The sequence below is a fragment of the Staphylococcus sp. TE8 genome (assembly GCF_000692055.1).
GTDB classification, from domain to species: Bacteria; Bacillota; Bacilli; order Staphylococcales; family Staphylococcaceae; genus Staphylococcus; species Staphylococcus capitis.
Map to the genome: position 1 here is coordinate 1 of NZ_JMGB01000001.1, position 57671 is coordinate 57671.

General features: G+C 34.6%; 54 protein-coding genes, 1 riboswitch and 1 other annotated feature (1 of these 56 running past the window's edge). Of the genes, 42 read left to right on the forward strand and 12 right to left on the reverse strand.

The features are described from left to right. Positions 1–118: 118 nt before the first annotated feature. Entirely contained in the window at positions 119–1498 is a 1380-nt protein-coding gene (pdxR, locus tag CM54_RS00005) for a MocR-like pyridoxine biosynthesis transcription factor PdxR (protein ID WP_037548117.1), read from the reverse strand. A 95-nt stretch (positions 1499–1593) separates the two neighbouring features. On the opposite strand from pdxR, the gene pdxS reads away from it, so the two are divergent. Further along, complete coding sequence (gene pdxS / locus CM54_RS00010; protein ID WP_037548119.1) at positions 1594–2481, forward strand: pyridoxal 5'-phosphate synthase lyase subunit PdxS; 888 nt, start codon at positions 1594–1596, stop codon at positions 2479–2481. 3 nt (positions 2482–2484) lie between these two features. Further along, complete coding sequence (pdxT, locus tag CM54_RS00015) at positions 2485–3045, forward strand: pyridoxal 5'-phosphate synthase glutaminase subunit PdxT (RefSeq protein WP_037548121.1); 561 nt, start codon at positions 2485–2487, stop codon at positions 3043–3045. 133 nt (positions 3046–3178) lie between these two features. Here the strand turns inward: pdxT and CM54_RS00020 are convergent, their stop codons facing one another. After that, a complete protein-coding gene (locus CM54_RS00020; protein ID WP_023350799.1) occupies positions 3179–4390 on the reverse strand; it encodes a NupC/NupG family nucleoside CNT transporter in 1212 nt (403 codons plus the stop codon). Between the two features lie 154 nt (positions 4391–4544). Here CM54_RS00020 and CM54_RS00025 point away from each other — a divergent pair, with 154 nt between their 5' ends. From CM54_RS00025 to tuf, 28 genes are all read left to right on the forward strand, one after another. Further along, on the forward strand, positions 4545–5006 hold the full coding sequence (locus CM54_RS00025; RefSeq protein ID WP_002433457.1) for a CtsR family transcriptional regulator: 462 nt from the start codon (positions 4545–4547) through the stop codon (positions 5004–5006). 19 nt (positions 5007–5025) lie between these two features. Continuing rightward, on the forward strand, positions 5026–5589 hold the full coding sequence (locus tag CM54_RS00030) for a UvrB/UvrC motif-containing protein (protein WP_037548126.1): 564 nt from the start codon (positions 5026–5028) through the stop codon (positions 5587–5589). Then, entirely contained in the window at positions 5582–6586 is a 1005-nt protein-coding gene (locus tag CM54_RS00035) for a protein arginine kinase (protein ID WP_002433454.1), read from the forward strand. The genes CM54_RS00030 and CM54_RS00035 overlap by 8 nt, the downstream gene beginning before the upstream one ends. A gap of 14 nt (positions 6587–6600) precedes the next feature. After that, a complete protein-coding gene (locus tag CM54_RS00040) occupies positions 6601–9054 on the forward strand; it encodes an ATP-dependent Clp protease ATP-binding subunit (protein WP_002433302.1) in 2454 nt (817 codons plus the stop codon). 342 nt (positions 9055–9396) lie between these two features. Next, the gene (gene radA, locus CM54_RS00045; protein WP_002433170.1) at positions 9397–10764 is read left to right on the forward strand and encodes a DNA repair protein RadA; all 1368 of its coding nucleotides are present in this window, start codon (positions 9397–9399) and stop codon (positions 10762–10764) included. 157 nt (positions 10765–10921) lie between these two features. After that, complete coding sequence (locus CM54_RS00050) at positions 10922–11986, forward strand: PIN/TRAM domain-containing protein (protein ID WP_443027713.1); 1065 nt, start codon at positions 10922–10924, stop codon at positions 11984–11986. 409 nt (positions 11987–12395) lie between these two features. Beyond that, positions 12396–13850 carry a glutamate--tRNA ligase gene (gltX, locus tag CM54_RS00055; RefSeq protein WP_037548132.1) on the forward strand — a complete coding sequence of 485 codons (1455 nt, stop codon included), beginning with the start codon at positions 12396–12398 and terminating at the stop codon, positions 13848–13850. Positions 13851–14272: 422 nt separating this feature from the next. Continuing rightward, on the forward strand, positions 14273–14902 hold the full coding sequence (cysE, locus tag CM54_RS00060) for a serine O-acetyltransferase (RefSeq protein WP_171002259.1): 630 nt from the start codon (positions 14273–14275) through the stop codon (positions 14900–14902). After that, positions 14886–16286 (forward strand): cysteine--tRNA ligase, encoded by a 1401-nt coding sequence (gene cysS / locus CM54_RS00065; RefSeq protein WP_037548134.1) that lies wholly within the window; start codon positions 14886–14888, stop codon positions 16284–16286. The genes cysE and cysS overlap by 17 nt, the downstream gene beginning before the upstream one ends. Before the next feature lie 3 nt (positions 16287–16289). Beyond that, entirely contained in the window at positions 16290–16676 is a 387-nt protein-coding gene (locus tag CM54_RS00070; protein ID WP_002433421.1) for a Mini-ribonuclease 3, read from the forward strand. A gap of 7 nt (positions 16677–16683) precedes the next feature. Then, a complete protein-coding gene (gene rlmB, locus CM54_RS00075; RefSeq protein ID WP_037549773.1) occupies positions 16684–17433 on the forward strand; it encodes a 23S rRNA (guanosine(2251)-2'-O)-methyltransferase RlmB in 750 nt (249 codons plus the stop codon). Continuing rightward, positions 17430–17957 (forward strand): NYN domain-containing protein, encoded by a 528-nt coding sequence (locus CM54_RS00080; protein WP_002433453.1) that lies wholly within the window; start codon positions 17430–17432, stop codon positions 17955–17957. The genes rlmB and CM54_RS00080 overlap by 4 nt, the downstream gene beginning before the upstream one ends. A gap of 74 nt (positions 17958–18031) precedes the next feature. Next, entirely contained in the window at positions 18032–18604 is a 573-nt protein-coding gene (locus tag CM54_RS00085; protein WP_037548137.1) for a sigma-70 family RNA polymerase sigma factor, read from the forward strand. A gap of 117 nt (positions 18605–18721) precedes the next feature. Next, complete coding sequence (gene rpmG, locus CM54_RS12240; RefSeq protein ID WP_002452476.1) at positions 18722–18865, forward strand: 50S ribosomal protein L33; 144 nt, start codon at positions 18722–18724, stop codon at positions 18863–18865. Positions 18866–18921: 56 nt separating this feature from the next. Beyond that, a complete protein-coding gene (gene secE / locus CM54_RS00090; protein WP_002433350.1) occupies positions 18922–19104 on the forward strand; it encodes a preprotein translocase subunit SecE in 183 nt (60 codons plus the stop codon). A gap of 10 nt (positions 19105–19114) precedes the next feature. Then, positions 19115–19663, forward strand: a complete 549-nt coding sequence (gene nusG, locus CM54_RS00095) for a transcription termination/antitermination protein NusG (RefSeq protein ID WP_002432993.1) — start codon at positions 19115–19117, stop codon at positions 19661–19663. A gap of 194 nt (positions 19664–19857) precedes the next feature. Next, the gene (rplK, locus tag CM54_RS00100) at positions 19858–20280 is read left to right on the forward strand and encodes a 50S ribosomal protein L11 (protein ID WP_002433084.1); all 423 of its coding nucleotides are present in this window, start codon (positions 19858–19860) and stop codon (positions 20278–20280) included. Positions 20281–20501: 221 nt separating this feature from the next. Continuing rightward, on the forward strand, positions 20502–21197 hold the full coding sequence (rplA, locus tag CM54_RS00105) for a 50S ribosomal protein L1 (protein ID WP_002452478.1): 696 nt from the start codon (positions 20502–20504) through the stop codon (positions 21195–21197). 95 nt (positions 21198–21292) lie between these two features. Then, positions 21293–21439 (forward strand) — a sequence feature (ribosomal protein L10 leader region). A 39-nt stretch (positions 21440–21478) separates the two neighbouring features. After that, complete coding sequence (rplJ, locus tag CM54_RS00110) at positions 21479–21979, forward strand: 50S ribosomal protein L10 (RefSeq protein ID WP_002433246.1); 501 nt, start codon at positions 21479–21481, stop codon at positions 21977–21979. 39 nt (positions 21980–22018) lie between these two features. Next, positions 22019–22387, forward strand: a complete 369-nt coding sequence (gene rplL, locus CM54_RS00115; protein ID WP_002433406.1) for a 50S ribosomal protein L7/L12 — start codon at positions 22019–22021, stop codon at positions 22385–22387. A gap of 206 nt (positions 22388–22593) precedes the next feature. Further along, entirely contained in the window at positions 22594–23202 is a 609-nt protein-coding gene (locus tag CM54_RS00120) for a class I SAM-dependent methyltransferase (protein WP_030059243.1), read from the forward strand. Between the two features lie 215 nt (positions 23203–23417). After that, entirely contained in the window at positions 23418–26969 is a 3552-nt protein-coding gene (gene rpoB / locus CM54_RS00125) for a DNA-directed RNA polymerase subunit beta (RefSeq protein WP_002433101.1), read from the forward strand. Between the two features lie 162 nt (positions 26970–27131). Continuing rightward, the gene (gene rpoC / locus CM54_RS00130; protein WP_161799215.1) at positions 27132–30728 is read left to right on the forward strand and encodes a DNA-directed RNA polymerase subunit beta'; all 3597 of its coding nucleotides are present in this window, start codon (positions 27132–27134) and stop codon (positions 30726–30728) included. A gap of 142 nt (positions 30729–30870) precedes the next feature. Next, on the forward strand, positions 30871–31131 hold the full coding sequence (locus CM54_RS00135; protein WP_002433271.1) for a ribosomal L7Ae/L30e/S12e/Gadd45 family protein: 261 nt from the start codon (positions 30871–30873) through the stop codon (positions 31129–31131). 90 nt (positions 31132–31221) lie between these two features. After that, a complete protein-coding gene (rpsL, locus tag CM54_RS00140; protein ID WP_002433334.1) occupies positions 31222–31635 on the forward strand; it encodes a 30S ribosomal protein S12 in 414 nt (137 codons plus the stop codon). A gap of 70 nt (positions 31636–31705) precedes the next feature. After that, on the forward strand, positions 31706–32176 hold the full coding sequence (rpsG, locus tag CM54_RS00145; RefSeq protein WP_001137495.1) for a 30S ribosomal protein S7: 471 nt from the start codon (positions 31706–31708) through the stop codon (positions 32174–32176). 117 nt (positions 32177–32293) lie between these two features. After that, positions 32294–34375, forward strand: coding sequence for an elongation factor G (gene fusA / locus CM54_RS00150; protein WP_023350788.1), 2082 nt, complete (start codon positions 32294–32296; stop codon positions 34373–34375). 218 nt (positions 34376–34593) lie between these two features. Beyond that, positions 34594–35778 (forward strand): elongation factor Tu, encoded by a 1185-nt coding sequence (gene tuf, locus CM54_RS00155; RefSeq protein ID WP_002432994.1) that lies wholly within the window; start codon positions 34594–34596, stop codon positions 35776–35778. 215 nt (positions 35779–35993) lie between these two features. Here the strand turns inward: tuf and CM54_RS00160 are convergent, their stop codons facing one another. After that, positions 35994–37160 carry a M20 family metallopeptidase gene (locus CM54_RS00160; protein ID WP_002452482.1) on the reverse strand — a complete coding sequence of 389 codons (1167 nt, stop codon included), beginning with the start codon at positions 37158–37160 and terminating at the stop codon, positions 35994–35996. 185 nt (positions 37161–37345) lie between these two features. Between CM54_RS00160 and CM54_RS00165 the strand changes: the two genes are divergently transcribed. From CM54_RS00165 to CM54_RS00180, 4 genes are all read left to right on the forward strand, one after another. Continuing rightward, positions 37346–38533: a glycine C-acetyltransferase gene (locus CM54_RS00165; RefSeq protein WP_023350787.1), complete on the forward strand. Its 1188-nt coding sequence runs from the start codon at positions 37346–37348 to the stop codon at positions 38531–38533. A 133-nt stretch (positions 38534–38666) separates the two neighbouring features. Continuing rightward, positions 38667–39173 carry a GNAT family N-acetyltransferase gene (locus CM54_RS00170; protein WP_030059895.1) on the forward strand — a complete coding sequence of 169 codons (507 nt, stop codon included), beginning with the start codon at positions 38667–38669 and terminating at the stop codon, positions 39171–39173. 303 nt (positions 39174–39476) lie between these two features. Next, complete coding sequence (locus tag CM54_RS00175) at positions 39477–39746, forward strand: hypothetical protein (protein WP_023350784.1); 270 nt, start codon at positions 39477–39479, stop codon at positions 39744–39746. Between the two features lie 76 nt (positions 39747–39822). Continuing rightward, positions 39823–40779 (forward strand): ornithine cyclodeaminase family protein, encoded by a 957-nt coding sequence (locus tag CM54_RS00180; protein ID WP_037548145.1) that lies wholly within the window; start codon positions 39823–39825, stop codon positions 40777–40779. Between the two features lie 52 nt (positions 40780–40831). Here CM54_RS00180 and CM54_RS00185 read toward each other — a convergent pair whose 3' ends face one another. Both CM54_RS00185 and CM54_RS00190 read right to left on the reverse strand, forming a co-directional pair. Beyond that, positions 40832–41047 (reverse strand): hypothetical protein, encoded by a 216-nt coding sequence (locus CM54_RS00185; protein ID WP_023350782.1) that lies wholly within the window; start codon positions 41045–41047, stop codon positions 40832–40834. Between the two features lie 425 nt (positions 41048–41472). After that, positions 41473–43173 (reverse strand): 5'-nucleotidase C-terminal domain-containing protein, encoded by a 1701-nt coding sequence (locus CM54_RS00190; RefSeq protein WP_037548147.1) that lies wholly within the window; start codon positions 43171–43173, stop codon positions 41473–41475. A gap of 312 nt (positions 43174–43485) precedes the next feature. On the opposite strand from CM54_RS00190, the gene CM54_RS00195 reads away from it, so the two are divergent. The 3 genes from CM54_RS00195 to CM54_RS00205 all read left to right on the forward strand — a co-directional run bounded on the left by CM54_RS00195 (position 43486) and on the right by CM54_RS00205 (position 46664). Continuing rightward, entirely contained in the window at positions 43486–44445 is a 960-nt protein-coding gene (locus tag CM54_RS00195) for an NAD-dependent epimerase/dehydratase family protein (protein WP_037548149.1), read from the forward strand. A 283-nt stretch (positions 44446–44728) separates the two neighbouring features. Next, positions 44729–45805: a branched-chain amino acid aminotransferase gene (locus CM54_RS00200; RefSeq protein WP_030059905.1), complete on the forward strand. Its 1077-nt coding sequence runs from the start codon at positions 44729–44731 to the stop codon at positions 45803–45805. 157 nt (positions 45806–45962) lie between these two features. Next, positions 45963–46664, forward strand: a complete 702-nt coding sequence (locus tag CM54_RS00205; RefSeq protein WP_002433489.1) for an HAD family hydrolase — start codon at positions 45963–45965, stop codon at positions 46662–46664. A 141-nt stretch (positions 46665–46805) separates the two neighbouring features. Here CM54_RS00205 and CM54_RS00210 read toward each other — a convergent pair whose 3' ends face one another. The 3 genes from CM54_RS00210 to CM54_RS00220 all read right to left on the reverse strand — a co-directional run bounded on the left by CM54_RS00210 (position 46806) and on the right by CM54_RS00220 (position 49105). Then, positions 46806–47558 (reverse strand): 3-oxoacyl-ACP reductase, encoded by a 753-nt coding sequence (locus tag CM54_RS00210; RefSeq protein WP_023350770.1) that lies wholly within the window; start codon positions 47556–47558, stop codon positions 46806–46808. Positions 47559–47652: 94 nt separating this feature from the next. Beyond that, positions 47653–47752: riboswitch (TPP riboswitch) on the reverse strand. 77 nt (positions 47753–47829) lie between these two features. Next, a complete protein-coding gene (locus tag CM54_RS00215) occupies positions 47830–48495 on the reverse strand; it encodes a deoxynucleoside kinase (RefSeq protein WP_002433233.1) in 666 nt (221 codons plus the stop codon). Beyond that, a complete protein-coding gene (locus CM54_RS00220) occupies positions 48488–49105 on the reverse strand; it encodes a deoxynucleoside kinase (RefSeq protein WP_030059909.1) in 618 nt (205 codons plus the stop codon). The genes CM54_RS00215 and CM54_RS00220 overlap by 8 nt, the downstream gene beginning before the upstream one ends. A gap of 66 nt (positions 49106–49171) precedes the next feature. Here CM54_RS00220 and tadA point away from each other — a divergent pair, with 66 nt between their 5' ends. The 3 genes from tadA (at position 49172) to CM54_RS00235 (ending at position 51243) form a co-directional block, all read left to right on the forward strand. Next, entirely contained in the window at positions 49172–49678 is a 507-nt protein-coding gene (gene tadA / locus CM54_RS00225; RefSeq protein ID WP_023350767.1) for a tRNA adenosine(34) deaminase TadA, read from the forward strand. Between the two features lie 106 nt (positions 49679–49784). Next, on the forward strand, positions 49785–50660 hold the full coding sequence (locus CM54_RS00230; protein ID WP_002452494.1) for a Cof-type HAD-IIB family hydrolase: 876 nt from the start codon (positions 49785–49787) through the stop codon (positions 50658–50660). Positions 50661–50676: 16 nt separating this feature from the next. Further along, positions 50677–51243, forward strand: a complete 567-nt coding sequence (locus CM54_RS00235; protein WP_023350765.1) for an NADPH-dependent FMN reductase — start codon at positions 50677–50679, stop codon at positions 51241–51243. A gap of 104 nt (positions 51244–51347) precedes the next feature. On the opposite strand, the gene CM54_RS00240 is transcribed toward CM54_RS00235, so the two are convergent. Beyond that, complete coding sequence (locus CM54_RS00240) at positions 51348–52853, reverse strand: glycosyltransferase family 4 protein (RefSeq protein ID WP_037548152.1); 1506 nt, start codon at positions 52851–52853, stop codon at positions 51348–51350. 262 nt (positions 52854–53115) lie between these two features. Here CM54_RS00240 and CM54_RS00245 point away from each other — a divergent pair, with 262 nt between their 5' ends. Further along, complete coding sequence (locus CM54_RS00245; protein WP_037548154.1) at positions 53116–54414, forward strand: MFS transporter; 1299 nt, start codon at positions 53116–53118, stop codon at positions 54412–54414. A gap of 120 nt (positions 54415–54534) precedes the next feature. Here the strand turns inward: CM54_RS00245 and folE2 are convergent, their stop codons facing one another. From folE2 to CM54_RS00260, 3 genes are read right to left on the reverse strand one after another with little or no spacing between them, the layout of a single operon-like run. Further along, positions 54535–55413, reverse strand: coding sequence for a GTP cyclohydrolase FolE2 (gene folE2 / locus CM54_RS00250; protein ID WP_002433461.1), 879 nt, complete (start codon positions 55411–55413; stop codon positions 54535–54537). Positions 55414–55426: 13 nt separating this feature from the next. Then, positions 55427–56092 (reverse strand): bacillithiol biosynthesis deacetylase BshB2, encoded by a 666-nt coding sequence (bshB2, locus tag CM54_RS00255; RefSeq protein WP_002433272.1) that lies wholly within the window; start codon positions 56090–56092, stop codon positions 55427–55429. Between the two features lie 15 nt (positions 56093–56107). Next, a complete protein-coding gene (locus tag CM54_RS00260) occupies positions 56108–56470 on the reverse strand; it encodes a YojF family protein (RefSeq protein ID WP_197018890.1) in 363 nt (120 codons plus the stop codon). A 548-nt stretch (positions 56471–57018) separates the two neighbouring features. Between CM54_RS00260 and nagB the strand changes: the two genes are divergently transcribed. Further along, positions 57019–57671, forward strand: partial view of a glucosamine-6-phosphate deaminase gene (gene nagB / locus CM54_RS00265; protein WP_002433147.1) — the 5' portion only. Its footprint extends 88 nt past the window's final position; 653 of the gene's 741 nt are visible here — the first part of the coding sequence; it begins with the start codon at positions 57019–57021; the stop codon falls past the right edge of the window.

The following is a 57671-nucleotide window of genomic DNA, read 5'->3' on the forward strand; positions in this document are numbered from 1 at the left end:
CAAGGTCTCTTTTTTTATGCGAAAAAATAAAGATGAGAAATTAATAAGAGGAAGTTAATTAAAATACGATAGCCAATTAGCTATCGCATAAGTAACACTAACTTTTAAAAAAGAAGTGTTACTTTATAATTAACGAGTTGATGAGAGCTTTAACATAATCTGCAAGTTCACGTTGTTTAATTCCACCGAATCCTAAAATAAATTTAGGATACTCTGAAGGGATATCATCATAGTTATATATTTCGAGTTTTAATTTGTTATTCTTAGCCTTGTCTAAGCATTGCTGTGTAGTGAGACCATTCAGAACTGTTAAATTAAAATGCATCCCAGTAAGTGCTCCTTCAATTTGCAATTGGTCTTTATATTTTTCGAGATGGTGCAATATATAATTTAATTTGTCTCTATAAATTTTCCTCATTTTATTTAAATGTCTTTCAAAGCTACCACTTGCCATAAATTGTGCAACCATATGTTGAATGTGCACAGGTACAGTATTACCTTCTTTTAATTTTCTTTGTTTATATTTTGATAATATTTCTTTTGGTAAAACAATATATGCAATTCTACAGCTAGGATAGAGTGATTTTGAAAATGTACTTATATAAACAACTTTTCCTTTAGTATCTAAACTTTGTAGAGCTGGTATAGGTTTACCAAAGTACCTGAACTCTGAATCATAATCATCTTCAATAATGTAACGTTGTTCATCTTGTTGTGCCCATTGAATAAGTTGGGTTCTCTTTTTTAAATTGGTGACATGACCAGTAGGAAATTGATGTGAAGGTGTAATATATAAAATATTATATTTTGATTCTAAGATAGGGCGAACTTGTATGCCATTTTTTTCAACAGGAACTTGTAAATAGTTCATATTCTTTTTGTCTAAGACATGTTTGATCGGAGGATAACTCGGTTTCTCGATGATAAACTTTTCTTGATTAAGTAAATTAGTAATCATATCGAGGAGTTGGCTAGTAGAAGAACCAATGACTATTTGATTAGGGTGACATGTTACGCCTCTACTATTAAATAAATAATGTGCAATTTGTTGACGTAATACGAACTCTCCTTGAATTTCGCCTCTTTGTAATAGTGATAAGTGATCTTCTTCAAAGACGTCTTTTGCGTATTTTCTAAATATATGCATAGGAAAATTTTCAGAGTCGATTTCAGCTAAGTTGAAGGCGAATTTGAATTGCGAGTTTTCATTACTTTCATTATGCATCTCTAAATGATCATTATTAGGATAAGTTTCTCTATTGATAACTGGCAATGATTCAATATCTGATACATAGTATCCAGATCTCGGCTTAGAGTATATAAATCCTTCATCTAATAACAGTTGATAAGCGTGTTCAATAGTTGTATGACTCATTGACAAATGTTCGCTTAATTGTCTTTTCGAAGGAAACTTATCATTGGAATGGTATTGACCTTCGATAATTTGATTTTTTAACTTTTCATAAAGAGATAAGTAAAGTGGTTGTGATGATTTCATAAATCTGACCCCTATTATTATGGATAAATTGAACCTTTTTAAATATCAGTTTATCTCTTAAAATGAATTTAATCAATAAGTAAAGGGGTAATAACATGTCAAAAATCGTAGGCTCAGAAAGAGTAAAAAGAGGAATGGCTGAAATGCAAAAAGGTGGCGTTATTATGGACGTCGTAAATGCAGAACAAGCTAAAATTGCTGAAGAAGCTGGTGCTGTTGCAGTAATGGCTTTAGAACGCGTTCCATCAGACATCCGAGCAGCAGGTGGCGTGGCACGTATGGCTAATCCTAAAATTGTAGAGGAAGTAATGAATGCTGTGTCTATACCTGTTATGGCTAAAGCCCGTATAGGACATATTACTGAAGCTAGAGTATTAGAATCAATGGGTGTTGATTATATCGATGAATCTGAAGTATTAACTCCAGCTGATGAAGAGTATCACTTAAGAAAAGATCAATTTACAGTGCCTTTCGTTTGTGGTTGCCGTAATTTAGGTGAAGCTGCACGACGTATTGGAGAAGGTGCTGCAATGTTACGCACGAAAGGTGAACCTGGAACAGGCAATATCGTAGAAGCTGTACGTCACATGAGACGCGTTAATGCTGAAGTTAGTCGTCTAACAGTAATAAATGATGATGAAATTATGACTTTCGCTAAAGATTTGGGAGCACCTTTTGAAGTATTAAAACAAATTAAAGATAATGGACGTTTACCAGTAGTAAACTTTGCAGCAGGTGGCGTAGCAACACCTCAAGATGCTGCTTTAATGATGGAATTAGGTGCTGATGGTGTATTTGTTGGTTCTGGTATTTTTAAATCAGAAGATCCTGAAAAATTTGCTAAAGCAATTGTTCAAGCAACGACTCATTATCAAGATTATGAATTAATTGGAAAATTGGCTAGTGAACTTGGTACAGCGATGAAAGGTTTAGATATCAACCAAATTTCTTTAGAAGAACGTATGCAAGAGCGTGGATGGTAATTTATGAAAATAGGTGTATTAGCATTACAAGGTGCAGTTCGTGAACACATTCGTCACATAGAATTAAGTGGTCATGAAGGTGTTGCAGTAAAAAGAGTTGAACAACTTGAAGATATTGCTGGTTTGATTTTGCCAGGTGGTGAATCTACAACACTAAGAAGATTAATGGACTTATATGGCTTTAAAGAAGCGTTACAGCAATCTGATTTACCAATGTTTGGAACATGTGCGGGATTAATCGTACTTGCAAAAGATGTCGAAGGTGAATCTGGCTATTTGAAAAAGTTGGATATTACAGTCGAACGTAATTCATTTGGTCGTCAAGTTGATAGTTTTGAATCGGAACTTAATATAAAAGGTGTTGCTGAAGATATTGAAGGTATATTCATACGCGCACCACATATTGCTCAAGTTGAGAAAGGTGTAGACATTCTTAGCCGAGTAGGAGATAAGATTGTTGCGGTTAAACAAGGTAAATATCTTGGTGTCTCTTTCCATCCTGAACTCACCGACGATTATCGTGTAACTGAATACTTCATTAACCATATGATAAAGAATAATTAATTAATCTTTTGATAAACGGTCATCTTAAAGGTGGCCGTTTTTAATTTTTCGGAAAATGAATTTCAAAAGCAAATGTAAGCTCATAAAAATAAAAAACGCAAGAGCAACTTTCCTAAGTTACTCTCGCGATTGATTAAATAAAGAATCCTGCAATTGCTGCAGAAATAAATGATACTAATGTTGCACCGAACAATAGTTTTAATCCAAATCGTGCTACAATATCACCTTTTTTATCATTTAGTGATTTAATCGCACCGGAAATAATACCTATTGAACTGAAATTAGCAAATGATACTAAGAATACTGAAGTGACACCTTTAGCATGCTCAGATAAACCATGTGTTTTACCGAGTGCTTGCATAGCAACGAATTCATTTGATAATAATTTTGTCGCCATAATTGAACCTGACTGCACAGCATCATGCCAAGGAACACCAGTTAGGAATGCGAATGGTGCAAAGACAAAACCGATTAACGTTTGGAAATTCCAATCCAATGTTCCACCTGATAATAGACTAAAGATTCCGCTTACTACACCATTAAGTAAAGCAATAAGAGCAATATAACCAATTAACATTGCACCGACAATCACTGCTACTTTGAAACCATCTAAAATATATTCACCAAGCATTTCGAAGAATGATTGATTTTTAGTTTCACTTTCATCGACTAATAATTTATCATCTTCTTCATTCACTTTATACGGATTGATAATAGACGCGATGATGAAACCACCAAATAAGTTAAGTACCACAGCTGTTACAACATATTTAGGTTCTATTAATGTGAAGTAGGCTCCAATAATTGAAGCAGATACTGTCGACATTGCAGATGCAGTTAATGTATACAAACGTTGTTTAGGTATGTATGGCAATTGTTGTTTTAATGAGATAAATACCTCTGATTGTCCTAAAATTGCTGCTGCTACAGCATTGTAAGATTCTAAACGTCCCATGCCATTAATTTTAGAAATTAAAAAACCTAAAATGTTAATTATAAGCGGTAAAATTCTTGTATATTGTAAAATACCGATAAGCGCTGAGATAAACACGATAGGTAACAATACATTAAAGAAGAATGGAGGGTTTTTTGGATCTAATTTAAAACCACCGAATACGAAATTGACACCCTCAGCAGCTTGCTTTAATAAATAACTGAAACCATACGAAATACCACCAATAACTGTGATACCTATATTTGTTTTTAATAAAACAAATGCAAATATCAATTGAATTACTAAGAGTAATCCGACATATTTCCAACGGATATTTTTTCTATCTGAACTAAATAAAAATGCGAGTGCTAAAAAGAATATAATTCCTATAATCCCAATCAAAATATGCATGTTTTTCATTCCTTTAAATTTTTCTATTCTCTATCATACAATAAAATGAACGCGCTAACATCATAAAATTTAAATTTTAAAAATCAAATTGGTTGAAAAAGGTCAAAGGTGGTCATATAATAAAGTCAAAGAAGGTCAAAAAGAGGTGATATCCATGCATAACATGTCTGACATCATAGAACAATACATTAAACATTTATTCGAGGAAACAAATGAAGATGTGGTCGAAATACAACGCGCTAATATTGCACAACGCTTCGATTGTGTTCCTTCTCAATTAAATTATGTTATTAAAACACGCTTCACAAATGAACATGGTTATGAAATAGAAAGTAAACGGGGTGGCGGAGGCTACATCCGAATCACTAAAATTGAAAATAAAGATGCATCAGGTTATATTAATCACTTACTTCAATTGATAGGGCCTTCTATTTCTCAACAACAAGCGTATTATGTCATAGATGGTTTACTAGATAAAGGTCTAATTAACCAAAGAGAAGCTAAAATGATCCAAGCAGTTATAGATAGAGAGACATTAAAAATGGATGTGGTCGCAAGAGATATTATACGCGCTAATATTTTAAAACGATTGCTTCCAGTTATAAACTATTATTAATGAAGTGAGGTGTCTGAACGTGCTTTGTGAAAACTGTCATTTAAATGAAGCAGAAGTAAAATTAACAGTTAAAAGTAAAGACGGTACTCACGAAAAATGGGTATGCTCAATATGTGCTCAAGGTGATAATCCATGGCAACAATCTCATGAGGATACTTCTTACCATATGCATCAGGATGATATAGAGGAAGCTTTTGTAGTTAAACAGATTTTACAACATCTTGCTACGAAACATGGTATTAATTTTCAAGAAATGGCGTTCAAAGAGGAAAAGCAATGCCCAACATGTCAAATGACTTTAAAAGATATTGCGCACGTTGGTAAATTCGGTTGCGCGAATTGTTACGCAACTTTTAAAGAAGACATTATCGATATTGTTAGACGTGTACAGGGAGGCCGTTTTGAACATGTAGGTAAAACGCCTCAATCTTCATATAAGAAACTTGCAATTAAAAAGCAAATCGAAGAAAAAACAAAATATCTAAACAAATTAATTGAAGAACAAAATTTCGAGGAAGCGGCTGTTGTACGTGATGAAATTAAAGCATTAAAAGATGAGAGTGAGGTGTCTCGTAATGAGTGACATTCATACTAATATAAGTGAATGGATGAAGATGACAGAAGAGGCACCTGTAGTTATTTCTTCTCGTATTAGATTAGCAAGAAATCTAGAAAATCACGTCCATCCTTTGATGTTTCCTTCTGAACAAGAGGGTTTTCGAGTTATCAACGAAGTTCAAGATGCGCTTCCAAACTTAAAGTTACAACGTTTAGACACTATGGATCAACAAAGTAAAATGAAATTAGTTGCGAAACATCTTGTCAGTCCAGAACTTATCAAACAGCCAGCATCCGCGGTGCTGTTAAATGAAGATGAATCCTTAAGTGTAATGATTAACGAAGAAGATCATATTCGAATTCAAGCGTTAGGAACAGATTTATCGTTGCGTGAATTATATCAAAGGGCTTCAAATATTGATGATGAGTTGGATAGTGATTTAGATATAAGTTATGACGAACACTTAGGTTATTTAACAACGTGTCCAACTAATATAGGCACTGGAATGCGCGCAAGTGTCATGCTACATTTACCAGGACTTTCTATTATGAAGAGAATGAATCGTATCGCTCAAACGATTAACCGTTTTGGATTTACGATTCGAGGTATTTATGGAGAAGGTTCACAAGTATATGGACATATTTATCAAGTTTCAAACCAACTTACTTTAGGGAAAACTGAATCCGACATCATTGATAACTTAACTGAAGTAGTTAATCAAATTATCAATGAAGAAAAGCAAATCAGAGAAAGACTTGATAAACATAATCCTGTAGAGACACTTGATAGAGTTTATCGCTCACTAGGGATTTTACAAAATAGTAGAATCATATCAATGGAAGAAGCATCATTTCGCTTGAGTGAAGTTAAGCTCGGCATTGATTTAAACTATATTTCGCTTGAAGATTTTAAATTTAATGAATTAATGGTAGCTATTCAATCGCCATTTTTAATAGATGAAGATGATGATAAAACAGTAAATGAAAAAAGAGCTGATTTATTAAGGAAACATATAAAATAGGAGGTATTTTATATATGCTATTTGGTAGATTAACAGAACGTGCACAACGCGTACTAGCGCACGCACAAGAAGAAGCAATTCGCTTGAACCATTCAAATATTGGAACGGAACATCTTTTATTAGGTTTAATGAAAGAACCTGAAGGTATCGCTGCCAAAGTGTTAGAAAGCTTTAATATCACTGAAGATAAAGTTATTGAAGAAGTTGAAAAGTTAATTGGCCATGGTCAAGAACAAATGGGCACTTTACATTACACACCTAGAGCTAAAAAAGTTATTGAGCTTTCAATGGATGAAGCGAGAAAACTACATCATAACTTCGTGGGAACAGAACATATTCTTCTAGGCTTAATTCGTGAAAATGAAGGTGTCGCAGCACGTGTCTTTGCCAATTTAGATTTAAATATTACAAAAGCACGCGCGCAAGTAGTAAAAGCTTTAGGTAGTCCAGAAATGAGTAATAAAAATGCTCAAGCAAATAAATCAAATAACACTCCAACATTAGATAGTTTAGCTAGAGACTTAACAGTTATTGCTAAAGATGGCACTTTAGATCCTGTAGTTGGAAGAGATAAAGAAATTACTCGTGTGATTGAAGTGCTCAGCCGTCGTACTAAAAATAACCCAGTACTTATCGGTGAGCCTGGTGTGGGTAAAACTGCTATAGCTGAAGGTTTAGCACAAGCAATCGTTAATAATGAAGTCCCAGAAACTCTAAAAGATAAACGCGTGATGTCACTCGATATGGGAACTGTCGTTGCTGGTACAAAATACCGAGGTGAATTTGAAGAACGCTTGAAAAAAGTAATGGAAGAAATTCATCAAGCAGGTAATGTCATTTTATTTATAGATGAGTTACACACATTAGTTGGTGCTGGTGGTGCGGAAGGTGCAATTGACGCTTCTAATATTCTTAAACCAGCATTAGCTAGAGGAGAGTTACAATGTATTGGTGCTACAACATTAGATGAATATCGTAAAAATATTGAGAAAGACGCTGCGTTAGAACGTCGTTTCCAACCTGTTCAAGTTGATGAACCAACAGTTGAAGATACGATTGAAATCTTAAAAGGATTACGTGATCGCTATGAAGCTCATCATAGAATTAATATATCTGATGAGGCTTTAGAAGCTGCGGCAAAATTAAGTAATCGTTATGTATCAGATCGTTTCTTACCAGACAAAGCGATTGACCTTATTGATGAAGCAAGTTCTAAGGTTAGATTGAAAAGTCATACAACTCCTAACAATCTAAAAGAGATTGAACAAGAAATTGAAAATGTAAAAAATGAAAAAGATGCTGCCGTTCACGCACAAGAATTTGAAAATGCAGCAAACTTAAGAGACAAACAATCTAAGCTTGAAAAACAATATGAAGAAGCTAAAAACGAATGGAAAAACTCTCAAGGTGGTGTAAGTACAGCTTTATCTGAAGAAGATATTGCTGAAGTTATCGCAGGATGGACAGGTATTCCATTAACTAAAATTAATGAAACTGAATCAGATCGCTTACTCAACCTTGAAGATACACTTCATAACCGAGTTATCGGTCAAAATGACGCTGTTAATTCAATTAGTAAAGCTGTAAGACGTGCTCGCGCTGGATTAAAAGATCCTAAACGTCCAATCGGTAGTTTTATCTTCTTAGGTCCTACAGGTGTAGGTAAAACAGAATTAGCTCGTGCATTAGCTGAATCTATGTTTGGTGAAGATGATGCTATGATTCGTGTTGATATGAGTGAATTTATGGAGAAACATGCTGTGAGTCGTTTAGTTGGAGCACCTCCAGGCTACGTAGGTCATGATGATGGTGGTCAATTAACTGAAAAAGTTAGACGCAAACCTTACTCAGTTATTTTATTTGATGAAATTGAAAAAGCCCATCCTGACGTATTTAATATCTTGCTACAAGTATTAGACGATGGTCATCTAACTGATACAAAAGGTCGTACTGTAGATTTCCGTAACACAGTCATTATTATGACATCAAATGTTGGTGCGCAAGAATTACAAGACCAACGATTTGCAGGATTTGGCGGTGCTTCAGAGGGTAATGACTACGAAACAATTCGCAAAACAATGATGAAAGAACTCAAAAATTCATTCCGTCCTGAATTCTTAAACCGTGTGGATGATATCATCGTATTCCATAAACTATCTAAAGAAGAATTGAAAGAAATTGTTACTATGATGGTTAAGAAACTTACTGATCGATTATCTGAACAAAACATCAATATTTCTGTAACTGATAAAGCTAAAGAAAAAATCGCAGAAGAAGGTTACGATCCAGAATACGGTGCTAGACCATTAATTAGAGCCATCCAAAAAACTGTAGAAGATAATCTTAGTGAATTAATTTTAGATGGTAATCAAATTGAAGGTAAAGAAGTCACAATCGATCATGATGGCGATGAATTCAAATATGACATCCATGAAAAGTCAGATGATAAAGAAACCACTGAAGCTTAATTGATTATTGCTAATATATTGAATAACTAAAGTAATGTTTGCTATTTGCATCATTAATAAATGACATCTCTCGCTGTTTGAGGGATGTCATTTTTTTACATATTTTTCAATTTGTTTAAAACTGATGATGGGATATTCATTTTCCGGAAAATAAAAAACAATACACTAGCGATTATACAAAATTGCAGAAATTAAAATACACAAAAATAAAATTATTTATAAAAAATCATAGTTTAATAACCACATAAAAATAGACTATATCATAATCATTTACATTTAATTTGTCATAATCAAAATGTCAGTTTAAAATAGATTTGTTCATAATAATTTGGAGGTGCAGAAGTGGCCAAGAAAAAAGTAATATTTGAGTGTATGGCATGTGGCTATCAATCTCCTAAATGGATGGGGAAATGTCCAAACTGTGGTGCATGGAACCAGATGGAAGAAATTGTAGAGAAAGCTGCAAACCCTAAACATGGAGTGAAATCTAAAGAAGCGGCAGGAAAAGTTCAAAAATTGGATAATGTTAAACATGAATCTACCCCTAGAATTCTAACGGATTCTAAAGAATTTAACAGAGTCCTTGGTGGAGGGATTGTCAGTGGATCACTCGTACTTATAGGTGGCGATCCTGGTATAGGAAAGTCTACGTTGCTTCTTCAAATATGTGCGGCATTATCTCAAAATAAGAATGTCTTATATATTACAGGTGAGGAATCTATCAATCAGACTAAACTACGTGCCGACCGCTTAGAAGAAGATTCTAGTCAACTCAATGTATTAGCAGAGACTGATTTAGAAGTCATTCATCAAACAGTTAAGGATGAACGTCCAGATTTACTTGTAGTAGATTCAATTCAAACTATTTATCATCCTGAAATCAGTTCTGCACCGGGTTCTGTATCTCAAGTAAGAGAAAGTACCCAAAGTCTAATGAATATCGCAAAGCAAATGGATATCGCAACGTTCATCGTCGGTCATGTTACGAAAGAAGGACAAATTGCCGGTCCAAGATTACTTGAACATATGGTGGATACCGTGCTTTACTTTGAAGGTGATGAACATCATGCTTATCGAATTTTACGTGCGGTTAAAAACCGTTTTGGCTCCACGAATGAGATGGGTATTTTCGAAATGAAGCAAAGTGGTTTGAAAGGTGTCTTAAATCCGTCTGAAATGTTCTTAGAAGAACGTTCTACAAACGTGCCAGGTTCAACAATTGTACCGACTATGGAAGGTACAAGACCATTATTAATAGAGGTCCAAGCGTTAGTCACACCGACCACTTTCAACAATCCAAGACGTATGGCTACGGGCATAGATCATAATCGATTAAGTTTGCTTATGGCAGTTTTAGAGAAGAAGGAGAATTATTTACTTCAACAACAAGATGCTTATATCAAAGTTGCTGGTGGTGTGAAATTAACAGAACCAGCCGTTGACTTAAGTATTATTGTTGCGACAGCTTCAAGCTTTAAGGATAAAGCGGTAGACGGTTTAGATTGCTTTGTTGGAGAGGTTGGTCTAACAGGTGAAGTTCGACGTGTGTCACGCATTGAACAACGCGTGCAAGAGGCGGCTAAACTTGGATTCAAACGAGCGATTATACCTCAAACTAATATTGGTGGGTGGACTTTCCCGGAAGGTATTCAAGTCATAGGAGTGTCTTCTGTGCATGAGGCTTTAAAATATGCGCTTCATTCTTCATAATCCTCCCTCATAGTAGGTAGTGAGTTTTAAGATTTAAACGCATATAGTTTTTTAATTTAGTTTTCACAAATTTCATTATAATTATGTTAAATAAGTTATTTACATACAATGAATAGACAGCCATGAGAGGAGGATAAGATTGAATATCATTAGATTAATGGTGGTAATTATTTATATCATTATCGGTGCTGCACTAGGGATTATCATCATCCCAGAAGTAGTATCTGATTTAGGGATTAACACTTACCCAATTATCACTAATCATTACATAGATGGATTAATAGGAATCATATTGTTCTTCATTATATTTGGATTTTTCTTAAAAAAGGTCACATACGCTTTTAAAGAACTAGAACAAATTATAATGCGCCGCAGTGCGGTTGAAATCTTGTTCGCAACAATTGGCTTGATTATTGGATTATTTATTTCTGTGATGGTTTCTTTCATCTTAGAACTAATAGGAAATTCAATGCTCAACCATTTTATCCCAATTATAATAACAATTATTTTATGTTATCTCGGATTCCAATTTGGTTTAAAGAAACGTGATGAGATGTTAATGTTTTTGCCTGAAAATATGGCACGCTCAATGTCCTACAACACACGTAAAGCAATCCCTAAAATCATCGATACAAGCGCAATTATTGATGGGCGTATATTAGATATTATTCGTTGTGGATTTATTGATGGAGATATTCTTATCCCTCAAGGTGTTATAAATGAATTACAAGTCGTAGCTGATGCGAATGATAGTGTTAAAAGAGAAAAGGGTCAGCGTGGATTAGACATTCTTAATCAACTTTATGATTTAGACTATCCTACTCGAGTCATAAATCCAACGAAATCTCATAATGATATTGATACTTTATTAATCAAATTAGCACAACATTACCACGCTCACGTTATTACAACGGATTTTAATTTAAATAAAGTGTGTCATGTCCAAGGCATTATGGCACTTAATGTTAATGATTTATCTGAAGCTATTAAGCCTAACGTACATCAAGGTGACCACCTCAATATCCTTTTAACTAAAATGGGGAAAGAGCCTGGTCAAGGCGTTGGGTATTTAGATGATGGCACAATGGTCGTTGTTGATAACGCTAAGAAATTAGTGGGCCAACATGTTAACTTAGAAGTCATCAGTTTACTACAAACTTCATCTGGTAGAATCGTTTTTGCGAAACATGTCGATGACAATAGTTCTGATCTTGAAAATTAATTCTAAAAAGAGGTTTCATGTGAAACTACATATTTTATAATTAAGTATGTATTTTACATGAAACCTTTTCTCATATAAAAAACTATTAACTATGAAAGACTGTTAAAACAATAGACTTATCAAAGGCGTGTTTAAGTGCTACAATATTATTGAATGTTATGTAAGAATGAATAATCAATGTTTCACGAAAGTTATTCACAAAGTAATGGTTAAACACATCATAAACTTTTGAATAACTTTTTTTAAAATTGAATTAAACTACTGAAAACATGAAAGCTTACATGCTTAATGGTTTGAAACATGACTTGAAAATATTAAATGCGATTGCTTCATAAAATGAGTTATCATAGGTCATTTATTTTCAATCAGTTCATCAACCACATAAATAATAATCGTAGGAGTGAATATAATGAGTGAACGCATCAGAGTAAGATATGCGCCAAGTCCAACAGGCTACTTGCATATTGGTAATGCTAGAACAGCATTATTTAACTATTTATTTGCGAAACATTATGATGGAGATTTTGTAGTTCGTATAGAAGATACGGACAGTAAACGTAATTTAGAAGATGGTGAATCTTCACAATTTGATAACTTAAAATGGTTAGGTTTAGACTGGGATGAATCTATCGATAAAGATAAAGGTTTTGGTCCATATCGTCAGTCTGAACGTGCTGATATTTATAATCCACTTATTCAACAATTACTTGATGAAGATAGAGCATACAAGTGTTACATGACTGAGGAAGAATTAGAAGAAGAACGTGAAGCGCAAATTGCTCGTGGAGAAATGCCTCGTTATGGCGGACAACACGCACATTTATCAGAAGAACAACGCAAACAGTTCGAAGCTGAAGGACGTAAACCATCTATTCGCTTCCGCGTGCCTAAAGATAAAACTTATAGTTTCAAAGATATGGTAAAAGGTGAAATTTCTTTTGATTCAAATAATATGGGTGATTGGGTCATTGTTAAGAAAGATGGCGTTCCAACGTATAACTTTGCAGTTGCTGTAGACGATCATTATATGAAAATTTCAGATGTTATTCGTGGTGATGACCATGTTTCTAACACACCTAAACAATTGATGATATATGAAGCGTTCGGTTGGGAACCACCACGCTTTGGTCATATGTCATTAATCGTTAATGAAGAACGTAAAAAGTTAAGTAAACGTGACGGTCAAATTTTACAATTTATTGAGCAATACCGTGATTTAGGTTACTTACCAGAAGCACTATTTAACTTTATTACTTTATTAGGTTGGTCACCTGAAGGTGAAGAAGAAATCTTTTCTAAAGAAGAATTTATTAAAATCTTCGATGAAAAACGTTTATCTAAATCACCAGCTATGTTCGACAGACAAAAGTTAGCTTGGGTAAATAACCAATATATGAAAACGAAAGACACTGATACAGTATTTGAATTAGCATTACCGCATTTAATCAAAGCAAATCTTATTCCAGAAAATCCTTCTGAAGAAGATAAAGAATGGGGTAGAAAACTTGTTGCTTTATATCAAAAAGAAATGAGTTACGCAGGTGAAATTGTTCCATTATCAGAAATGTTCTTCCACGAAATGCCAGAACTTGGTGAAGAGGAGCAAGAAGTTATAAATGGTGGACAAGTTCCTGGGTTAATGAATCATTTATACGGTAAATTAGAAGCTTTAGAACCATTTGAAGCAGCAGAAATTAAGAAAACAATTAAAGAAGTTCAAAAAGAGACAGGTATTAAAGGTAAACAATTGTTCATGCCAATTCGTGTAGCCGTTACAGGTCAAATGCATGGACCAGAATTACCAAATACGATTGAAGTTTTAGGTAAAGAAAAAGTATTATCACGATTACAAAAGTATGTATAGTAAATTAATAACGAAGTTTAGCTTTATCTAGTGCAGTATGATTAAAAAACGTGTGTTTCGACTTGAAATTTCACAATTAACGACCTATTATTATAACTATAAAAATGAATCAAAGGATTAGTAATTAATTATTACATGACTCAGAGAGTGTGCGGTCGCTGTGAGCACATCATTAATATTAATGAATGCACCTTTGTTGAACTAAGATGAATAATACAAATGAGAGTAACGCTAACATTTTAAAGTTTCGTTACTAAATGAAGAGTGGAACCGTGCTAAGAGCGCCTCTAACATCAGTTGTTAGAGGTGCTTTTTTAATAACATTAATTTTAAAATTGTGCATGACGGTCGAAAAATTATTTCATGTAAAGAACAGATATCTTAATGATTGAACCAAGGGGGAGAAGATCTTGTTAAGAAGAATGAGAGACGATATAAAAATGGTGTTTGAACAGGATCCAGCAGCACGCTCAACTTTAGAAGTAGTTACTACCTATGCAGGATTACATGCGGTATGGAGTCATTTGATAGCCCATAAATTATATAATAAGAAACGTTATACAGCAGCGAGAGTCATCTCACAAGTGTCACGCTTTTTTACGGGTATAGAAATTCATCCCGGAGCAAAAATTGGTAAACGATTATTTATTGATCACGGTATGGGTGTTGTAATTGGTGAGACATGTACAATTGGGGATAACGTCACGATTTACCAAGGTGTTACTTTAGGTGGTACTGGTAAAGAAAAAGGTAAGCGTCACCCGGACATTGGAGATAATGTTTTAATTGCAGCTGGTTCTAAGGTGTTGGGGAATATTCAAATTGAATCAAATGTAAATATTGGTGCGAATTCAGTTGTACTACAATCTGTACCAAGCTATACCACTGTTGTAGGTATACCGGGTCATATCGTTAAACAAGAAGGTAAGCGTATCGGTAAAACATTTGACCATCGCAACTTACCTGATCCACTTTTCGAACAAATCAAACATTTAGAACGACAACTTGAAAAAGCTAAGAATGGAGAGATTCAAGATGATTACATTATATAATACGTTAACACGTCGGAAAGAAACATTTGAGCCGATAGAACCAGGCAAGGTGAAAATGTATGTTTGTGGTCCGACCGTTTACAATTATATACACATCGGAAATGCAAGACCTGCTATTAACTATGATGTTGTTAGAAGATATTTTGAATACAAAGGTTATGAAGTGATTTACGTTTCCAATTTCACTGATGTGGATGATAAATTAATTAATCGCTCTAAAGAACTAAATGAAAGTGTTCCTGAAATTGCAGAAAAGTACATCAAAGCATTCTATGAAGACGTAGGTGCATTGAACGTTAAGAAAGCAACATCCAATCCGCGTGTGATGAACCATATGCAAGAAATTATAGATTTCATTAAAGAATTAGTAGATGAAGGGTATGCTTATGAGAGTGATGGAGATGTGTACTTTAGAACGCGTCAATTTGATGGATATGGTAAATTAAGTCATCAGTCTCTAGATGACCTCAAAGTAGGCGCGCGTATTGAAGCGGGAGAACAAAAAGAAGATGCGCTCGATTTTACTTTATGGAAAAAAGCGAAACCTGGCGAAATCAGTTGGGATAGTCCATTTGGTAAAGGTCGTCCAGGCTGGCATATCGAATGCTCAGTTATGGCTTATCATGAATTAGGAGCGACAATCGATATTCATGCAGGAGGATCAGATTTACAATTCCCTCACCATGAAAATGAAATTGCCCAGTCAGAAGCACACAATCATGCACCATTTGCGAATTACTGGATGCACAATGGATTCATAAATATAGATAACGAAAAAATGAGTAAATCATTAGGTAACTTCATTTTAGTACACGACATTATTAAAGAAATAGATCCAGATGTACTACGTTTCTTTATGATTAGTGTCCATTACCGTAGCCCGATTAATTATAATTTAGAACTAGTAGGAGCTGCGAGAAGCGGTTTAGAACGTATACGCAATAGTTATAAATTGATTGAAGAACGTGAAGCCATTGCTACAGATTTAGAAGAACATTCTGAATACATTGATCAAATAGAAACGATTCTCCGACAATTTGAAGCGGTTATGGATGATGACTTTAATACAGCTAATGCTGTCACTGCTTGGTATGATTTAGCCAAACTTGCGAATAAATATGTTCTAGAGAATACAACGTCTACGAAGGTACTTCATAGATTTAAAGAAGTATATCAAATCTTCAGTGATGTTCTTGGCGTCCCACTTAAAGGTGAAAATGAAACCGAGTTACTAGATGAGGATATTGAAAAGCTTATAGAAGAACGTAATGAAGCTCGTAAAAATAAAGATTTCGCACGTGCTGATGAAATTCGAGACATGTTGAAAGAACGTAACATTATTTTAGAAGATACGCCACAAGGTGTCAGATTTAAGCGTGGCTAAATAATGAATGTTAAATTATTAAATCCATTGACGCTTGCTTATATGGGCGATGCCGTATTAGATCAACATGTGCGAGAATATATTGTTCTTAAATTACAAAGTAAACCGAATCGTCTACACCAGGTATCAAAACAATATGTTTCTGCTAAAAGCCAAGCTCAGACATTAGAGTATTTAATATCTAATGATTGGTTTACTGAAGAAGAGTTAAATGTTTTGAGAAGGGGACGTAATGCTAAAAGCTATACCAAAGCTAAAAATACTGATGTTCAAACATATCGAAAAAGTTCAGCCTTGGAAGCAGTTATAGGTTTTTTATATTTAGATCATCAACATGCGCGTTTAGAAGAATTACTTCAAACTATTGTTGAAATAGTAAATGAAAGGTAGTGAGAACGTGGAGGATACTGTCATAGTAGGAAGACATGCAGTTAAAGAAGCGATTGTTTCGGGGCATGCTATAAATAAGGTTTTGATTCAAGATGGTATAAAAAAACAACAGATTAATGAAATTTTAAAAAATGCAAAAGCTCAAAAATTGATAGTTCAAACCGTGCCAAAATCTAAATTAGATTTTTTATCAAATGCACCTCATCAAGGGGTTGCTGCATTAGTCGCTCCATATGAATATGAAGATTTTGATGAATTTTTACAAAGCCAGAAGAATAAAGATGGCTTTTCTACAATATTAATTTTAGATGGTCTAGAAGATCCGCATAATCTTGGTTCTATATTAAGGACTGCTGATGCAACTGGAGTAGACGGAGTCATTATTCCTAAAAGACGTTCAGTAGCGCTCACGCAGACTGTTGCAAAAGCTTCAACTGGAGCTATTCAACATGTTCCAGTTATACGCGTTACAAACCTTTCTAAGACAATCGATGAATTAAAAGAAAATGGTTTTTGGGTCGCAGGTACCGAAGCAAGTAATGCTACGGATTATCGTGACTTACAGGCGGATATGTCTTTAGCTATCGTGATCGGAAGCGAAGGACAAGGAATGAGTCGCTTAGTGAGCGATAAATGTGATTTTTACATTAAAATACCTATGGTTGGACATGTTAATAGTCTCAATGCTTCTGTAGCAGCAAGCTTGATGATGTATGAAGTATTTCGTAAAAGAGATGAGACTGGAGAGATGTCATGAAGGAAAGATATCTAATTATCGATGGCTATAATATGATAGGTCAATCTTCAGCATTAAGTGCGATTGCTAAAGAGAGTTTAGAAGAAGCAAGAGAGCAACTTTTGGATGCCATAGCAAACTATAATGCACTTATTGCTGATGAAATTGTGTGTGTATTTGATGCATATGAACAATCCGGAATTGAAAGAGAATACGTATACCATGGCGTTAGAACGGTGTTTACTAAAGAGAAAGAAACAGCAGATAGTTTTATCGAACGTTATGTATATGAGTTATATGATAAACATACAACGCATATCACCGTTGTTACGAGTGATATGAGCGAGCAACATGCCATTTTTGGATCTGGGGCATACCGCATATCTTCGAGGGAGATGTGGCGAGATTTAAAAGAAAATGAAATCACAGTGAGCAAATCAATTGATGATTTTAGTGAAAAGAAACCCAGAACTCGAATTCAGTTATCAAATGAGATACTAGAAGAATTTGAAAAAATCAGACGTGGAAACCATCGAAATGATTAATACAGTGGTATTGATAAATTTAATCTAAGTCATATAAACTAACCTAACAATAAAGGAAGGTTAGGTATACGTGATTGAATCAAAGACATCAAGATGAATTAACACAGTATCATTTCAACATCGAAACTGAAGATATCGAGCGTATATTTGAGACGCTACTTAGAGAGTTGAGACCACTCATTTTTAGAAAAATTGGATACATAACATCGAATCAATTTGATATTGAGGATATGTATCAAGAGATTATCATAAAAATGTATCGAGCACTTCAACATTATGACTTTAGTAGAGCAATTCCATTTAAAAGATATTTGTACTTTCTCATTCGCTCTGTTAAGTATGACTACTTAAGAAAGAGTAGAGCTGAACATCATCGACATGTGATGCTTATCAACGAGTACGTTGTAGATTATCATTGTGCATTAGCACTTGATGAAGTTGAGAGGTCATTTTTAAGAGAAGAATTATCAAAGGAAATTATGAGCCAAGCATTTACATTAAGCGGATTGGAAAGAGACGTCTTAAAACTATTTATTAAAGAATATAAACCGAGAGAAATTGCACAAGCATTAGAAATTAAAGATAAAGACGTTTACAATGCCATACAACGTTGTAAAATGAAAATGAAACGACAATTAAGGAAATGAAATTGTCTGTATTATTCCCTAGTAATTAGGTGATTATAGCAAAGAATGTATGTTTGACATTTATTACGACATTTATGTATAGTATATTGGTATTATAATGAGTAAAGGTGAATAATCGTGAAGAAAGTACCTTTAAATTGTGAGGTTTGTGGCAATAGAAATTACAACGTCCCTAAAAAGGAAGGTTCGGCAACGAGATTAACACTGAAAAAGTATTGTCCGAAGTGTAATTCGCATACAGTTCATAAAGAATCGAAATAGATTATTAAGCTGAATGAGACTTTAAAGTTGAGGCTTAAAATGTGGAGGTCTAACTAATGGCTAAAAAAGAGAACTTCTTTAAAGGCGTTAAATCAGAAATGGAAAAGACAAGTTGGCCGACAAAAGAAGAACTATTCAAATACACTGTAATCGTTGTATCTACAGTTATATTCTTCTTAGTCTTTTTCTATGCCTTAGACGTAGGTATTAATGCATTGAAACAATTATTATTAGGTTAGGAGTGGAGACATGTCTGAAGAAGTTGGCGCAAAGCGTTGGTATGCTGTGCATACCTATTCTGGATATGAAAACAAAGTTAAAAAGAATTTAGAAAAAAGAGTAGAATCTATGAATATGACAGAGCAAATTTTTAGAGTTGTCATACCAGAAGAGGAAGAAACACAAGTTAAAGATGGTAAAGCTAAGAAACTTGTTAAAAAAACATTCCCAGGTTACGTGCTAGTTGAGCTTGTAATGACGGATCAGTCATGGTATGTCGTTCGTAACACACCAGGTGTTACAGGATTCGTAGGTTCTGCAGGTGCGGGTTCTAAACCTAATCCTCTACTTCCTGAAGAAGTGCGCTTCATTCTTAAGCAAATGGGTCTTAAAGAGAAAACTATTGATGTTGAACTTGATGTTGGTGAACAAGTTCGTATCAAATCAGGACCTTTTGCTAATCAAGTAGGCGAAGTTCAAGAAATCGAAGCGGATAAATTTAAATTAACTGTACTTGTAGATATGTTTGGTCGAGAAACACCGGTCGAAGTTGAATTCGATCAAATTGAGAAACTTTAATTTAAACGTCTATCAAAAATTTATTATAAAACTTCAACTAAAAGATGAAATTTTACTATTGATTTTTTAATAGAGCGAGTGTTAAAATAATGTAGTCGCGCTTTTAGAGCGTTCATTTCGTCACGAAATGTTTAAGAGTGGGAGGGCAAAACTGAGCCCTGTGACCACATCACGATATCAAGGAGGTGCACATCGTGGCTAAAAAAGTAGAAAAAGTAGTTAAATTACAAATTCCTGCAGGTAAAGCGAATCCAGCACCACCAGTTGGTCCAGCATTAGGTCAAGCAGGTGTGAACATCATGGGATTCTGTAAAGAGTTCAACGCACGTACGCAAGAACAAGCAGGTTTAATCATTCCGGTAGAAATCAGTGTATATGAAGATCGTTCATTTACATTCATTACTAAAACTCCACCGGCTCCAGTACTACTTAAAAAAGCAGCTGGCGTTGAAAAAGGTTCAGGTGAACCTAATAAAACAAAAGTTGCATCAGTAACTAAAGATCAAGTACGCGAAATTGCTCAAACTAAAATGCAAGACTTAAACGCTGCAGACGAAGAAGCAGCTATGCGTATTATCGAAGGTACTGCACGTAGCATGGGTATCACTGTAGAATAATTAAGCGTATTAACGAATTTAATTTTAAAAATGAACTTAATTTAGACGATAAAAGCAGGTAACAGAGAAGGTAAACAATTGATATTGTCTATGAGTAAGAGGACGGGACATAAATTATATTTCTGGACCACTCTCTTTCCACTGTTATCTGCTCTTAACTTGCGATAGGCAAGTAAATGTGGGAGGAAATTCCGCTAAAACCACTAAAGGAGGAACAATAAATGGCTAAAAAAGGTAAAAAGTATCAAGAAGCAGCTAGCAAAGTTGATCGTACTCAACACTATAGTGTTGAAGAAGCAATTAAATTAGCTAAAGAAACTAGCATTGCTAACTTTGACGCGTCTGTTGAAGTAGCTTTCCGTTTAGGAATTGATACACGTAAAAATGACCAACAAATCCGTGGTGCAGTTGTTTTACCTAACGGTACTGGTAAATCTCAACGTGTATTAGTTTTCGCTAAAGGCGATAAAATCACTGAAGCTGAAGAAGCAGGTGCAGATTATGTAGGAGAATCAGACTACGTACAAAAAATCCAACAAGGTTGGTTTGATTTCGACGTAGTTGTTGCTACTCCAGACATGATGGGCGAAGTTGGTAAATTAGGTCGTGTATTAGGACCTAAAGGTTTAATGCCTAACCCTAAAACAGGTACAGTAACAATGGATGTTAAAAAAGCTGTAGAAGAAATTAAAGCTGGTAAAGTTGAATATCGTGCTGAAAAAGCAGGTATCGTACATGCTTCAATCGGTAAAGTTTCATTCGACGATGAAAAATTAGTTGAAAACTTTAAAGCTTTACAAGACGTTTTAGCAAAAGCTAAACCATCTTCTGCTAAAGGTACTTACTTCAAATCTGTTGCTGTAACTACAACAATGGGCCCTGGAGTTAAAGTTGATACTTCATCTTTCAAACTATAAATTTTAAATAATGCAACATGATTACAGACTGAAGGAAGCAATCTTTCAGTCTGTAAATTTTTTTGTTGACTTATTACAACAAAGCAGTTATATTATTAATTGTGATTATTTTACCTAAGACAGTAGGAGTTATTTATAACTTAAAACTCATCCTACCGAGGCTAAAATTGACTTGAACGTGATGATTAATGATCTTTCAAGCACTTTTTGCCGTGGGTAGAAAGTGCTTTTTTTATTGCTATTAAAAAAAGCACCGAAAAAATTTAAATGGAGGTGTCTGAATGTCTGCTATCATTGAAGCAAAAAAACAACAAGTAGATACTATTGCTGAACAACTTAAAAATTCAGTATCAACAGTTATCGTTGACTACCGTGGTTTAACAGTAGCAGAAGTTACTGAATTACGTTCACAATTACGTGAAGCAGGTGTTGAGTACAAAGTTTACAAAAACACTATGGTTCGTCGTGCAGCTGAACAAGCAGGTATCGAAGGCTTAGATGAATTCTTAACAGGTCCTACAGCTATCGCAACTTCAACTGAAGATGTTGTAGCTCCAGCGAAAGTTATCGCAGGATTTGCTAAAGAACACGAAGCTTTAGAAGTTAAAACAGGCGTTATGGAAGGTAGCGTAATCTCAGCTGAAGAAGTTAAAACTGTTGGTTCATTACCTTCACACGATGGTCTTGTATCAATGCTTTTATCAGTATTACAAGCTCCAGTACGCAACTTCGCTTATGCAGTTAAAGCCGTTGGTGAACAAAAAGAAGAAAGCGCTGAATAATCGCGCATAAAAAATTAAATTAAATGGAGGAATTTTAAAATGGCTAATCAAGAACAAATCATTGAAGCAATTAAAGAAATGTCAGTATTAGAATTAAACGATTTAGTAAAAGCAATTGAAGAAGAATTTGGTGTAACTGCAGCAGCTCCAGTAGCAGCAGCAGGTGCAGCTGGTGGCGGCGACGCAGCAGCTGAAAAAACTGAATTTGATGTTGAATTAACTTCAGCTGGATCTTCAAAAATCAAAGTTGTTAAAGCAGTTAAAGAAGCAACTGGCTTAGGATTAAAAGATGCTAAAGAATTAGTAGACGGAGCTCCTAAAGTAATTAAAGAAGCTATGCCTAAAGAAGATGCAGAAAAACTTAAAGAACAATTAGAAGAAGTTGGAGCTACTGTAGAATTAAAATAGTTTCTACTCTCTAATTAAATAGTTAGGTTGAAGAGATTTGTTCGACCAACTTTATAAGTTTTGTCGAGTCAAATACAACCTGAATTCTTTGAGAAATTAAAACCCCGTTATTGCGATAACGGGGTTTTTAATTACCTTGTAATTATATTTAGTATTATAGATTAACTAGCTTAAGCATACGAATAAATTTTAATTGAGGTGTGGACATGAGTCACTACTATGATGAAAATCCTGAAGTGAAAAGCAATCAAAAGAAAATAAGTTATCATTTTGATAAGGTGCATTTAGAGTTCACGACTGACACAGGTGTGTTCTCAAAAGATAGAGTAGATTATGGTTCGGATTTGTTAATTAAAACATTTTTAAAGGAACATCCGCCTGGACCTAGTAAATATATTGCCGATGTTGGTTGCGGATATGGGCCTATCGGATTAACTATTGCTAAAGTTTCACCACATCATCAATTATATATGTTAGATGTAAATAATAGAGCATTGGCTCTTACTGGAATGAATAAAACTAAAAATCAAATTGAAAATGCTGAAATAATAGAAAGTGACTGCTTGTCAGGTGTAAGTGATCAACAATTTGATTACATTCTGACAAATCCACCTATTAGAGCTGGTAAAGATGTAGTGCATAGAATTTTTGAAGAGGCTTATGGCAAATTAAAAGATCAAGGTGCACTCTATGTTGTGATACAAAAGAAACAAGGTATGCCATCTGCAAAGAAGAAAATGCAAGAATGCTTTAACCATGTAGAAGTCGTTAATAAGAGTAAAGGATATTATATTTTGAAAAGTTTAAAAGGTTGATTTCAAAATCGTATTCTGATATAGTTATAAAATGTAAAAATTTATGTTCAATAAGTGTGTACTTTTACGTAAAAGGATAAATAAATTAAGTATAAATATAAATCGAAAATGGTGTCATCATAAGTGTTGCCGTTTTCTTTTTGTCTTTTATATTCTTTATTGTGTCCTATTTCAATGTATAAGTAAAACACACAATTTTTGAGGGGTGAATCTGTTTGGCAGGTCAAGTTGTCCAATATGGAAGACATCGTAAACGTAGAAATTACGCGAGAATTTCAGAAGTATTAGAATTACCAAACTTAATAGAAATTCAAACAAAATCTTACGATTGGTTCCTTAAAGAAGGTTTATTAGAGATGTTCAGAGACATTTCTCCAATTGAAGATTTCACAGGCAACCTATCTTTAGAATTTGTAGATTATAGATTAGGTGAACCAAAATACGATTTAGAAGAATCAAAAAATCGTGACGCTACTTATGCTGCACCTCTTCGTGTCAAAGTACGTCTTATTATTAAAGAAACAGGCGAAGTTAAAGAACAAGAAGTCTTCATGGGTGATTTCCCATTAATGACAGACACAGGTACATTTGTAATCAATGGTGCTGAACGTGTTATCGTATCTCAATTGGTACGTTCACCATCCGTTTACTTCAATGAAAAGATTGATAAAAATGGACGTGAAAACTACGATGCAACTATTATTCCTAACCGTGGTGCTTGGTTAGAATATGAAACTGACGCAAAAGATGTAGTGTACGTTCGTATCGATAGAACTCGTAAATTACCATTAACTGTATTATTACGTGCACTTGGTTTTTCAAGTGATCAAGAAATCATTGATTTACTAGGAGAAAGTGAATATTTACGTAATACATTAGAAAAAGATGGTACTGAAAACACAGAACAAGCTTTATTAGAAATTTATGAACGTTTACGTCCTGGCGAACCACCAACAGTAGAAAATGCTAAAAGCTTATTATACTCACGTTTCTTTGACCCTAAACGTTATGATTTAGCAAGCGTAGGTCGTTATAAAGCTAATAAGAAATTACACTTAAAACATCGTTTATTCAATCAAAAATTAGCAGAGCCTATTGTTAACAGTGAAACAGGCGAAATTGTAGCTGAAGAAGGCACAGTACTAGATCGTCGTAAGATTGATGAAATTATGGAAGTTCTAGAAACAAACGCTAATAGCGAAGTCTTTGAACTTGAAGGTAGCGTTATTGACGAACCAGTTGAAATTCAATCAATCAAAGTATACGTACCTAATGACGAGGAAGGTCGTACAACTACTGTTATCGGTAATGCATTACCAGACTCAGAAGTTAAATGTATAACTCCAGCTGATATCATAGCTTCAATGAGTTACTTCTTTAACTTATTAAATGGCATTGGTTATACAGATGATATCGACCACTTAGGTAATCGTCGTTTACGCTCAGTTGGTGAATTATTACAAAACCAATTCCGTATCGGTTTATCAAGAATGGAACGTGTCGTGCGTGAAAGAATGTCAATCCAAGACACTGATTCAATTACACCACAACAATTAATCAATATTCGTCCAGTTATTGCATCAATTAAAGAATTCTTTGGTAGTTCTCAATTATCACAATTCATGGACCAAGCTAACCCATTAGCTGAGTTGACTCACAAACGTCGTCTATCAGCATTAGGACCTGGTGGTTTAACTCGTGAACGTGCTCAAATGGAAGTACGTGACGTTCACTACTCACACTATGGTCGTATGTGTCCAATTGAAACACCAGAGGGTCCAAATATCGGTTTAATTAACTCATTATCTAGTTATGCGCGAGTAAATGAATTTGGTTTCATCGAAACACCGTATCGTAAAGTTGATTTAGATACGAACTCTATTACAGATCAAATCGATTACTTAACTGCTGATGAAGAAGATAGCTACGTAGTTGCCCAAGCCAACTCACGTTTAGACGAAAATGGTCGTTTCTTAGATGACGAGGTTGTTTGTCGTTTCCGTGGTAATAACACAGTTATGGCGAAAGAAAAAATGGATTACATGGATGTATCACCTAAACAAGTTGTATCAGCAGCTACAGCATGTATTCCATTCTTAGAAAACGATGACTCTAACCGTGCATTAATGGGTGCGAACATGCAACGTCAAGCGGTACCATTGATGAACACTGAAGCACCATTTGTTGGTACTGGTATGGAACATGTGGCTGCACGTGACTCTGGTGCTGCAATCACTGCTAAACACAGAGGTCGTGTTGAGCACGTTGAATCTAGTGAAATTTTAGTGCGTCGTTTAGTTGAGGAAAATGGCACTGAACACGAAGGTGAATTAGACCGTTATCCATTAGCTAAATTCAAACGTTCTAACACAGGTACTTGTTATAACCAACGTCCAATTGTTTCAGTTGGTGACGTGGTTGAATATAATGAAATCCTTGCCGATGGTCCTTCAATGGAATTAGGTGAAATGGCATTAGGACGAAATGTAGTTGTTGGTTTCATGACTTGGGACGGTTACAACTACGAGGATGCTGTAATTATGAGTGAACGTTTAGTTAAAGATGACGTTTACACTTCTATTCACATAGAGGAATATGAATCAGAAGCTCGTGATACTAAATTAGGACCTGAGGAAATCACTCGAGATATCCCTAACGTATCTGAAAGTGCACTTAAAAACCTAGATGATAGAGGTATCGTCTATGTAGGTGCTGAAGTTAAGGATGGCGACATTTTAGTTGGTAAAGTGACGCCTAAAGGTGTAACTGAGTTAACAGCTGAAGAAAGATTATTACATGCAATTTTCGGCGAAAAAGCTCGTGAAGTTCGCGATACTTCATTACGTGTGCCACACGGTGCAGGTGGTATTGTACTAGATGTTAAAGTGTTTAATCGTGAAGAAGGAGACGACACATTATCTCCAGGTGTAAACCAATTAGTAAGAGTTTATATTGTTCAAAAACGTAAAATTCATGTTGGGGACAAAATGTGTGGTCGTCACGGTAACAAAGGTGTTATTTCTAAAATCGTTCCTGAAGAAGATATGCCTTACTTACCAGATGGACGCCCAATTGATATCATGTTAAACCCACTTGGTGTACCATCACGTATGAACATCGGACAAGTCCTTGAGTTGCACTTAGGTATGGCTGCTAAAAACCTAGGCATCCACGTTGCATCTCCAGTATTTGATGGTGCTAACGATGAGGATGTATGGTCTACTATCGAAGAAGCAGGCATGGCTCGCGATGGTAAAACTGTATTATATGATGGACGTACAGGTGAACCATTCGATAACCGTATTTCTGTAGGTGTTATGTATATGCTTAAACTTGCTCACATGGTTGATGACAAGTTACACGCACGTTCAACTGGTCCATACTCACTTGTTACACAACAACCACTTGGTGGTAAAGCACAATTCGGTGGTCAACGTTTTGGTGAGATGGAGGTATGGGCACTTGAAGCTTATGGTGCTGCATATACTTTACAAGAAATCTTAACTTATAAATCTGACGATACTGTAGGTCGTGTAAAAACTTACGAATCTATCGTTAAAGGTGAAAACATCTCTAGACCAAGTGTTCCTGAATCATTCAGGGTATTGATGAAAGAACTACAAAGTTTAGGATTAGATGTTAAAGTGATGGATGAGCAAAACAACGAAATTGAAATGGCGGACGTTGATGATGAAGATGCAACAGAACGCAAAGTAGATTTACAACAAAAAGATGCTCCTGAATCACAAAAGGAAACAACTGATTAAAAAGCACTTAAGATAAAAGGATTCTTAAAGAGGTAATGAAATGTGAATCATTTCAACCTCTTTAAGGTATTCGATTTCAATGAAGATAAATCAATCAAATAGCACAGCTAATCTAAATTGAAGGAGGTAGGCTCCTTGATTGATGTAAATAATTTCCATTATATGAAAATAGGATTAGCTTCACCTGAAAAAATTCGTTCATGGTCTTATGGTGAAGTTAAGAAACCTGAAACAATTAACTATCGTACTTTAAAACCAGAAAAAGATGGTCTTTTCTGTGAGAGAATTTTTGGACCTACGAAAGACTGGGAATGTAGTTGTGGTAAGTACAAACGTGTACGCTACAAAGGTATGGTATGTGACAGATGTGGCGTTGAAGTAACTAAATCAAAAGTGCGTCGTGAAAGAATGGGACACATTGAATTAGCAGCACCTGTATCACATATTTGGTATTTCAAAGGAATTCCAAGTCGTATGGGTCTATTGCTAGACATGTCTCCAAGAGCATTAGAAGAAGTCATCTACTTCGCTTCTTATGTTGTAGTAGATCCAGGCCCTACTGGATTAGAGAAGAAAACATTATTGTCTGAAGCAGAGTTCAGAGAATATTATGACAAATATCCTAATCAATTCGTAGCTAAAATGGGTGCTGAAGGTATTAAAGACCTATTAGAAGAAATTGATTTAGATGAAGAACTAAAACTGTTAAGAGATGAGTTAGAGTCTGCTACTGGTCAAAGACTAACTCGTGCAATTAAACGTTTAGAAGTGGTTGAATCATTCAGAAATTCAGGAAACAATCCTTCATGGATGATTTTAGATGTACTTCCAATCATCCCACCTGAAATTCGTCCAATGGTTCAATTAGACGGTGGACGTTTTGCTACAAGTGATTTAAACGACTTATATCGTCGTGTAATCAACCGTAACAATCGTTTGAAACGTTTATTAGACTTAGGTGCACCTGGCATCATCGTTCAAAACGAAAAACGTATGTTACAAGAAGCTGTAGACGCTTTAATTGATAACGGACGTCGTGGTCGTCCAGTTACTGGACCAGGTAACCGTCCATTAAAATCACTTTCACACATGTTAAAAGGTAAACAAGGTCGTTTCCGTCAAAACTTACTTGGTAAACGTGTTGACTATTCAGGTCGTTCGGTTATCGCCGTTGGGCCAAGCTTAAAAATGTATCAATGTGGATTGCCTAAAGAAATGGCACTTGAACTATTTAAACCATTCGTTATGAAGGAATTAGTTCAACGTGAAATTGCTACAAATATCAAAAATGCGAAAAGTAAAATCGAACGCATGGATGATGAAGTTTGGGATGTATTAGAAGATGTTATCACTGAACACCCAGTATTACTTAACCGTGCACCAACGCTTCATAGACTTGGTATCCAAGCATTTGAACCAACATTAGTTGAGGGTCGTGCAATCCGTCTTCATCCACTTGTAACAACAGCTTACAATGCGGACTTTGACGGTGACCAAATGGCGGTTCACGTACCATTATCAAAAGAAGCACAAGCTGAGGCACGTATGTTAATGCTTGCGGCACAAAACATCCTTAACCCGAAAGATGGTAAACCAGTTGTTACACCATCTCAGGATATGGTATTAGGTAACTACTATTTAACATTAGAACGTAAAGATGCTGTTAATACTGGTGCGATTTTCAATGACACTAATGAAGTATTAAAAGCTTATGCGAACGGTCATGTACACTTACACACTCGTATTGGTGTGCATGCAAGCTCATTCAACAACCCAACGTTCACAGATGCTCAAAATAGTAAAATCTTAGTTACTTCAGTAGGTAAAATTATTTTCAATGAAATCATTCCTGATTCATTTGCATATATTAATGAACCTAGTCAAGCAAATTTAGAAGATACTACGCCAGATAAATACTTCATAGATCCGACTCAATTAGGTGAGGGTGGCTTAAAAGAATACTTTGAAAATGAAGAACTTATTGAGCCATTCAATAAGAAATTCTTAGGAAACATCATTGCTGAAGTATTCAATAGATTTAGTATTACTGACACATCTATGATGTTAGATAGAATGAAAGACTTAGGTTTCAAATTCTCATCTAAAGCTGGTATTACTGTTGGTGTATCTGACATCGTGGTACTTCCAGACAAACAAGATATCTTAGATGAACATGAAAAATTAGTTGAACGTGTAACTAAACAATATAATCGTGGTTTAATCACTGAAGATGAACGTTATAACGCTGTTGTTGAAATTTGGACTGACGCAAAAGACCAAATTCAAGGCGAATTAATGCAATCTCTTGAGAAAACAAACCCTATTTTCATGATGAGTGATTCTGGTGCCCGTGGTAACGCATCTAACTTCACGCAATTAGCAGGTATGCGTGGATTAATGGCTGCACCATCAGGTAAAATTATCGAATTGCCAATCACATCTTCATTCCGTGAAGGTTTAACAGTATTAGAATACTTCATCTCAACTCACGGTGCTCGTAAAGGTCTTGCCGATACAGCTCTTAAAACAGCTGACTCTGGTTACCTTACTCGTCGTCTTGTTGACGTTGCGCAAGATGTTATCGTACGTGAAGAAGACTGTGGCACTGACCGTGGTTTATTAGTTTCTGATATCAAAGAAGGTACAGAAATGATTGAACCATTTATTGAACGTATCGAAGGTCGTTATTCTAAAGAAACAATTCGTCATCCTGAAACTGATGAAGTAATCATTCGTCCAGACGAATTAATTACTGCAGATATCGCTAAGAAAATTACTGATGCTGGTATTGAACAAATGTACATCCGCTCAGCGTTTACATGTAACACTCGTCACGGTGTTTGTGAAAAATGTTACGGTAAAAACCTTGCTACAGGTGAAAAAGTTGAAGTCGGGGAAGCAGTTGGTACGATTGCTGCTCAATCAATCGGTGAGCCAGGTACACAGCTTACAATGCGTACATTCCACACTGGTGGGGTAGCAGGAAGCGATATCACTCAAGGTCTTCCACGTATCCAAGAAATCTTCGAGGCACGTAACCCTAAAGGACAAGCGGTTATTACTGAAATCGAAGGTGTAGTAGAAGACATTAAACTAGCTAAAGATCGCCAACAAGAAATTGTTGTTAAAGGTGCTAACGAAACTAGATCATATCTAGCTTCAGGTACTTCAAGACTTAAAGTTGAAGTTGGTCAATCAGTGGCACGTGGTGAAGTTCTTACTGAAGGTTCAATTGAGCCTAAAAACTACTTAGCAGTAGCAGGACTTAATGCGACTGAAAGTTACCTATTAAAAGAAGTTCAAAAAGTTTACCGTATGCAAGGTGTTGAAATCGACGATAAACACGTTGAAGTTATGGTTAGACAAATGTTACGTAAAGTTCGTATCATTGAAGCTGGTGACACTAAATTATTACCAGGTTCTCTTGTGGACATTCACAGCTTTACGGATGCTAACAGAGAAGCCTTTAAACACCGTAAACGTCCAGCAACTGCTAAACCAGTATTGCTTGGTATTACAAAAGCTTCTCTTGAAACTGAAAGCTTCTTATCAGCTGCGTCATTCCAAGAAACAACACGCGTTCTTACAGATGCAGCAATTAAAGGTAAACGCGATGACTTACTTGGACTTAAAGAAAACGTTATTATCGGTAAGCTAATCCCAGCAGGTACTGGTATGAGACGTTACAGTGATGTTCAATATGATAAAACATCAGCTCCTGTAGCAGATGTAACTGAAGATGTTGAGATTACTGAATAAATTTTAACTTGAGAGTGAGGAGTTAATACCTCACTCTCTTATATATTTATTTTTAAAAGCTTAGAGTTATTGTTGACTATGTGTATTAAAAAATGTTAATATATTAAAGGTTGATGCAAGCAGAACTTTGGAGGATATGTACATGTCTAATGAAAAAGTTGCACGCTTTAACAAACAACACTATGTAGTTGGTCTTAAAGAAACGCTTAAAGCGTTAAAGAAAGATCAAGTTGCATCATTGATTATTGCTAAAGACGTTGAAGTTCATTTATTAACTCGCGTGTTAAGCTATATCAATCAAGAAAATATACCAGTGACATTTTTTTCTAGCCAGCGGGCTTTAGGAGAATATGTAGGTATCAATGTTAATGCAACTATTGTTGCGTTATTGAATGAGAATTAGTAAGTATGATGCTTACTAAATTTTATTTAACCTTAAAATGAACCACCTGGATGTGTGGGATTAAAAAATGAAGAGAGGAGGACACATTCAATGCCAACTATTAACCAATTAGTACGTAAACCAAGAAAAAGCAAAACTAAGAAATCAGATTCACCAGCTTTAAACAGAGGTTTCAATAGTAAAAAGAAACAATTTACTAACTTAAACTCACCTCAAAAACGTGGTGTTTGTACTCGTGTAGGTACTATGACACCTAAAAAACCTAACTCAGCGTTACGTAAATATGCACGTGTGCGTTTATCAAATAACATTGAAATCAACGCATACATCCCTGGTATCGGACACAACTTACAAGAACACAGTGTAGTACTTGTACGTGGTGGACGTGTTAAAGACTTACCTGGTGTGCGTTATCATATTGTACGTGGTGCACTTGATACTTCAGGTGTTGATGGACGTAGACAAGGCCGTTCATTATACGGAACTAAAAAACCTAAAAATTAAGTTTAAGATTACGTAAATTTTAAATACATTTTTAAAGATTATACTATAATAGGAAGGGAGGATTTACATTATGCCTCGTAAAGGATCAGTACCAAAAAGAGACGTATTACCGGATCCAATTCATAACTCTAAGTTAGTTACTAAATTAATTAACAAAATTATGTTAGACGGTAAACGCGGAACAGCTCAAAGAATTCTTTATTCTGCATTCGACTTAGTTGAACAACGTAGTGGTCGTGATGCATTAGAAGTATTCGAAGAAGCAATCAATAACATTATGCCAGTATTAGAAGTTAAAGCTCGTCGTGTGGGTGGTTCTAACTACCAAGTACCAGTTGAGGTACGCCCAGAACGTCGTACTACTTTAGGATTACGTTGGTTAGTAAACTACGCTCGTCTTCGTGGTGAGAAAACTATGGAAGATCGTTTAGCTAACGAAATCTTAGACGCTGCAAATAATACAGGTGGTGCAGTCAAAAAACGTGAGGACACTCACAAAATGGCTGAAGCAAACAAAGCATTTGCTCACTACCGTTGGTAAGATGAAAGCTTTTACCCTGAGTGTGTTCCGTTATAAGGTTTACCAATAATGGCTCATGCTTAGGGCATCGCCATATCTATAGTACTTATTCAGTAAATACTGGAAGGAGAAAAACACATGGCAAGAGACTTTTCTTTGAAAAATACTCGTAACATCGGTATCATGGCTCACATTGATGCTGGTAAGACTACTACGACTGAACGTATTCTTTATTACACAGGTCGTATCCACAAAATTGGTGAAACACACGAAGGTGCTTCACAAATGGACTGGATGGAACAAGAACAAGACCGTGGTATCACAATCACATCTGCTGCAACAACAGCACAATGGGATGGCCACCGTGTCAACATTATCGATACACCTGGACACGTAGACTTCACTGTTGAAGTTGAACGTTCATTACGTGTACTTGACGGTGCGGTTACTGTACTTGATGCTCAATCAGGTGTAGAACCTCAAACTGAAACAGTTTGGCGTCAAGCAACTACTTATGGCGTTCCACGTATCGTATTCGTAAACAAAATGGATAAATTAGGTGCTAACTTCGAATATTCAGTAAGCACTTTACATGATCGTTTACAAGCAAATGCTGCACCTATCCAATTACCAATTGGTGCCGAAGATGAATTCGAAGCAATCATTGACTTAGTTGAAATGAAATGCTTTAGATATACTAACGATTTAGGTACAGAAATCGATGAAATTGAAATTCCTGACGATCACAAAGAAAGAGCTGAAGAAGCTCGTGCCCAATTAATCGAAGCTGTTGCAGAAAGCAACGACGAATTAATGGAGAAATATCTTGGTGACGAAGAAATTTCTATCGATGAATTAAAAGCTGCTATCCGTAAAGCAACTACTGACGTAGAATTTTACCCAGTACTTTGTGGTACAGCATTCAAAAACAAAGGTGTTCAATTAATGCTTAATGCAGTAATTGACTACTTACCTTCACCATTAGACGTTAAACCAATCATTGGTCACCGTGCTAATGACCCTGAAGAAGAAGTTGTTGCTAAACCAGACGATTCAGCTGAATTCGCTGCATTAGCATTCAAAGTTATGACTGACCCTTATGTTGGTAAATTAACATTCTTCCGTGTGTACTCAGGTACATTAACTTCAGGTTCATACGTGAAGAACTCTACTAAAGATAAACGTGAACGTGTAGGTCGTTTATTACAAATGCACGCAAACTCACGTCAAGAAATCGATACTGTTTACTCAGGCGATATCGCTGCTGCGGTAGGTCTTAAAGAAACAGGTACTGGTGATACTTTATGTGGTGAGAAAAACGACATTATCTTGGAATCAATGGAATTCCCAGAGCCAGTTATCCACTTATCTGTTGAACCAAAATCTAAAGCTGACCAAGATAAAATGACTCAAGCTTTAGTTAAATTACAAGAAGAAGACCCAACATTCCATGCACATACTGATGAAGAAACTGGACAAGTTATCATCGGTGGTATGGGTGAATTACACTTAGACATCTTAGTTGACCGTATGAAGAAAGAATTCAACGTTGAATGTAATGTAGGTGCTCCTATGGTTTCATACCGTGAAACATTCAAGCAATCTGCACAAGTTCAAGGTAAATTCTCTCGTCAATCTGGTGGTCGTGGTCAATACGGTGATGTTCATATCGAATTCACACCTAACGAAACAGGTGGAGGTTTCGAATTCGAAAACTCTATCGTTGGTGGTGTAGTTCCACGTGAATACATTCCATCAGTTGAACAAGGTCTTAAAGATGCTATGGAAAATGGTGTCTTAGCTGGTTATCCATTAATCGATGTTAAAGCAAACTTATTTGATGGTTCTTACCACGATGTCGATTCATCTGAAATGGCCTTCAAAATTGCTGCATCATTAGCGCTTAAAGAAGCTGCTAAAAAATGTGATCCAGTTATCTTAGAACCAATGATGAAAGTAACTATCGAAATGCCTGAAGAATACATGGGCGATATCATGGGTGACGTAACTGCTCGTCGTGGACGTGTAGATGGTATGGAACCTCGTGGTAATGCACAAGTTGTAAATGCCTTTGTACCACTTTCAGAAATGTTTGGTTACGCAACTTCATTACGTTCTAACACTCAAGGTCGCGGTACTTACACTATGTACTTTGACCACTATGCAGAAGTTCCTAAATCAATCGCTGATGAAATCATCAAGAAAAATAAAGGTGAGTAATTTAACTTGTTAAGACTAGCCATGCTAGGTTAAAATACAGGTTGAGCTTATTGTTAAGCTATCACTTTTATGATTTGATTTTTAAGTGTAAATGCATTATAAAAGAATTATAAATTCTTTTAGGCTTAACTCAATCAATTATCTTCTCATGATGGTGAGAAACTATCATGAGAGATAAATTTGAAATAACTTTTACTAAGAATAGGAGAGATTTAATAATGGCAAAAGAAAAATTTGATCGCTCAAAAGAACATGCCAATATTGGTACTATCGGTCACGTTGACCATGGTAAAACAACTTTAACAGCTGCTATCGCAACTGTATTAGCTAAAAATGGTGACACTGTTGCACAATCATACGACATGATTGACAACGCTCCAGAAGAAAAAGAACGTGGTATTACAATCAATACTGCACACATCGAGTATCAAACTGACAAACGTCACTATGCTCACGTTGACTGCCCAGGACACGCTGACTATGTTAAAAACATGATCACTGGTGCTGCTCAAATGGACGGCGGTATCTTAGTAGTATCTGCTGCTGACGGTCCAATGCCACAAACTCGTGAACACATCTTATTATCACGTAACGTTGGTGTACCAGCATTAGTTGTATTCTTAAACAAAGTTGACATGGTAGACGACGAAGAATTATTAGAATTAGTTGAAATGGAAGTTCGTGACTTATTAAGCGAATATGACTTCCCAGGTGATGATGTACCTGTAATCGCTGGTTCAGCATTAAAAGCTTTAGAAGGCGATGCTCAATACGAAGAAAAAATCTTAGAATTAATGCAAGCAGTTGATGATTACATTCCAACTCCAGAACGTGATTCTGACAAACCATTCATGATGCCAGTTGAGGACGTATTCTCAATCACTGGTCGTGGTACTGTTGCTACAGGCCGTGTTGAACGTGGTCAAATCAAAGTTGGTGAAGAAGTTGAAATCATCGGTATCCACGAAACTTCTAAAACAACTGTTACTGGTGTAGAAATGTTCCGTAAATTATTAGACTACGCTGAAGCTGGTGACAACATCGGTGCTTTATTACGTGGTGTTGCTCGTGAAGACGTACAACGTGGTCAAGTATTAGCTGCTCCCGGTTCAATCACACCACACACTAAATTCAAAGCGGAAGTTTACGTTTTATCTAAAGACGAAGGTGGACGTCACACTCCATTCTTCAGTAACTACCGCCCACAATTCTATTTCCGTACTACTGACGTAACTGGTGTTGTTAACTTACCAGAAGGTACTGAAATGGTTATGCCTGGCGACAACGTTGAAATGACAGTTGAATTAATCGCTCCTATCGCTATTGAAGACGGTACTCGTTTCTCAATCCGTGAAGGTGGACGTACTGTTGGATCAGGCGTTGTAACTGAAATCTTCGAATAATATTTATTATTCATTATTTCTAAGGACTCCCAGTTTGGGAGTCTTTTTTTATTCCAATTTTTACATATATTTCCTATTTTTTTATTCAGAAAAGCTCGTTTAGCTGAGAGTAAGTCAACTTAGTATTAAATTTTTAATTTTTTCTCACACAAAAAGCGTGTTCTATCTTACTTATTTAAAAGTAAGGTAGAACACGCTCTATATATTATAAATCGTTAAAATACATGTTCAATTTCTAGTATTTTAAGAAATTCGCTTGCAGCATATTTAAAAGATGATTCATCTATATCAAAGTATGGATTATGATGTGGCGCGGTTATACCTTTATCCTCATTACCACAACCTGTTAAGAAAAAGGCACCTGGACGTACTTTAAGATAATGTGAAAAATCTTCGCCAATCATCATCAAATCTGATTCATTAAATCTTAAATGTAAATCATTCGCTGCTTGTTTAACAACCTCATAAGATTGCGGATGATTGTGTACAGGTAAATAGCCTTTAATATAATTCATGTCATAAGTAATATCATTAGCAACAGCTAAGCCCTGTAATAGTTTATCCATTTTATTCTTAATATGGTTTTGTAGCTCGGTGTCAAATGTACGAACAGTTCCTTTACAAAAGGCGGTATCCGGAATAACACTATCTGTTGATCCAGCTTGTACCATCCCAAATGTCACAACAGCTTCTTTAACTGGGTCTATCGTCCTAGAGACAATCTTTTGTGCACTTAAAATAAATTCAGCCATAATGACTATAGGATCAATGGTTTCATGGGGTTTAGCCCCATGTCCACCGCTACCTTTGATCGTGATACTAAACTCATCAGGTGATGCCATGATCGCACCAGGTCTAGAGTAAATAGTACCTGAAGGATAACCACTCCACAAATGTGTACCATAGATTTTATCAACATCTTGAAGACAGCCATCATCAATCATTTCCTGAGAGCCACCAGGCATAATTTCTTCCCCATATTGGAAGATGAATACAACGTTTCCTTTTAATAAATGGCGGTGTTCATTTACTATTTCAGCAACTCCAAGTAATATTGCCGTGTGACCATCATGACCACATGCATGCATACAGCCCTCGTTTTTAGAACGGTATGGGACGTCGTTTAATTCTTGAACAGGTAGGGCATCAAAGTCTGCACGAAATGCTATAGTTGGGCCGTTTTCACTACCTTTAAATGTAGCTTTGATACCATTACGGCCAACTGGAGTAACAATATCACATGACAACTGGCTTAATTGATTCACGATAAAGTCATGCGTACGCTTTTCCTCAAAAGAGAGTTCGGGATATTGATGCAAATATCGTCGTAGTTGTACCATTCTTTTCTCTTTTTTGCTAGCCAATTGGAACCAATCAAACACATTTATCACTTCTTCCTTCTTATTATCGTAATTAGTATATCATTATTGATTAAGCTAAAGTAGGCTTTCATATTAATTATTTTTCAATAAAACAAGGTGATAACACCTATAAATGATAAGGCTTTCATGATTCTGAAAATTAAGGTATGATTAAAGAAAATAGACAACACAAGGGGGATTTAATTGTGGTTCAATCACTAAATGAGTTTTTAGATGAAAATATACAATATTTAAAAGACAATGGCTTATATAACGAAATTGACTCAATTGAGGGAGCAAATGGTCCTGAAATCAAAATTAATGGTAAAAACTACGTCAATTTATCATCAAATAACTACTTAGGACTTGCTACGAATGAAGATTTAAAAGAAGCAGCTAAAAAAGCAATTGATTCACACGGAGTGGGTGCAGGTGCAGTACGCTCAATTAATGGTACATTGGACTTACATGATGAGTTAGAAGATACACTTGCACAGTTTAAAGGTACTGAAGCAGCTATTGCATATCAATCAGGGTTTAATTGTAATATGGCTGCTATATCAGCTGTTATGAATAAAAATGATGCTATTTTATCTGACGAATTAAACCATGCCTCTATTATTGATGGTTGTCGCTTATCTAAAGCTAAAATTATTCGAGTAAATCATTCAGATATGGAGGATTTACGTACAAAAGCTAAAGAAGCTGTTGAGTCTGGACAATACAATAAAGTAATGTATATTACTGATGGTGTATTTAGTATGGATGGGGATGTTGCTAAGCTACCAGAAATTGTAAAAATTGCCGAAGAATTTGGTTTATTAACTTATGTTGATGACGCTCATGGTTCAGGTGTTATGGGTAAAGGTGCAGGTACAGTTAAACATTTCGGTTTACAAGATAAAATTGACTTCCAAATTGGCACATTATCTAAAGCCATTGGTGTTGTAGGTGGTTATGTAGCAGGCTCTAAACAATTAATTGATTGGTTAAAAGCACAATCAAGACCGTTCTTATTCTCAACTTCATTAGCACCTGGAGATACTAAGGCTATTACTGAAGCTGTTAAAAAATTAATGTCATCTACAGAATTACATGATCAATTATGGGAGAACGCACAATATTTAAAAGATGGACTCTCTAAATTAGGTTTTAATACTGGGGAATCTGAAACACCAATTACTCCAGTCATTATTGGAGATGAAAAAGATACGCAAGAGTTTAGTAAACGTCTTAAAGAAGAAGGAATCTATGTTAAGTCAATAGTATTCCCAACAGTTCCTAGAGGTACCGGTCGTGTAAGAAATATGCCTACAGCTGCTCATACTAAAGATATGTTAGATAAAGCCCTTAATGCTTATGAGAAGGTTGGAAAAGAATTAAATATTATATAGATTGTTATTCTTAAGGCACTTGTCTCTTAGAGAGTGAGTGCCTTTAATTTTTCTGATTTAAAATACTTTAATATAGTGGTTTATTCATTTTACAATAATAGTGAAATGAATGGATGAGAAGAGGTATAACGGAGTGGAAGAATTAAGACAACTTACGTATAAAGATGAAGAAACATTCAACGTTTATATTCAAGAATGGTATGACAATAATGAAAAAGTTGTACCAGGAAATACGAATTTAAAAGAATATCAGTCCTTCAAAGATATGGTTGATTTTCTTAATCAAGAAAGACCAAGTAAAGATTGGGTTCCCACCACAACATTATTTTATTTTGTTGATGGAAATATTGTGGGTGCGGTGGATATTAGACACGAACTCAATCATCGATTAAGAAACATTGGGGGTCATATTGGGTATGGCGTAGCTCGATCATATAGAGGTAAAGGATATGCCTCAACCTTATTAGGACAAGCCCTTGACTACTTAAAAATACGAAATGTTGAAACAATTCTTATGACTACAAATCCATTCAATTACGCATCTCAAAATGTCATAAAAAAATATGGTGGTTATGAAATCGAACCCTATATTAAAAAGAATGGGAAAGTTGTTAATCGATATCAAATTTTGAATAAATAAAAATCACCCTTCAAAAGAAGGGTGATAGTTGTCAAAAGTTAATTAAATAGTTTTGCTAAAAAGAAGCAAAATCGCAAGGTAATGTGTTAATGCACATTGCCTTTTATTTATAAATAATAGAATAGCACGGAATTTATATTGTCACAACAAAAATTTAATAAATCCGACATCTTAGCTTCATTTATCGGATTACTTATTATTTTAATCAGAGTGTATTATTATATGAGTGAAAGTAACAATGTAAATTATAATTCAAATTTGAAACGATAGAAAAAAATATATTTAAATAATCGGGTGGTATTAATGAAGTATGTAATATATGGAATAAACCTATTTAATTATATTATTTTAATCACTTGGATTAGCCTATCTTTAAATCGTATGAGTGAAGTAGGACCAGATATAGTCTCATTTTTTGCTTTATTTAGCATTTTCTTACTTATTATTTCATTGATATTTAGTTTTATATCAAGAACTCAAGACGATATTAAGGATACGCTCAATATGAGTATTTTTATCAATTTATTTAATTTAGTGGTACTCACGTCGATACTTTTAGCAATACTATTTTAATCCTTCAATTATGTTAGATATTAAAATCTAAGGGAATGTTATTTAAAAGCGTCATGGTATAAAGGAGAGTTTTTAAATGCGATATTTAGATGAACAAACTCAATCAGAGTTATTAAATATGAATGAAGTTATTGAAGAGGTTGGACAAGCGCTAAAAGCATTTTCAGAAGGTAAAACTGAAACCCCATTACGACATGTGTTGCCATTTAATGAACACAATCGATACTTAGTGATGCCAGCATTATCAGATGAATTAAAAATTGTCGGATTAAAAACCGTTTCATTTGCTCCTGATAATCCTAAAAAAGATAAAGCAACAATTACAGGCTCAGTAATACTAAGCGATTATGAAACGGGGGAAACACTAGCAGTACTAGATGGTGGTTATTTAACTAAAATTAGAACAGGCGCGATTTCTGGTGTGGCTACAAAATATTTATCTCGTGAAGATGCTAAAGTATTAACTGTCATTGGTGCCGGAGTACAAGCTGAAGGTCTCATAGAAGCTGTCATGGCTGTGAGAAATATTGAGGAAGTTCACTTTTCAAGTAGAACTAAGGAAAAAGCTGAAAAGCTTGCTGAAGCAACTCAACAAAAATTTGGAGTTAAAACCAAAACGTATGATCAAGCAGATGAAGCAATGGAGGCTGCGGATATTATTGTTACTGCTACAAATGCTTCAGAACCAGTATATTCACATACGTTACATCCAGGCGTCCATCTTAATGCAGTAGGTTCTTTCAAACCAGATATGCAAGAATTACCATCAGAGTCTATGATGATCGCTAATAAGATTGTTGTTGAATCGACCGAAGCGGCAATGGAAGAAACAGGCGATTTAAAAGTGCCTCAGGAAGAGGGTATATTAACTGACAATATGCTATATGGTGAGTTAGGTGATATCGTCTCAGGTAAGAAAGCAGGACGTGAGGACGAAAAAGAGGTAACTTTATTTAAATCAGTGGGTCTAGCTATTGTTGATATTGTAGTAGCTCAGTATTTCTATAAAAAAGCACTTGAAAGTGATAATTAATCATATTATAAATCCCGCTAAAATTAACTAGCGGGATTTTATATGAGTTCTATCATGGTCGATGTCTATAATTATATATAACCTGTTTAACACAAAGTGTAGCTAAAATTAGAAAGATGAGTAGGCTAAATGTACTTAGCATCTCAGGCACTAACTCATGTTTAGTTACAAGTACATAAATATTTTGAAAGATAAATGCTAAAAAGATTAATAAGCTAGATAGCAAACCTACTTGTCGTTGTTTATACGTTTTCAAACCACCATTCATTACGATCACCTACATTATATTTAACTTAAATTAATGATAACGTTTGCATTTATGAATTGCAAACGTAATTGAAGTAGTAGGAGGGCACTGTAACCTCACACAAACGGCAGACTGCTATAAGTGGATGGAGAATTATTTCCCAAGAAATATGACTGTCGCCTTTATATGCCATCTTGTGGATTAATAGTCTCAGTATTTGAACCACTTTCCGGGATTTACTCTAATCATGTTGATTATTCGCAATAAGCGTGTGTATCTTTTAATTTGGACTAAATTAAAAATCAACTTTGTCTTATTTAATATTTTCCGTAAGTAGATAATCTTTATGCGTTTGATTAACTATATATGTTTCTTAATAAAATAGAGTTTAATCATTAAAAAGTGACTCTGAGAATGACTATTTTATCTCAGAGTCTCTTGTATATTTAGGCTGACTTTTTGTGAGTATGATTGCTTGATTGTTTACCATTGTCTGATTTATGTGTTGATTTTTTCACTGAATCTAATTTTCCATTAATGATTCTTTCAGGATTATTAGTATTATATTTATTTAAATTGTGCTTTTGAATATAATTTCCTACGACTTCATCAAGCGAAATACCTTCCTCGCGTTGTCCTCCAAACATATCGTAGCCATCACCTTTGTTAGCGGTAAAATCATTGGTAGCAACATAGTATGTTTTATTAGGATTTAATTTTTCAAATTTTCCGGTCTCACGATTACGAACTTGAATATCTCGAACTCTTGAGCCAGATTTTTGATTCATATCATAATAAACACGTATTGATTTCGAAACTTGTAAGAAACCGCCATTTGGTGATAGTTGTTTCTTACCATCTTTTGTTTCAGTAGGAGAACCTAGACTATGTTCAAATGCTTTCTTCACATTCGTACCTTTAACTTTAATCTGTGAAATTAAATTACCGAAAGGCAGCACTGTAATAATATCGTTTTGAGTGACTTTGCCTTTAGAGATGGAAGCGCGAATACCACCGCCATTAGTCACTGCGAAATCTGGCTTATGTTTAAAGTTTTTCGCTGCGTAATCCTCCATCGCATCTGTAATTAGATTTCCTAAATTCGTTTCTTGAGTACGAGCTATATTTTTATCGCCTTTAAATTCAACTTTATTATTAGGAATAATCACTTTAGATGTTTCTTTTTTAAATTCATTATTCGCTTTATTTACTTGTTTTTCTATTGAGGGATCAGCTTTTATTTTATTTGTATCTTTGACGTTAATCAGACTCGCTTTTAAATCTGACACTTTATGATGGTTAAAAAGAAAACTAATTTTGCCTACATTTTCCAAAGCAGTACCCGTTTGAGCTAAGATACCATGATTATACTTTTTGCCATGTTTTATAACAGAATGTGAGTGACCATCTAAAACTATGATTGGTTTTTTTATTGAGTTATCTTTGGATAATTGTTCAATTAGATAATCTCCACGCCATTCTTTTTTAGTATTTTTATCGATGCCAAGATGAGATAAAACAACATATACATCTGCTTTACCATCCATTTCTTTAATAGCACCTTTCACACTGCTCAATGGATCTTTAAATTCTACATCTTTCACAGCATCAGGAGAGGTTTTAATTTTAGTTTCGGGAGTTGTAACACCTACTAAACCGTATCGCACACCATTACGTTTAATTATAGTTGAAGGTTTGAAAATGCGCTTCCCGTTTTTATAAATATTTGATGAGATCATTGGAAAATGAAGCTGTTTTTGTAATTTTAATAATTGGTTATAGCCAAAATCAAATTCATGATTACCAATTGTCATAGCGTCATAGCCTACTTTATTCATTGCTTTAGCCATTTCTTCACCTTTTGAATGGTTAGAAACTGGCAATCCTTGAAAGGCATCCCCAGAGTCTAAAACTAAATCAGGTTTTTCTTTATTTTTGAGACCTTTTAATTTAGGCATGCCAATAACACGTCCTTTTTCTTCTACGAAGCGACCATGAATATCATTAGTATGTAATATTGTGTGTTCAGTTTTACTTTGATTGTCATTTGAGTGCGTGTGTTGTTCTGAAGCATTAACGAGGTTAAAGTTTAGTATCGTACCAAGGGTTATAAATAAAGTGATAATAGTGATTATGATTTTTTTCATATAGTTCCTCCTTTTGAAAAATTATATACATTGCAATATTAGCATATAAAAAGAATAAATAATTCTTTTATTTAAAATATTTACTTCGAATTTAAATTTAATTAATAAAACGTCATAGTCTAATGACCAAATAGCAATACAACTAACGCGCTCATACAAAAATCATAAATTAAAAACTACTTATTAAACCCTATAATGTGTTTACTGCATATACAAGAAAGCGCTTTTATTATATAATATTGATGTAAATTAAGAATATGTACATACTAGAAGGACAACGCACTTATGAAATAAACAAGGGGAGATTTTGTAATGAAAAAGATAATGATTACAGGGGCACTTGGCCAAATTGGAACCGAGTTAGTAGTGAAATGTCGAGAAATTTACGGTACAGAAAATGTATTAGCTACAGATATTAGAGAACCTGAAGCAAATTCACCAGTTCAAAATGGTCCATTTGAAATTTTAGATGTTAAAGACAGAGAGCGTATGTATAAGCTTATCGAAGATTTTGGGGCAGACACTTTAATGCATATGGCAGCATTATTATCCGCAACTGCTGAGAAGAATCCATTATTCGCTTGGGATTTAAATATGGGAGGATTAATGAACGCTCTTGAAGCTGCACGTACGTATGAACTACAATTCTTTACACCAAGCTCTATTGGTGCTTTTGGCGCGTCAACGCCTAAAGTAAATACACCACAAGTAACAATCCAACAACCTACTACAATGTACGGTGTTAATAAAGTTGCGGGTGAATTACTGTGTCAGTATTATTATGTTAAGTTTGGCGTAGATACTCGCAGCGTAAGATTCCCAGGACTTATTTCACATGTGAAGGAGCCAGGTGGCGGCACGACTGACTACGTTGTTGAAATTTATTTTAAAGCAGTAAGAGAAGGTCGTTATACAAGCTATATCGATAAGAACACATATATGGATATGATGTATATGGATGATGCCATCGACGCTATTATAAAATTAATGGAAGCAGATGGTGCCAAATTAGAAACTCGTAATGGTTATAATTTAAGTGCAATGAGTATAGAACCTGAAATGGTTAAAAAAGCCATTCAAGAGTACTACCCTAATTTCGAACTAGACTATGATGTTGATCCAGAACGTCAAAATATTGCTTCAACATGGCCTGATAGTATCGATACGAGCTGTTCACGTGGTGAGTGGGGATTTAATCCAAAATATGATTTAGCCTCAATGACTAAGTTGATGCTAGCAGCAATTGAAGAAAAAGAAAAGGTTGCTAAATAGAAAATCTTATATAATTAATAACGTAGTTTAGCTAAAACTTACTCCTTTTAAAATTAAAACTTTTAAAAGGAGTTTTTTTATATTTTAAATCCAATGTATCTATAACATACGTAAATAACTAAACTTGTAAGTTTAATATGGTAATGTTTAACTAATAAAGAGTACATAATTACATTTGTATATTTATTTTGAATATTTAGAAAACTCATTGAATAGTATAAATGCGATTGATATAATTTAGAGTAACTATTCAATTCGGAGAAATTACTAGGAGGCTATATTCATGTCAGAAAAGGTAAAATTTGAACAACGAGATACATTGAAAGAAAAACCAGACACATCGAAATTAGGATTCGGTCAATATTTTTCAGACTATATGCTAAGTTTGGATTATGATGCGGATAAAGGTTGGCATGATATGAAGATTGTACCTTATGCACCATTTGAAATTTCACCAGCAGCACAAGGTTTACATTATGGTCAAGCGGTATTTGAAGGGCTTAAAGCATATAAACACAACGGTGAAGTGGTATTATTCCGACCAGACCAAAACTTTAAACGTATTAATAATTCTTTAGCGCGTTTAGAAATGCCAGAAGTTGACGAAGAAGCATTATTAGAGGGATTAAAACAACTTATTGATGTTGAACGTGACTGGGTACCAGAGGGTGAAGGGCAATCATTATATATTCGTCCATTCGTATTTGCTACGGAAGGTATTCTAGGTGTACGTGCATCTCAACAATATAAGTTATTAATCATTTTATCGCCTTCAGGTGCGTATTATGGTGGAGACACGTTAAAAACTACTAAAATTTATGTTGAAGACGAATATGTTCGTGCCGTACGTGGAGGAGTAGGATTTGCGAAAGTTGCCGGTAACTATGCTGCTAGTCTACTTGCACAAACTAATGCTAACAAATTAGGTTATGACCAAGTATTATGGCTAGATGGTGTGGAACAAAAATATGTCGAAGAAGTTGGAAGTATGAATATCTTCTTCGTTGAAAATGGAAAAATAGTCACACCTGCATTAAATGGAAGTATCTTACCAGGTATTACTAGAAAATCAATTATTCAATTAGCTGAAGACTTAGGTTACGAAGTTGAAGAAAGAAAAGTTTCAATTGACGAATTATTCGACGCTTACGACAAAGGTGAACTTACAGAAGTATTTGGTGCAGGTACTGCAGCGGTTATTTCTCCAGTTGGTACGTTACGCTATGAAGACAGAGAAATTGTTATTAATAATAATGAGCCAGGTGAAATCACTCAAAAATTATATGACACATATACTGGTATTCAAAGCGGTAAATTAGAAGATAAATATGGTTGGAGAGTTGAAGTCCCTAACTATTAATGTGTTATATACTGAAAGAGCTTTCTCATTCGAGAAAGCTCTTTTTTGTGAAATAAAGAAACCATAATCCACTTTTCTATAATTATTGAAGTCTCTATATTACAATAATATGTAAATGAATGTACTACAAAAAATCATTTTCAGGAGAGAAGTAAAAATGGAATGGATATTATTTGATAAAGATGGCACGCTAATAGAATTTGATAAGAGTTGGGAAAAAATCGGTGTGCGCCTTGTTGATAAACTATTAGAGACATTTCCTGTGCACGACAAAGAAGTAGCACACCGTCAACTTGGAATTATTGACGATAAAATTGTTCCTGATTCAATTATGGGTTCAGGATCATTAGGAGATATGATTAAATCTTTTAATAAAGTTACTGGAGAAGATACATCTGATTGGGCAAGAAATACTAGCCAAGAACTTGTTGATACTCGTGTTCCTGAAAATAATTGGATTGAAGGTGTGCAAGAGACTATTCAGGAACTTAGAAACGAAGGTTATAAAATTGGTATTGTCACTAGTGATACCAAAAAAGGCGTAGATCAATTTCTAGAAGAAACGCAATCTAAAGAATTATTTGATTTAATTATTTCTACAGAAACTCATGCTGAAGAAAAACCCAATCCAAAAGTGTTGAATCCTTTATTTGATGCTTATGATGTTTCACCAGATCAAGTTGCCATCATTGGTGATACTACAAATGATATGAAAACTGCGGTAAACGCTAAATTAGGTTTAAGTATAGGAGTACTAACTGGTATCGCAAAAAGAGAGGAACTTCATGAAGCGGATGCGGATGTCATTATTGACAGTGCTAAAGATGTAAAACAAATTTTAGATCAATATAAAAAATAACAAAATTAATTAAAAAGCATGGATATTTGAGTGAGTTCAAGTAACCATGCTTTTATTATATTTGTCTTTAAAAAAGAGGTTTCACTCTACATTTAATTTTAGATGTAAGTTTTAATCGGTATTTTCTATTAACATCATACATTAATTCATTGTTAACCCACCATCAACAGTTAAATTCTGACCAGTGATACCACTTGCTTCATCAGAAGCTAGATAAGCAACCATATTTGCTACATCTTGTGGCGTAGTCACTTTTTTGAGCGGTGTCGTTTGAGCGATTAAGTCGAATACCTCAGGCGTCGTTACTGCACTAGCATCAGTAGTTTTTAATAATCCTCCAGAAACCACATTGGCTGTTATACCATATTGGCCTAGCTCTGCAGCGATATTACGGGTAAAACCTATTAAGCCAGCTTTAGCAGTCGTGTATTCATGATAGGGGACGACTGGATTTTGATATAGATTTGTTCCAATATTAATAATTCTGCCTTCCTGTTTTTCAATAAATTGAGGTATGACACTTTGTGTAACATTAAATGCAGCTTTTAAAGTGCCATCAAGTTGTTGTTGATAATCTTCCCAAGTTAAATCTTTGAAGTTCTTTTGTTGATTTGGATCAAATTTAAAATTGACTAGTGCATTATTAATAACAATGTCTATATTACCAAAATGTTCCTTTGCAACTTTGACCATTTGGTCAACTTCGGCACGTTCTGTCACATCAGCTTGAATAGCAATTGCTTTTTCATGACTAATATTCTCAATCAATTTTTCAGCTTTTTCTTTGCTATGTTTATAATTCACAACAACGTTATAACCTTTATTAATTAATGTTTGAGCAATTACCGCTCCTAAACCACGGCTACTTCCAGTAATAATTGCAGTTTTTGACATTTTTAATCCTCCTAAAATTTTTTAAAAAAAGAAGCACAACTTCCGTAAAAAAGTTGTGCTTCTTAGTCATCACATATTATGACAAATTAATATTAAGAGCGTCATCACACTTTCCTACGCTAGTTTAAACTAGATTCAGGTTCAAAGGGTTTGGATAGATTCCATCTCAGTTAAAAACACCCCTAGTGTAAATCATTAACTTGTAGTATTAACCTATATATAATTAGACCGGTTGTCAAAAAATAGAATATAAGCAAAGTTTCAATTCACTTTAAGGTCTTGTATCAACTTGGCGATGAGTCTGGATGATATGAGCTATTTTATCGATAATTGGGTCTAGTGAATCCAGATTTTCGTGAATATCATACTCATTAATATTGACGCGCACCACTGGACAAGCATTAAAATTATTAATCCAATCATCGTAACGTTTGAATAATTTTTTCCAATATTCAGGGTCTGTATTAATTTCCATATCACGACCACGTTGCTTAATACGATCAATCACTTCATCATAATCACATTCTAAATAAATTAACACATCTGGTTTAGGAAAATAAGGTGTCATTACCATAGCGTTAAATAATTCTGAATACGTGTGAAAATCTTCCGGGCTCATTGTACCTTGTTCTTCATGCATTTTCGCAAAAATATCAACATCTTCATAAATAGAACGGTCCTGTACGAAGCCACCACCATATTCAAACATACGCTTTTGTTCTTTAAAGCGTTCCGCTAAAAAGTATATTTGTAGATGAAAACTCCAACGCTCAAAATCATGATAGAATTTATCTAAATAAGGATTATGATCAACATTTTCAAAAGAAGTTTTAAAATTTAATTTATCAGCAAGCGCCTGTGTTAATGTTGACTTTCCGACGCCCACAGTACCTGCAATAGTGATAATTGCATTTTGAGGAATACCAAAATTATTCATCTATATTATCTCCAATCATTGGTTTTATTAATTCTAAAATTTCTTTATAGTCGTCACTATTGTTAACAAAATCTTTCTCAGTTGTGTCAATACGTATGACATTCGCGCCCTCATTTTTTAAGGATTCATAATAAGCTTTATAATCTTGTTTCAGCTTTAATAAATAATCATCTTCAATAGTATGTTCAAAATCGCGATTGCGTTTAGCTATTCTAGTTTTGAGAACATCTAAATCTGCATCTAAAAAGATAATCATATTAGGCATTTCAAGATCTTCAGTCAAAATATCATAAATGCGACTGAATTTATCGAACTCTTTCGAATCTAATGTGTTATTTGCAAATATTTTATTTTTATGTATGTGGTAATCACTTACAACGCCTTGTTCTAACGCCTCGATATCTTGAATTTGTTTATATCTGTTACATAAAAAGAACATTTCTGTTTGAAAGCTCCACTTTTCTATGTCGTCATAAAAGTCTGATAGAAAAGGATTTTCGTCAACAATTTCTTTCTCTTCGTAATAACCAAGCGTTTGACTTAGCATTCGTGCAAGTGAAGATTTACCAACACCTATAGGTCCTTCAATTGCAATAAATGGTTTATTCATATTCACTTCTCCAAATGTTAAAATAGACAATGAGTATTGTACCATAAGTGAGGTATTGCAACACATATGAGAACTGATAAAGATTACATGCGTTTAGCAATCAAAGAAGCTCAGAAAGCACAAGCTCTAGGGGAGGTGCCCATTGGAGCTGTCATTGTTAAAAATGATCAAGTCATTGCACATGCTCATAATTTAAGAGAATCTTTACAACAACCTACTGCACACGCTGAACACATTGCGATTGAACGTGCATCTAAGGTAGTGGGTAGTTGGCGTTTAGAAGAATGTACTCTTTATGTCACCCTTGAACCCTGCGTGATGTGTGCAGGAGCCATCGTGATGAGTCGAATACCACGAGTGGTTTATGGTGCTGTTGATCCTAAGGGAGGATGTACCGGCAGTTTGATGAACTTGTTAGAGCAGCCTCAATTCAACCACAGAGCTATTGTTGAGTCGGGTATTTTGGAAAATGAATGCAGCACACTTTTACGTGATTTCTTCAAAAATATTCGCCAACAAAAGAAGGCACTCAAACAAGCAAAGATACAAAATGACACAAATTTGTTAGAATAATTGTGTATGAAAAGAGTGACAATACATGCTAACCTTTTCAAAAATTAAATTTAAAAACCTAAATTAAAAATAAATACCTACAAACGGGAAGAAACGAGGTCAACGAATGATAAAGCTAATTGCAACAGATATGGATGGAACGCTCCTTAATGCTGCACACGAAATTTCTCAAGAGAACCAAGAAGCGATTAAATTTGCACAAGAACATGGTATCACTGTTGTTATCGCGACAGGGCGTGCATTTTACGAAGCGAATACACCAGTTGCTGAAACAGATTTAAAAGTACCATATATCTGCTTGAACGGAGCCGAAGTTCGCGATGAAACGTTCAATATTATGAGTACATCTCATCTTAATCATTCTTTAGTGAGTAAGATAACGTCTACATTGAAAGAAAAAGACATATATTATCAAGTTTACACAAATAGAGGGATTTATACGGAAAATCCTCAAAGAGACTTAGAAATTTATATTGATATCGCTGAACGTGCTGGTCAAAAAGCAGATGTTGAGAAAATCGAGAACAGTATTCAAAAACGTATAGATAATGGAACTTTAAAAATTGTTGATAATTATGACAAAATTGAAGATATTCCTGGTGAATTAATCATGAAAATTTTAGCGTTCGATTCTGATTTAGGAAAAATTGATCTTGTAGGTCAAGAATTAGCTCAATCACCAAACCTTGCAGTTTCTTCATCTTCAAGAGGTAATTTAGAAATTACACATTCAGATGCGCAAAAAGGCATAGCTTTATCTACTATTGCGAAACAACTCGGCATTGATTTAAAAGATGTCATGGCACTAGGGGATAACTTAAATGATGTCTCTATGCTTGAAAGAGTCGGTTATTCGGTCGCAATGGATAATGCTGCACCAGAAGTTAAGACAGTCGCTAAGTATGTGACTGATTCAAATGAAAACAGCGGAGTCGGTAAAGCAATTAAGAAATTTTTAAAAGAAGAGAATCAATTAACATAATTAAGAGGTGTAAAAGATGAAAGGATTAATAATTGTAGGCAGTGCTAGAGTAGGTTCTCATACAAATGCTTTAGCTAAATACCTTATAGGTCAATTAGATGAACATGATGTTGATGTAGATATATTTGATTTAGCTGAGAAACCAATTCATCAATTGGACTTTTCTGGTACAACACAAGCTGCTGAAGATATTAAAAAAAATGTTAAAGAGCTTCAGGATAAAGCAATGGAAGCGGATTTCTTTATTCTTGGAACGCCTAATTATCATGGCTCATTTTCTGGCATACTTAAGAACGCTCTAGATCATTTGAATATGGATTATTTCAAAATGAAACCGGTGGGTCTCATTGGAAATAGTGGAGGTATTGTAAGTTCAGAACCATTATCACATTTAAGAGTGATTATACGCAGTTTATTAGGTATTGCAGTTCCTACACAAATTGCTACACATGATTCAGATTACGCAAAATTAGACGATGGCACATTATACTTAGAGGATAGTGAATTCCAATTACGTGCAAAATTATTCGTAGATCAAATCGTTTCATTTGTAAATAACAGTCCTTATGAACACTTAAAATAAAAAGTAAAGTTATACAATATAATTTTAAATAAAAGTAGCAGTAAGAAGGTTCTTAATTGAAACCGACTTACTGCTATTATTTTTATGGGCTGATATTCTAAAATCTATGTATTGATATCATTTATTAATTGTTGCCATCTATTTATAATGGCATCCTTACTAAAATTTTTGGATGATTCAATACTATTTTGAGCATATTTTTGTTGTAATTCCGGTTCTTCCAGTAGAGCCTTCACAGTTTCATATAGTTGATCTTCATTGTTAAATTCTACTAATGAGCCATTATAATCAGGAATAATTAATTCACCTGGTCCATATTTAATATTATAGCTAATAGAAGGAACACCATGCGATTGAGCTTCTAATAATGCTAATGAGAATCCTTCCATATTACTTGTAATTAAATTAACATATGCTGTTTTAAATTCTTCTGTTAAGTTATTAAGAAATCCTCTTAGAAATACATGATTTTCTACATGATAATCATTAATTAATGTTTTAAGCTTACTTTCTTCAGGTCCAAAACCATATAAATGTAATTCAATTTTGGGGAATAACCCTTTTAATTTACTAACCAGCTTAATTTGTTGTTCTAATTGCTTTTCAGGGGAGTATCTTGCTACAGAAATTAATTTTTGAGATGTATATCCTATATTATGTTGTGATGTACTTTCAGAGAAACCTACAGGTATCGCATAAACTGGAATACAGCCCTTAATTCTATGACGTACATCTTCGGCTTGTTGCTCCGTTGAAACTACTATGGCTTTGTAGCGTTCTAAATGATCGAAGACGCCTTTATAGACATTTTTAATCCTTGAATGCATCAAATCATTAATATCTTTGACATGAGTACTATGCAAAACGGCTACAACCGGTATTGTATGAATTGTAGAATTAAAAACATACGATGAAATTAAATTTCTGTCACTAAAGAAAAGATCACCACTGCAATAAATTTGTTCTATGAAAAATGCACTTAACTCAGTATCATTATTGAAGAAATACGTTCTCCCCTGATGATGTAATAGTATTTTCTTAGCTATATTAGGTTCATTTGAATCAATATCATAATATTTCTCTAATTTAACTTCTTTTTGAGGAGAATAGTAAAACTCCGATTGAATTTTTTGATCAGTTGATAAAATTCTAGTACAACTTAAGAATCCTCGAGTATCATACAGCTCTCTTTTGATTTTCCTACGAGATGTATCGAAATAATTAAGATAATCAAGTTTTTTATAAGTCTCATCTGTAAAATGGGCATACATTATAAAGTTGTTACCATCATAAACGCGTACATCATTAGAATGTTCAACATACTTAATTGTGTATCCACAATCATGCTGCCAATCATGTAACCAATTTTTACTATTTATCGATTCAATATTTATAGTTACTTGCGTAGCTTCTTGAAAATAATCGTACATATTTATGTAATCTTCATGCATTAAATAATTTGATGCTGTATCAGTTAAGTAACGATTCCATGCTAATAGAATAACTTTTGATGGATATTTATTTTCTTTAAAAAGGTTTAAACGATTGATAATAGCTTTTTCAATACCTGTGATTTTTTGACCAATATTGTTTCCTACAAAATAAAACATTCGATACCTCATCTGTTTAAATTTATTTTACAAATATTATAACATAATAAAATCTTCAAATATTAAATAAACTAAAAATAAAAATTCAATAATATTAAAAACATTCCTATTCTACTTAGTCCGAAATTATTAACCTCCTTATCTATAGCACTTTTTTAACACCTTAACATTCTGAATATTTAAAATAATGTTAGCGCTTACACTAAACTTTATGATAAACTTACACGGTAGAGATGTTTAGAACAAAGGGGTGGGGATGACTATGAAACGTTATCGTTATTTTATCATTACCATGATTGTTATTATGACGATGATTAATTACATCGATCGTGGTGCAATCTCATATGCTCAAGAAGATATTATTAAAGAATTTGGTTTTGATACGATTGCTTGGGGATCTATACTAGGATACTTTGGCTATGGTTACATGTTTGGTTCATTGCTTGGTGGAATTACTGCCGATAAAAAGGGACCTAAATTTGTTTGGATATTGGCTGGGACGGCTTGGTCTTTAGTTGAAATTGCAATGGCTTTTGCAGGTGAACTTGGTATGGCAATATTTGGAGGTTCAGCCATTGCTGGATTTGGTTTACTTCGAGTGCTTTTCGGTATTTCAGAAGGTCCTATCTTTTCAACGATTAGTAAAACTAATGCGAACTGGGCGGCACCTAGAGAACGTGGTTTGTTATCAGCTCTTGGTTTAATTGGCGTACCTTTAGGAGCACTTATTACTGCACCTATCGTATCTGGTTTCTTAACTATAGCAAGTTGGCGTTTACTCTTTGTCTTATTAGGCATACTTGGGTTAGTCTGGGTAATTATTTGGGCAAAGGTATTTACAGATTATCCCGAGGACAATAAAAAAGTTTCAGAAGAAGAATTAAATGATATTCGCTCTACAAATGAGAGTTTAAATGTTGAAAAAACAGTAGAAACAGAAGATTCAAGTGAAAAGTGGTATCATTTCTTTAAAAGTCCAACACTCGTAGGAAACATGATTGGTTATTTTGGTTTCCAATATGTGAATTTCCTTATATTAACATGGACACCGAAATACTTGCAGGATGAATATCATTTTGAAATCCATTCACTTTGGTATTTGGGGATGATTCCTTGGATCGGCGCTTGTTTTACAGCATATTTTGGTGGTCAAATGTCTGACTGGCTTCGTAAAAAGACTGGTAACTTACGTATCGCACGTTCATACTTTGCGATTGCAGGCATGATTTGTGCAGCAATATGTTTCCTAATTATTCCATTCACACATAGTATCGTTGCAGTCATGATTTTAATGATGATAGGGAATGCGTTTATCTTCTTACCTAACGCAGTTTACTGGTCAGTGATTATTGATACAGCACCAAATAAAACTGGTACCTATGGTGGTATAACTCACTTCTTTGTTAATACAGCGACAGTGATTGCGCCTACACTTACAGGTATTTTAGTTGCTACTCACGGTTATTCAACAATGTTTATTTCAGCGGTTGTAGCTTCATTGATTAGTATTATTGCAATGTGTTTCGTTAGACCAGGGGAGAAGAATATGAGTAGACATTAACTTAATATTAATTTATTTTTAAAAATGTCTATGTAATACGCACGCGACATATTAAAATTTTATATCGCATAAAAAAAGAGAGTTGCTTTAAAGAAGTGTGGAGCAACTCTCTTTTTTCTATCATTTTCTATATTTTAAACGAGCAAACGCATCGTGTTGGTGAATAGATTCTTCATTGCGACATTCAATATCAAAGCCATCAATCCAGTCGAATTCAACTAAATCAGCAGCAATGAGTCGAATTAAATCTTCTACGAAACGTGGGTTTTCATAAGCACGTTCTGTGACACGTTTTTCATCTGGACGTTTCAAGATAGGGTATAATATGGAACTCGCGTTAGCTTCCATAGCGTCTAAAATTTTATCTTTATAATCATCCACGACTTTAGCATCTTTATCTAAATAAGTTTTAACTGTAACGATTCCACGTTGGTTATGCGCTGAGTACTCACTGATTTCTTTAGAACAAGGACAAAGTGTTGTAACAGTAGCTTCAATCGTTAGTTCTTTACGTGTTACTTTTTCGCCATCAATTGCAAGTCCGTACGTGACGTCTGCGTTACCTACAGCTTTAATATTAGTCACTGGACTAAAGCGATCAAAGAACCATTTTCCTGAGACATCCACCCCAGCAGCATTTTGATTCATTTTTTCTTGAAGTGTGCGTAATACTTGATAAAGTGTATTAAATTCAAGCTCAATTCCATTATTATAATGCTTTTCAACACTCTCTAATATACGACTCATATTAATGCCTTTTTCATCTTTATTTAAACTTGTTGAAAAGCTAAATAATCCTGCAGTTTGATACTGATCAATCAATACAGGATACGTTAAATTTTTAATTCCTACTTCTTCTATTTCAAATAGGAAATTTTTATGAGTGCTTTGTAAATCAGTCATTTCATTTTTAGTTGTAGGTTTCGTACCTTCGATAGGATCTACAGAACCGAAGTGTTTCCAACGACCCTCTCGAGTAGATAAATCAAATTCTGTCATGTTTTACCTCCATTTAAGATTCGAAGTGATAAGTCCAAAATGGCTCAACCTTTAAGAAACTTTGTGCTTGTCCATCAATGTCAGGGCTCGCAATTTGTTTTAAGAATGGTCCTGTTTGAGAAGCATGCGCTTCAAAGGCTTTAAGTTTTAAATCACTATATTTAGAAATGTCATTTTGAATGTCTGGTTGACCAAGTATTTCTGGTGCATCATTACTAAATGCTACAAGTGTGAGTCGTGGACGTTCTGATTCTGGCATACGTCCTACTGTACGTACAACAGCTTCTGCTGTAGCTTCATGGTCTGGATGCACGGCGAATTTAGGATAAAATGAAATAATTAACGACGGGTTAGTTTCATCAATGAGATTTTTTACCATATCGTCCATTTGATCATGTGGTTCAAACTCAACCGTTTTATCTCGTAACCCCATCTTTCTTAGGTCTGTAATTCCAATTGCTCGGCAAGCATCTTCAAGTTCTCGTTCTCGAATATTAGGTAAAGATTCCCTTGTCGCAAAAGGAGGGTTACCCAAGTTACGTCCCATTTGTCCTAGTGTTAAGCATGCGTACGTGACTGGCACGCCTGCGTCAATATAACTTGCAATGGTTCCAGCAGATGAGAAGGTTTCATCATCTGGATGTGGAAAGATTACAAGTACGTGTCTTTCATCAGTCATGATTCATAACCTCCTCTATATTGTGAATGGCTTATCGCTAATTTCTATTGTAGCTGCCAATTGTCCTTCATAATTAAATCCGGCGATGAGGAATTCGTTGTCGTGATTAACTTCATAGTGCGTTAATCCTTGTACATAAACCCAACCACCTTCTCGTAATTTTAATCCGACACGATATGGATCTTTTTCGCCACCTTTAAGTTGTGCGTGTTCATATGTGACTTGTATATTTCTTAAAAAGGTACCTGCGTTAAAAACGCGTTCGTCGAAATGGTTAGCGTATGCGCCATTTGTAGTTTCGACATGTAAGTACACGGGTTTATTTGCATAAGAAGTAAGTAAGTTAAATACTTCTTGTTCATTAATCGGTTCCAACACGTTCACTCCCTTATATTTTGCAGTGTGTTGATTGTAAACTGTCGAAATTTTAAACATTAGTTAAAGACTTTATCATATTACATCAATAGTAATAGAGCGTTTATAACTCGATGAGTTGCGACGCCCTTATGCGTAGCCGAGTTGTGTGAGTCTTCACAGGTTTTGTAGTTATTAAGATTAGAGATGTTTATTTTAGTGTTAAGTACTTCACTAAAAAGATTCCAAAGTCGCGATTTTTTACGCTTTATTATTAGTGACTACTTATATTATCTCTTTAATATTTTACAACGTGTACTAATGTGTTTATAAAAAATCAGTAAATGTGTTTATCTATATATTTTACTAGAAAGCGATGTATATTTGTACACGAATGCTTGAAATAATTAGGAAAATTTTTTAGTTATAGATAAAAAGATAGATAATGAAGTTTGTTAAATTTCTTTAAATTAAGAATTAAATTTTGTTAAATATGTATTTGAAGGGTATATTATATAAGTGGAGTTGGAAAGGTGTAAGAACATAGATTTAAAAATCGAGGTGTTTAAAAATTGAAAATCATCAACTTAGGTTCTAAGAAACTTGCGTCATTTTATGTTGCATGTGAATTATATAAAGAAATGAGTTGCCAACCTACAAGTAAATTAGGTTTAGCTACTGGTGGCACAATGACTGAGGTATACAAATATTTAGTTGAGTTATTAGAAAAGAATCAATTAGATGTTTCTCATGTTGAAACATTTAATTTAGATGAATATGTTGGATTAAAAGCTGAACACCCTCAAAGTTATCATTATTATATGAATGAGGTATTATTTGATCAATATCCGAACTTCAATAAAGAAAATATTCATATACCAAATGGTTACAGCTCTCAATTAGAGGATGAGGCTGAACGTTATAACCAATTGCTTAATGATAGAGGTCCTGTTGATATACAAATATTAGGTATAGGTGAAAATGGTCATATTGGATTTAATGAACCTGGTACTGATTTACATAGTGAAACGCACATTGTTGATTTGACAGAGAGTACGATACGTGCAAACAGTCGTTATTTTGAAAGTGAATCAGATGTTCCACAACAAGCTGTTTCAATGGGATTAGCAAGTATTTTAAAGGCTAAACGTATTATTTTGCTTGCATTTGGAGAAAAGAAAAAAGAAGCGATTCATCAATTAATGAATAACCAGGTTACTAAAGA

Excerpts from the sequence above, each read along its gene's own strand:
- tuf (WP_002432994.1), top strand. The coding sequence starts at position 34,594 with ATGGCAAAAGAAAAATTTGATCGCTCAAAAGAACATGCCAATATTGGT.
- bshB2 (WP_002433272.1), bottom strand. The coding sequence starts at position 56,092 with ATGACTGATGAAAGACACGTACTTGTAATCTTTCCACATCCAGATGAT.
- CM54_RS00230 (WP_002452494.1), top strand. The coding sequence starts at position 49,785 with ATGATAAAGCTAATTGCAACAGATATGGATGGAACGCTCCTTAATGCT.
- CM54_RS00200 (WP_030059905.1), top strand. The coding sequence starts at position 44,729 with ATGTCAGAAAAGGTAAAATTTGAACAACGAGATACATTGAAAGAAAAA.
- CM54_RS00195 (WP_037548149.1), top strand. The coding sequence starts at position 43,486 with ATGAAAAAGATAATGATTACAGGGGCACTTGGCCAAATTGGAACCGAG.
- CM54_RS00070 (WP_002433421.1), top strand. The coding sequence starts at position 16,290 with ATGAATGTTAAATTATTAAATCCATTGACGCTTGCTTATATGGGCGAT.
- rpoC (WP_161799215.1), top strand. The coding sequence starts at position 27,132 with ATGAAAATAGGATTAGCTTCACCTGAAAAAATTCGTTCATGGTCTTAT.
- CM54_RS00240 (WP_037548152.1), bottom strand. The coding sequence starts at position 52,853 with ATGTTTTATTTTGTAGGAAACAATATTGGTCAAAAAATCACAGGTATT.
- CM54_RS00120 (WP_030059243.1), top strand. The coding sequence starts at position 22,594 with ATGAGTCACTACTATGATGAAAATCCTGAAGTGAAAAGCAATCAAAAG.
- nusG (WP_002432993.1), top strand. The coding sequence starts at position 19,115 with ATGTCTGAAGAAGTTGGCGCAAAGCGTTGGTATGCTGTGCATACCTAT.
- rplJ (WP_002433246.1), top strand. The coding sequence starts at position 21,479 with ATGTCTGCTATCATTGAAGCAAAAAAACAACAAGTAGATACTATTGCT.
- CM54_RS00185 (WP_023350782.1), bottom strand. The coding sequence starts at position 41,047 with ATGAATGGTGGTTTGAAAACGTATAAACAACGACAAGTAGGTTTGCTA.
- secE (WP_002433350.1), top strand. The coding sequence starts at position 18,922 with ATGGCTAAAAAAGAGAACTTCTTTAAAGGCGTTAAATCAGAAATGGAA.
- cysS (WP_037548134.1), top strand. The coding sequence starts at position 14,886 with ATGATTACATTATATAATACGTTAACACGTCGGAAAGAAACATTTGAG.
- fusA (WP_023350788.1), top strand. The coding sequence starts at position 32,294 with ATGGCAAGAGACTTTTCTTTGAAAAATACTCGTAACATCGGTATCATG.
- CM54_RS00205 (WP_002433489.1), top strand. The coding sequence starts at position 45,963 with ATGGAATGGATATTATTTGATAAAGATGGCACGCTAATAGAATTTGAT.
- CM54_RS00175 (WP_023350784.1), top strand. The coding sequence starts at position 39,477 with ATGAAGTATGTAATATATGGAATAAACCTATTTAATTATATTATTTTA.
- pdxR (WP_037548117.1), bottom strand. The coding sequence starts at position 1,498 with ATGAAATCATCACAACCACTTTACTTATCTCTTTATGAAAAGTTAAAA.
- CM54_RS00215 (WP_002433233.1), bottom strand. The coding sequence starts at position 48,495 with ATGAATAATTTTGGTATTCCTCAAAATGCAATTATCACTATTGCAGGT.
- rplA (WP_002452478.1), top strand. The coding sequence starts at position 20,502 with ATGGCTAAAAAAGGTAAAAAGTATCAAGAAGCAGCTAGCAAAGTTGAT.
- rpsG (WP_001137495.1), top strand. The coding sequence starts at position 31,706 with ATGCCTCGTAAAGGATCAGTACCAAAAAGAGACGTATTACCGGATCCA.
- CM54_RS00245 (WP_037548154.1), top strand. The coding sequence starts at position 53,116 with ATGAAACGTTATCGTTATTTTATCATTACCATGATTGTTATTATGACG.
- CM54_RS00050 (WP_443027713.1), top strand. The coding sequence starts at position 10,922 with ATGGTGGTAATTATTTATATCATTATCGGTGCTGCACTAGGGATTATC.
- CM54_RS00025 (WP_002433457.1), top strand. The coding sequence starts at position 4,545 with ATGCATAACATGTCTGACATCATAGAACAATACATTAAACATTTATTC.
- pdxS (WP_037548119.1), top strand. The coding sequence starts at position 1,594 with ATGTCAAAAATCGTAGGCTCAGAAAGAGTAAAAAGAGGAATGGCTGAA.
- CM54_RS00190 (WP_037548147.1), bottom strand. The coding sequence starts at position 43,173 with ATGAAAAAAATCATAATCACTATTATCACTTTATTTATAACCCTTGGT.
- CM54_RS00210 (WP_023350770.1), bottom strand. The coding sequence starts at position 47,558 with ATGTCAAAAACTGCAATTATTACTGGAAGTAGCCGTGGTTTAGGAGCG.
- tadA (WP_023350767.1), top strand. The coding sequence starts at position 49,172 with ATGAGAACTGATAAAGATTACATGCGTTTAGCAATCAAAGAAGCTCAG.
- CM54_RS00180 (WP_037548145.1), top strand. The coding sequence starts at position 39,823 with ATGCGATATTTAGATGAACAAACTCAATCAGAGTTATTAAATATGAAT.
- pdxT (WP_037548121.1), top strand. The coding sequence starts at position 2,485 with ATGAAAATAGGTGTATTAGCATTACAAGGTGCAGTTCGTGAACACATT.
- CM54_RS00020 (WP_023350799.1), bottom strand. The coding sequence starts at position 4,390 with ATGCATATTTTGATTGGGATTATAGGAATTATATTCTTTTTAGCACTC.
- gltX (WP_037548132.1), top strand. The coding sequence starts at position 12,396 with ATGAGTGAACGCATCAGAGTAAGATATGCGCCAAGTCCAACAGGCTAC.
- rpsL (WP_002433334.1), top strand. The coding sequence starts at position 31,222 with ATGCCAACTATTAACCAATTAGTACGTAAACCAAGAAAAAGCAAAACT.
- CM54_RS00235 (WP_023350765.1), top strand. The coding sequence starts at position 50,677 with ATGAAAGGATTAATAATTGTAGGCAGTGCTAGAGTAGGTTCTCATACA.
- cysE (WP_171002259.1), top strand. The coding sequence starts at position 14,273 with ATGAGAGACGATATAAAAATGGTGTTTGAACAGGATCCAGCAGCACGC.
- CM54_RS00220 (WP_030059909.1), bottom strand. The coding sequence starts at position 49,105 with ATGAATAAACCATTTATTGCAATTGAAGGACCTATAGGTGTTGGTAAA.
- rplL (WP_002433406.1), top strand. The coding sequence starts at position 22,019 with ATGGCTAATCAAGAACAAATCATTGAAGCAATTAAAGAAATGTCAGTA.
- CM54_RS00035 (WP_002433454.1), top strand. The coding sequence starts at position 5,582 with ATGAGTGACATTCATACTAATATAAGTGAATGGATGAAGATGACAGAA.
- CM54_RS00040 (WP_002433302.1), top strand. The coding sequence starts at position 6,601 with ATGCTATTTGGTAGATTAACAGAACGTGCACAACGCGTACTAGCGCAC.
- CM54_RS00135 (WP_002433271.1), top strand. The coding sequence starts at position 30,871 with ATGTCTAATGAAAAAGTTGCACGCTTTAACAAACAACACTATGTAGTT.
- folE2 (WP_002433461.1), bottom strand. The coding sequence starts at position 55,413 with ATGACAGAATTTGATTTATCTACTCGAGAGGGTCGTTGGAAACACTTC.
- CM54_RS00080 (WP_002433453.1), top strand. The coding sequence starts at position 17,430 with ATGAAGGAAAGATATCTAATTATCGATGGCTATAATATGATAGGTCAA.